General features: G+C 71.2%; 50 protein-coding genes (2 of these 50 cut by a window edge). 12 read left to right on the top strand and 38 right to left on the bottom strand.

What is annotated here, in order from left to right:
* From OG521_30200 to OG521_30175, 6 genes are all read right to left on the bottom strand, one after another.
* On the bottom strand, positions 1-1253 hold the 5' portion of the coding sequence (locus tag OG521_30200; protein ID WUW24807.1) for a cysteine desulfurase. Its footprint begins 4 nt before the window's first position; 1253 of the gene's 1257 nt are visible here — the first part of the coding sequence; its start codon is at positions 1251-1253; its stop codon lies beyond the left edge, outside the window.
* Positions 1250-2014: a Fe-S cluster assembly ATPase SufC gene (gene sufC / locus OG521_30195; protein WUW24806.1), complete on the bottom strand. Its 765-nt coding sequence runs from the start codon at positions 2012-2014 to the stop codon at positions 1250-1252. Before sufC ends, OG521_30200 begins: the two co-directional genes overlap by 4 nt.
* Positions 2015-2021: 7 nt before the next feature.
* Positions 2022-2339 carry a bifunctional 3-phenylpropionate/cinnamic acid dioxygenase ferredoxin subunit gene (locus OG521_30190; protein ID WUW24805.1) on the bottom strand — a complete coding sequence of 106 codons (318 nt, stop codon included), beginning with the start codon at positions 2337-2339 and terminating at the stop codon, positions 2022-2024.
* On the bottom strand, positions 2339-3520 hold the full coding sequence (sufD, locus tag OG521_30185; GenBank protein WUW24804.1) for a Fe-S cluster assembly protein SufD: 1182 nt from the start codon (positions 3518-3520) through the stop codon (positions 2339-2341). The genes OG521_30190 and sufD overlap by 1 nt, the downstream gene beginning before the upstream one ends.
* Before the next feature lie 64 nt (positions 3521-3584).
* Positions 3585-5006, bottom strand: a complete 1422-nt coding sequence (gene sufB, locus OG521_30180; GenBank protein ID WUW24803.1) for a Fe-S cluster assembly protein SufB — start codon at positions 5004-5006, stop codon at positions 3585-3587.
* Complete coding sequence (locus OG521_30175) at positions 5003-5743, bottom strand: transcriptional regulator (protein ID WUW24802.1); 741 nt, start codon at positions 5741-5743, stop codon at positions 5003-5005. The genes sufB and OG521_30175 overlap by 4 nt, the downstream gene beginning before the upstream one ends.
* A 136-nt stretch (positions 5744-5879) precedes the next feature.
* On the opposite strand from OG521_30175, the gene OG521_30170 reads away from it, so the two are divergent.
* The 3 genes from OG521_30170 to OG521_30160 all read left to right on the top strand — a co-directional run bounded on the left by OG521_30170 (position 5880) and on the right by OG521_30160 (position 8669).
* A complete protein-coding gene (locus OG521_30170; GenBank protein ID WUW24801.1) occupies positions 5880-6827 on the top strand; it encodes an ABC transporter ATP-binding protein in 948 nt (315 codons plus the stop codon).
* Positions 6824-7591 carry an ABC transporter permease gene (locus OG521_30165; GenBank protein ID WUW24800.1) on the top strand — a complete coding sequence of 256 codons (768 nt, stop codon included), beginning with the start codon at positions 6824-6826 and terminating at the stop codon, positions 7589-7591. Before OG521_30170 ends, OG521_30165 begins: the two co-directional genes overlap by 4 nt.
* A gap of 64 nt (positions 7592-7655) precedes the next feature.
* Positions 7656-8669: a COX15/CtaA family protein gene (locus OG521_30160; GenBank protein WUW24799.1), complete on the top strand. Its 1014-nt coding sequence runs from the start codon at positions 7656-7658 to the stop codon at positions 8667-8669.
* 117 nt (positions 8670-8786) lie between these two features.
* On the opposite strand, the gene OG521_30155 is transcribed toward OG521_30160, so the two are convergent.
* The 15 genes from OG521_30155 to OG521_30085 all read right to left on the bottom strand — a co-directional run bounded on the left by OG521_30155 (position 8787) and on the right by OG521_30085 (position 27994).
* Positions 8787-12497, bottom strand: a complete 3711-nt coding sequence (locus OG521_30155; GenBank protein ID WUW24798.1) for a discoidin domain-containing protein — start codon at positions 12495-12497, stop codon at positions 8787-8789.
* Positions 12498-12809: 312 nt separating this feature from the next.
* Positions 12810-13790, bottom strand: coding sequence for a sugar kinase (locus OG521_30150; protein ID WUW24797.1), 981 nt, complete (start codon positions 13788-13790; stop codon positions 12810-12812).
* The gene (locus tag OG521_30145; protein WUW24796.1) at positions 13787-14656 is read right to left on the bottom strand and encodes an SMP-30/gluconolactonase/LRE family protein; all 870 of its coding nucleotides are present in this window, start codon (positions 14654-14656) and stop codon (positions 13787-13789) included. The genes OG521_30150 and OG521_30145 overlap by 4 nt, the downstream gene beginning before the upstream one ends.
* Entirely contained in the window at positions 14653-15294 is a 642-nt protein-coding gene (locus OG521_30140; protein ID WUW24795.1) for a bifunctional 4-hydroxy-2-oxoglutarate aldolase/2-dehydro-3-deoxy-phosphogluconate aldolase, read from the bottom strand. The genes OG521_30145 and OG521_30140 overlap by 4 nt, the downstream gene beginning before the upstream one ends.
* Before the next feature lie 15 nt (positions 15295-15309).
* Positions 15310-16098 (bottom strand): hypothetical protein, encoded by a 789-nt coding sequence (locus tag OG521_30135; protein WUW24794.1) that lies wholly within the window; start codon positions 16096-16098, stop codon positions 15310-15312.
* 5 nt (positions 16099-16103) lie between these two features.
* Positions 16104-17249 (bottom strand): galactonate dehydratase, encoded by a 1146-nt coding sequence (gene dgoD / locus OG521_30130; GenBank protein ID WUW24793.1) that lies wholly within the window; start codon positions 17247-17249, stop codon positions 16104-16106.
* A complete protein-coding gene (locus tag OG521_30125; protein ID WUW24792.1) occupies positions 17246-17983 on the bottom strand; it encodes an FCD domain-containing protein in 738 nt (245 codons plus the stop codon). The genes dgoD and OG521_30125 overlap by 4 nt, the downstream gene beginning before the upstream one ends.
* Positions 17984-18026: 43 nt before the next feature.
* Positions 18027-18785: an SDR family oxidoreductase gene (locus OG521_30120; GenBank protein ID WUW24791.1), complete on the bottom strand. Its 759-nt coding sequence runs from the start codon at positions 18783-18785 to the stop codon at positions 18027-18029.
* A gap of 71 nt (positions 18786-18856) precedes the next feature.
* On the bottom strand, positions 18857-20959 hold the full coding sequence (locus OG521_30115; protein ID WUW24790.1) for an alpha-galactosidase: 2103 nt from the start codon (positions 20957-20959) through the stop codon (positions 18857-18859).
* Entirely contained in the window at positions 20956-21822 is an 867-nt protein-coding gene (locus tag OG521_30110) for a carbohydrate ABC transporter permease (protein WUW24789.1), read from the bottom strand. Before OG521_30110 ends, OG521_30115 begins: the two co-directional genes overlap by 4 nt.
* Positions 21819-22757, bottom strand: coding sequence for a sugar ABC transporter permease (locus OG521_30105; protein WUW24788.1), 939 nt, complete (start codon positions 22755-22757; stop codon positions 21819-21821). Before OG521_30105 ends, OG521_30110 begins: the two co-directional genes overlap by 4 nt.
* 1 nt (position 22758) lies before the next feature.
* Entirely contained in the window at positions 22759-24048 is a 1290-nt protein-coding gene (locus tag OG521_30100) for an extracellular solute-binding protein (protein WUW24787.1), read from the bottom strand.
* A 161-nt stretch (positions 24049-24209) separates the two neighbouring features.
* A complete protein-coding gene (locus OG521_30095) occupies positions 24210-26321 on the bottom strand; it encodes a glycoside hydrolase family 27 protein (GenBank protein WUW24786.1) in 2112 nt (703 codons plus the stop codon).
* 264 nt (positions 26322-26585) lie between these two features.
* Positions 26586-26942, bottom strand: coding sequence for a hypothetical protein (locus tag OG521_30090; protein ID WUW24785.1), 357 nt, complete (start codon positions 26940-26942; stop codon positions 26586-26588).
* Positions 26943-27040: 98 nt separating this feature from the next.
* Complete coding sequence (locus tag OG521_30085) at positions 27041-27994, bottom strand: heme o synthase (GenBank protein WUW24784.1); 954 nt, start codon at positions 27992-27994, stop codon at positions 27041-27043.
* 434 nt (positions 27995-28428) lie between these two features.
* Between OG521_30085 and tkt the strand changes: the two genes are divergently transcribed.
* The 6 genes from tkt (at position 28429) to OG521_30055 (ending at position 35462) form a co-directional block, all read left to right on the top strand.
* Positions 28429-30531, top strand: coding sequence for a transketolase (tkt, locus tag OG521_30080; protein ID WUW24783.1), 2103 nt, complete (start codon positions 28429-28431; stop codon positions 30529-30531).
* 34 nt (positions 30532-30565) lie between these two features.
* Positions 30566-31684, top strand: coding sequence for a transaldolase (gene tal / locus OG521_30075; GenBank protein WUW24782.1), 1119 nt, complete (start codon positions 30566-30568; stop codon positions 31682-31684).
* Between the two features lie 5 nt (positions 31685-31689).
* Complete coding sequence (gene zwf, locus OG521_30070) at positions 31690-33222, top strand: glucose-6-phosphate dehydrogenase (GenBank protein WUW24781.1); 1533 nt, start codon at positions 31690-31692, stop codon at positions 33220-33222.
* The gene (gene opcA, locus OG521_30065) at positions 33219-34244 is read left to right on the top strand and encodes a glucose-6-phosphate dehydrogenase assembly protein OpcA (protein ID WUW24780.1); all 1026 of its coding nucleotides are present in this window, start codon (positions 33219-33221) and stop codon (positions 34242-34244) included. The genes zwf and opcA overlap by 4 nt, the downstream gene beginning before the upstream one ends.
* Positions 34241-35026, top strand: coding sequence for a 6-phosphogluconolactonase (gene pgl, locus OG521_30060; protein WUW24779.1), 786 nt, complete (start codon positions 34241-34243; stop codon positions 35024-35026). Before opcA ends, pgl begins: the two co-directional genes overlap by 4 nt.
* Positions 35027-35105: 79 nt before the next feature.
* Positions 35106-35462, top strand: coding sequence for a VOC family protein (locus tag OG521_30055; GenBank protein WUW24778.1), 357 nt, complete (start codon positions 35106-35108; stop codon positions 35460-35462).
* Positions 35463-35469: 7 nt separating this feature from the next.
* On the opposite strand, the gene OG521_30050 is transcribed toward OG521_30055, so the two are convergent.
* From OG521_30050 to OG521_29985, 14 genes are all read right to left on the bottom strand, one after another.
* The gene (locus OG521_30050) at positions 35470-36987 is read right to left on the bottom strand and encodes a PH domain-containing protein (protein WUW24777.1); all 1518 of its coding nucleotides are present in this window, start codon (positions 36985-36987) and stop codon (positions 35470-35472) included.
* Positions 36984-37487: a PH domain-containing protein gene (locus OG521_30045; GenBank protein ID WUW24776.1), complete on the bottom strand. Its 504-nt coding sequence runs from the start codon at positions 37485-37487 to the stop codon at positions 36984-36986. The genes OG521_30050 and OG521_30045 overlap by 4 nt, the downstream gene beginning before the upstream one ends.
* Before the next feature lie 4 nt (positions 37488-37491).
* Positions 37492-39144 carry a glucose-6-phosphate isomerase gene (gene pgi, locus OG521_30040; GenBank protein WUW24775.1) on the bottom strand — a complete coding sequence of 551 codons (1653 nt, stop codon included), beginning with the start codon at positions 39142-39144 and terminating at the stop codon, positions 37492-37494.
* Positions 39145-39316: 172 nt separating this feature from the next.
* Positions 39317-39652, bottom strand: coding sequence for an RNA polymerase-binding protein RbpA (locus tag OG521_30035; GenBank protein WUW24774.1), 336 nt, complete (start codon positions 39650-39652; stop codon positions 39317-39319).
* 108 nt (positions 39653-39760) lie between these two features.
* On the bottom strand, positions 39761-39997 hold the full coding sequence (secG, locus tag OG521_30030) for a preprotein translocase subunit SecG (protein ID WUW24773.1): 237 nt from the start codon (positions 39995-39997) through the stop codon (positions 39761-39763).
* Between the two features lie 109 nt (positions 39998-40106).
* On the bottom strand, positions 40107-40895 hold the full coding sequence (tpiA, locus tag OG521_30025; GenBank protein WUW24772.1) for a triose-phosphate isomerase: 789 nt from the start codon (positions 40893-40895) through the stop codon (positions 40107-40109).
* Between the two features lie 6 nt (positions 40896-40901).
* Entirely contained in the window at positions 40902-42113 is a 1212-nt protein-coding gene (locus OG521_30020) for a phosphoglycerate kinase (GenBank protein ID WUW24771.1), read from the bottom strand.
* Between the two features lie 108 nt (positions 42114-42221).
* The gene (gene gap, locus OG521_30015) at positions 42222-43232 is read right to left on the bottom strand and encodes a type I glyceraldehyde-3-phosphate dehydrogenase (protein ID WUW24770.1); all 1011 of its coding nucleotides are present in this window, start codon (positions 43230-43232) and stop codon (positions 42222-42224) included.
* Positions 43233-43490: 258 nt separating this feature from the next.
* Entirely contained in the window at positions 43491-44480 is a 990-nt protein-coding gene (gene whiA, locus OG521_30010) for a DNA-binding protein WhiA (GenBank protein ID WUW24769.1), read from the bottom strand.
* Positions 44471-45505: a uridine diphosphate-N-acetylglucosamine-binding protein YvcK gene (gene yvcK, locus OG521_30005; GenBank protein WUW24768.1), complete on the bottom strand. Its 1035-nt coding sequence runs from the start codon at positions 45503-45505 to the stop codon at positions 44471-44473. The genes whiA and yvcK overlap by 10 nt, the downstream gene beginning before the upstream one ends.
* Positions 45502-46482, bottom strand: coding sequence for an RNase adapter RapZ (gene rapZ, locus OG521_30000; protein WUW24767.1), 981 nt, complete (start codon positions 46480-46482; stop codon positions 45502-45504). The genes yvcK and rapZ overlap by 4 nt, the downstream gene beginning before the upstream one ends.
* Positions 46479-48533, bottom strand: a complete 2055-nt coding sequence (gene uvrC, locus OG521_29995; protein WUW24766.1) for an excinuclease ABC subunit UvrC — start codon at positions 48531-48533, stop codon at positions 46479-46481. Before uvrC ends, rapZ begins: the two co-directional genes overlap by 4 nt.
* Positions 48534-48657: 124 nt before the next feature.
* The gene (locus OG521_29990) at positions 48658-49560 is read right to left on the bottom strand and encodes a hypothetical protein (protein WUW24765.1); all 903 of its coding nucleotides are present in this window, start codon (positions 49558-49560) and stop codon (positions 48658-48660) included.
* Between the two features lie 4 nt (positions 49561-49564).
* A complete protein-coding gene (locus OG521_29985; GenBank protein ID WUW24764.1) occupies positions 49565-50182 on the bottom strand; it encodes a C39 family peptidase in 618 nt (205 codons plus the stop codon).
* Positions 50183-50408: 226 nt separating this feature from the next.
* On the opposite strand from OG521_29985, the gene OG521_29980 reads away from it, so the two are divergent.
* Positions 50409-51335 (top strand): hypothetical protein, encoded by a 927-nt coding sequence (locus tag OG521_29980; GenBank protein WUW24763.1) that lies wholly within the window; start codon positions 50409-50411, stop codon positions 51333-51335.
* A gap of 76 nt (positions 51336-51411) precedes the next feature.
* Here OG521_29980 and OG521_29975 read toward each other — a convergent pair whose 3' ends face one another.
* The gene (locus tag OG521_29975) at positions 51412-51840 is read right to left on the bottom strand and encodes a Rieske (2Fe-2S) protein (GenBank protein WUW24762.1); all 429 of its coding nucleotides are present in this window, start codon (positions 51838-51840) and stop codon (positions 51412-51414) included.
* Positions 51841-52118: 278 nt separating this feature from the next.
* Complete coding sequence (uvrA, locus tag OG521_29970) at positions 52119-55190, bottom strand: excinuclease ABC subunit UvrA (protein WUW24761.1); 3072 nt, start codon at positions 55188-55190, stop codon at positions 52119-52121.
* 175 nt (positions 55191-55365) lie between these two features.
* On the opposite strand from uvrA, the gene OG521_29965 reads away from it, so the two are divergent.
* Together OG521_29965 and OG521_29960 are read left to right on the top strand one after the other, a co-directional pair.
* On the top strand, positions 55366-56055 hold the full coding sequence (locus OG521_29965) for a maleylpyruvate isomerase family mycothiol-dependent enzyme (GenBank protein WUW24760.1): 690 nt from the start codon (positions 55366-55368) through the stop codon (positions 56053-56055).
* Between the two features lie 10 nt (positions 56056-56065).
* Positions 56066-56722, top strand: coding sequence for an MBL fold metallo-hydrolase (locus tag OG521_29960; GenBank protein WUW24759.1), 657 nt, complete (start codon positions 56066-56068; stop codon positions 56720-56722).
* A 55-nt stretch (positions 56723-56777) separates the two neighbouring features.
* Here OG521_29960 and OG521_29955 read toward each other — a convergent pair whose 3' ends face one another.
* Positions 56778-57671, bottom strand: the 3' portion of a protein-coding gene (locus OG521_29955) for a TerC family protein (GenBank protein WUW24758.1). 120 nt of this gene lie beyond the right edge of the window; 894 of the gene's 1014 nt are visible here — the last part of the coding sequence; its start codon lies off the right edge, out of view; it ends in the stop codon at positions 56778-56780.

Raw genomic sequence — 57671 nt, 5'->3', positions numbered from 1 at the left:
CCGAAAAAGTTCCGGACGTGTTCCAGGCCGTCCACCAGGGCGTCGACCTCGGCGGGCGTGGAGTACAGATAGAACGACGCTCGCGTCGTCGCAGGAATTCCGTACCGCAGGCATACCGGCCGTGCGCAGTGGTGTCCTACCCGGACCGCGATGCCCTGCTCGTCGAGGACCTGGCCCACGTCGTGCGGGTGGATGTCGCCGAGCGTGAAGGAGATCGTGGCGCCGCGGTCCTCCGCGGTGGCCGGACCGATGATCTTCAGGTCCGGGACCTCCAGCAGGCGCTTCACCGCGTACGCGGTGATGGCCTGCTCGTGGCGGTGGATGTTCTCCATGCCGATCGCCGAGAGGTAGTCCACGGCCGCGCCGAGGCCGACGGCCTGGGCGATCGGGGGCGTACCGGCCTCGAACTTGTGCGGCGCGGGGGCGTACGTCGACGAGTGCATCGACACGGTCTCGATCATCTCGCCGCCGCCGAGGAACGGCGGCAGGTCCTCCAGGAGCTCCTGCCGTCCCCAGAGCACGCCGATGCCGGTCGGGCCGACCATCTTGTGGCCGGTGAAGGCCACGAAGTCGGCCTGCAGCGCCTGCACGTCGAGCACCATGTGCGGGGCGGCCTGCGAGGCATCGATGCAGACGAGCGCGCCGACTTCCTGGGCGCGCCGGACGATCTGCTCGACCGGGTTGATCGTGCCCATGATGTTCGAGACCAGCGTGAAGGAGACGATCTTCGTCTTCTCGGTGATGATCTCGTTGATGTTGGACAGGTCGAGCCGGCCGTCGTCCGTGATGCCGAACCACTTCAGCTTCGCGCCCGTGCGCTGCGAGAGCAGCTGCCACGGCACGATGTTGGAGTGGTGCTCCATCTCCGTGGTGACGATCTCGGTCTCGTGGTCGACCCGGTAGGGCTCATCGGCCCAGCCGAGCATGTTGGCCACGAGGTTGAGCGACTCCGAGGCGTTCTTGGTGAAGATCACCTCGTTGCGGCTGGGCGCGTTGATGAACGCGGCGACCTTGTCACGGGCGCCCTCGTACAGCGCCGTGGCCTCCTCCGCGATCGTGTACACGCCGCGGTGCACATTGGCGTTGTGCCGCTCGTAGTACTCGTTGAGGGCGTCGAGTACCTGGCGCGGCTTCTGCGAGGTCGCCGCGCTGTCCAGGTAAACGATCTTCTTCCCGTCATGGACCGTACGATCCAGCAGGGGGAAGTCCTTGCGGATCGCCTCGGTGTCGAGGAGGCCCGGCAGCTGTGTCACGCGGAAGCGCCACCCTTCGTGTAGGCCTCGTAGCCCTCGTCCTCCAGCTTGTCCGCGAGCTCGGCGCCGCCGGACTCGGCGATGCGGCCGTTGGCGAAGACGTGCACGAAGTCGGGCTTGATGTAGCGGAGGATCCGGGTGTAGTGCGTGATCAGCAGGGTGCCGACCTCGCCGGACTCGCGGACCCGGTTGACTCCTTCGGAGACGGTCTTCAGCGCGTCGACGTCCAGGCCGGAGTCGGTCTCGTCGAGGATCGCGATCTTCGGCTTGAGGAGCTCCAGCTGAAGGATCTCGTGGCGCTTCTTCTCACCGCCGGAGAAGCCCTCGTTGACGTTGCGCTCGGCGAAGGACGGGTCCATCTGGAGGCCGGCCATCGTCTCCTTGACCTCCTTCACCCAGGTACGCAGCTTGGGCGCCTCGCCGCGGACGGCGGTGGCGGAGGTGCGCAGGAAGTTGGAGACCGAGACACCGGGGATCTCGACCGGGTACTGCATGGCGAGGAACAGGCCGGCTCGGGCGCGCTCGTCGACGGTCATGTCCAGGACGTTCTCGCCGTCCAGGGTCACCGTGCCACTGGTGATCGTGTACTTGGGGTGGCCTGCGAGGGAGTAGGCGAGGGTGGACTTGCCGGACCCGTTGGGGCCCATGATGGCGTGGGTCTCGCCCTGCTTCACGGTCAGGTCGACGCCCTTGAGGATCTCCTTCGTGGCGTTGTCGGCCTCGACGGTGACGTGCAGGTCGCGGATTTCAAGCGTTGCCATGGGTGACTCAGGACTCCTGGGTGACGGAGACGAGCACATCGTCCCCTTCGATCTTGACGGGGTATACGGGGACGGGGCGCGTCGCGGGAAGGCCGGACGGCTTGCCGGTGCGGAGGTCGAAGCTCGATCCGTGCAGCCAGCACTCGATCATGCAGTCCTCGACCTCGCCCTCGGACAGGGAGACGTTCGCGTGCGAGCAGATGTCGTTGATCGCGAACACCTCGCCCTCGGTGCGGACGACGGACACCGGCGTGCCGTCGAGCTCCACCCGCTTGGGGGTGTCGTCCTCCAGCTCGCTCAGCGCGCACGCCTTGACGAAGGTCATCAGACCGACGCCTTCAGCTCGGTCTCGATCTTGTCGAGGAGACGGGCTTCGACGTCCGGCAGACCGATCTGCTGGACCAGCTCCGCGAAGAAGCCGCGCACGACCAGGCGGCGGGCCTCCTCGGCGGGGATGCCGCGGGACTGGAGGTAGAACAGCTGCTCGTCGTCGAAGCGGCCGGTCGCGGAGGCGTGGCCGGCGCCGACGATCTCGCCGGTCTCGATCTCCAGGTTCGGCACCGAGTCGACCCGAGCGCCGTCCGTGAGGACCAGGTTGCGGTTCATCTCGTAGGTGTCGGTGCCCTCGGCAGCGGCCTGGATGAGGACGTCGCCAATCCAGACGGCGTGGGCGCCGTCGCCCTGCAGTGCGCCCTTGTAGGCCACGTTGGACTTGCAGTGCGGGGTGTTGTGGTCGACCAGGAGGCGGTGCTCCTGGTGCTGGCCCTTGTCGGTGAAGTACAGACCGAAGAGCTCGGCCTCGCCACCGGTGCCCGCGTAGGCGATCCGCGGGTGGAGCCGGACCACGTCGCCGCCGAAGGTGACGACGATGGACTTGAAGGAGGCGTCGCGGCCGATCAGCGCGTTGTGCTGACCGACGTGGACGGCCTGCTCGTCCCAGTCCTGGACGGAGACGACGGTCAGCTTCGCGCCGTCGCCCACGACGTAGTCGACGTTGGCGGCGAGGACCGCGTCACCGGTGTGGTCGATGACGACGACAGCCTCGGCGAAGGCGCCCAGCTCGACGACCTGGTGGCCGTAGGCCACACCGCCCTCGCCGTGCACCGCGATCCGGATCGGCTCGGTGAGCACGGCTTCCTTGGCGACGGTGACGACGGATGCCTGCTCGAAGGACGAGTACGCCTGCGCGGCGACCCGGTCCACCGGCGTGCCGGCCTTGCCCAGCCGGGCGTCGTCACGGCCCACGGTCTCGACCGTGACGCCCGCGGGCGCCTCGATGGCGACCTTCACACCGCTGCCGGTGGCGACGGCGGTGCCGTCGTGGAGCCCACGCAGCCGCTCCAGCGGCGTGAAGCGCCACTCCTCCTCACGGCCGTGCGGTACCGGGAAGTCCGTGACGTCGAAGGACGGGGGCGCGCTCATGCGCGTGGCGACGGTCGACTCGGCGGCCACCGCGATGGAGCCGGCGGTGGTGGATCCCGCCGGGATGTTCTGAGCCTCAGCCATGGCTGTCGTAGTGCTCGCTTTCTCTGTCGGACAGATGTCAGGGGGAGATTCGGCCGTCGGCGTACTAGCCGACCGAGCCCTCCATCTGCAGCTCGATCAGCCGGTTGAGTTCGAGGGCGTACTCCATCGGGAGCTCCTTCGCGATCGGCTCGACGAAGCCGCGCACGATCATCGCCATCGCCTCGAACTCGGTCATGCCGCGGCTCATCAGGTAGAAGAGCTGGTCCTCGGAGACCTTGGAGACCGTCGCCTCGTGGCCCATCGACACGTCGTCCTCGCGGACGTCGACGTACGGGTAGGTGTCCGAGCGCGAGATGGTGTCGACCAGCAGCGCGTCGCAGAGCACGTTGGACTTCGCGCCGGGCGCGCCCTCGCCGATCTCGATCAGACCGCGGTAGGAGGTGCGGCCGCCGCCTCGTGCCACCGACTTGGAGACGATGTTGGACGAGGTGTTCGGAGCCATGTGGACCATCTTGGCGCCGGCGTCCTGGTGCTGGCCCTCGCCCGCGAAGGCGATGGACAGGGTCTCGCCCTTGGCGTGCTCGCCCATCAGGTAGACGGCCGGGTACTTCATGGTGACCTTGGAGCCGATGTTGCCGTCGACCCACTCCATCGTCGCGCCCTCGTAGGCGACGGCGCGCTTGGTCACCAGGTTGTAGACGTTGTTCGACCAGTTCTGGATCGTCGTGTAGCGGCAGCGGCCGCCCTTCTTCACGATGATCTCGACGACCGCGGAGTGCAGGGAGTCCGAGGAGTAGATCGGCGCGGTGCAGCCCTCGACGTAGTGGACGTAGGCGTCCTCGTCGACGATGATCAGCGTCCGCTCGAACTGGCCCATGTTCTCCGTGTTGATACGGAAGTAGGCCTGGAGCGGGATCTCGACGTGCACGCCCTTCGGCACGTAGATGAACGAGCCACCGGACCACACGGCCGAGTTCAGCGAGGCGAACTTGTTGTCACCGACCGGGATGACGGTGCCGAAGTACTCCTTGAAGAGCTCCGGGTGCTCCTTCAGCGCGGTGTCGGTGTCCATGAAGATGACACCCTGCGCCTCCAGCTCCTCGTTGATCTGGTGGTAGACGACCTCGGACTCGTACTGCGCGGCGACACCGGCGACGAGGCGCTGCTTCTCCGCCTCCGGGATGCCGAGCTTGTCGTACGTGTTCTTGATGTCCTCGGGCAGGTCCTCCCAGGACTCCGCCTGCTTCTCCGTGGAACGCACGAAGTACTTGATGTTGTCGAAGTCGATGCCCGACAGGTCCGAGCCCCAGTTCGGCATGGGCTTCTTGCCGAAGAGCTTGAGGCCCTTGAGCCGCAGCTTCAGCATCCAGTCGGGCTCGTTCTTCTTCTCCGAGATGTCGCGGACGACGGCCTCGGAGAGGCCGCGCTTGGCCGCCGCGCCTGCCGCGTCGGAGTCGGCCCAGCCGAATTCGTACGTGCCCAGGCCGTCGAGCTCAGGGTGGGCAGTCTCCGTAGGGAGCGTCATGCGGGGTTCCTCCCGGACTTGCTGGTGGATGCTGAATCAGTGGTCTGTGGGGTGGGGTGGCCGCTGCGCGGAATGTACGTCGTACACACCCCGTCGCCGTGGGCGATGGTGGCCAGACGCTGCACATGGGTCCCCAGGAGGCTGGAGAAGAACTCCGTCTCCGCCTCGCACAGCTGCGGGTACTGCTCGGCGACATGTGCGACCGGGCAGTGGTGCTGACACAACTGCTCACCCTGTTGCGGGCCCGGCGCGCTGCGCGCCGTAGCAGCGTACCCGTCGGCGGACAAGGCCTTGGCCAGCGCCTCCGTACGGGCTTCGGGCGCCGCGGCGTCGATCACGGCGCGGTACGCGGCCGACTGGCCGGCGACCCTGGCCCGGGCGAACGCCATGACCGCTTCGTCGCCCGTGGTCTCGGCGATCCAGCGCAGTGCGTCCGCGGCGAGCGTGTCGTAGGACTGGTCGAAGGCGTCCCGGCCGCAGTCGGTCAGGGCGAACACCTTGGCCGGACGGCCACGGGTCCGTGCCCCGTACACCCGCTGCTCGCGGGCCTCGACGACCTCGTCGGAGACGAGTGCGTCGAGATGGCGGCGGACGGCGGCCTGGGTGAGGCCCAGGCGCTTCGCCAGGTCGGCGACGGTGGACGGGCCATGGTCCAGGATGGAGCGCGCGACCCGGTTGCGCGTCGAGCGCTCACCGGTCGCGAGTTCCTCCTGCGGAGCCTCGCCAACGTATTTCACAACGCCATTGTTGCGTAATTCCCTCGGCCCTGACAACCACGGTCCGAAACGATCAAGGGTGCAATCCATCACTTAGGGTTACCTAATCAAGCCCCCGGGCCAGGGCACCCGAGGCGGCTGCCTAGACTCACTTCCTATGAATAGCCCTCCCGTTTCGCCCCCTTCCGGCCCGGCTGTCCAGGTCCGCGGCCTGGTGAAGCGGTACGGCAGCAAGACCGCGGTGGACGGCCTCGATCTGGACGTCCCGGCCGGCGCGGTCACCGCGGTCCTCGGCCCCAACGGCGCCGGCAAGACCACCACGGTCGAGACCTGCGAGGGATACCGCCGTCCGGACGACGGAACGGTCCGTGTCCTCGGGCTCGACCCCGTCACCGACGCCGCCCGGCTGCGCCCGCGGATCGGTGTGATGCTCCAGTCCGGCGGCGTCTACTCCGGCGCCCGCGCCGACGAGATGCTCCGCCACATGGCGAAACTCCACGCCCACCCACTGGATGTGGACGCCCTCATCGAGCGCCTGGGCCTGGACGGCTGCGGCCGCACCACCTACCGCCGGCTCTCCGGCGGCCAGCAGCAGCGGCTCGCCCTGGCGATGGCCGTCGTCGGCCGGCCCGAGCTGGTCTTCCTCGACGAGCCCACCGCCGGCCTCGACCCGCAGGCCCGCCGCTCCACCTGGGAGCTCGTCCGGGAGCTGCGCGGCGACGGCGTGTCCGTCGTCCTCACCACCCACTTCATGGACGAGGCCGAGGAGCTCGCCGACGAAGTCGCCGTCATCGACGCCGGCCGGGTCATCGCCCATGGCAGCCCCGAGGCGCTGTGCCGCGGCGGCGCCGAGAACACCCTGCGGTTCACCGGCCGCCCCGGCCTCGACCTCGGCTCCCTGCTGAAGGCGCTGCCCGACGGCTCCGAGGCGGCCGAGCTCGCCACCGGCGCGTACCGCATCACCGGGGACATCGACCCGCAGCTGCTGGCCACCGTCACCTCCTGGTGCGCGCAGAACGGCGTGATGCCCTCGGGCATCTCGGTCGAGCGCCACACCCTGGAGGACGTCTTCCTCGAACTGACCGGCAAGGAGCTGCGCGCATGAGCGCCGGTACGTACGCCCCCCGGCCGGGCGCCGCCCCGCTGCCCCGCATGATCGCCGCGCAGACCGCGCTGGAGACCCGGATGCTGCTGCGCAACGGCGAGCAGCTGCTGCTGACGGTGATCATCCCGACGCTGCTGCTGGTGCTGTTCAGCGCGGTCGACATCGTGGACACCGGCTCGGGCGAGTCGGTCGACTTCCTGACCCCCGGCATCCTGGCGCTGGCCGTGATGTCCACGGCCTTCACCGGCCAGGCCATCGCCACCGGCTTCGAGCGCCGCTACGGGGTGCTCAAGCGGCTCGCGGCCTCGCCGCTGCCCCGCTGGGGGCTGATGACCGCGAAGACCCTCGCGGTCCTGGTCACCGAGGTGCTCCAGGTCGTCCTGCTGACCGTCATCGCGTTCGCGCTGGGCTGGTCGCCGCACGGCAACCCGTTCGCCGTCCTGCTGCTGCTCGTGCTGGGCACCGCCGCGTTCTCCGGGCTCGGTCTGCTGATGGCCGGGACGCTGAAGGCGGAGGCGACGCTGGCCGCCGCCAACCTGGTCTTCCTGCTGCTGCTGGTCGGCGGCGGGGTCATCGTGCCGCTGGACAAGTTCCCGGACGCGGTGCAGTCGGTGCTGGGGCTGCTGCCGATCGCGGCCCTGTCGGACGGACTGCGGGACGTGCTCCAGCACGGCGCCGCGATGCCGTGGGGCGACCTGGGCATCCTGGCGGTCTGGGCGGTGCTGGGCCTGGGAGCGGCGGCGCGGTTCTTCCGCTGGGAGTGACCCCGGACACCCGCGGGGCACCATTCGTCCCCCTCGTGAAAGCTTGCACAAGCGGCCGCCTACGATGGTGCGCGTGCCCAAGCTGACCCGAGCCGAAGTCGCTCAAGCCGTGCGGAACCCGCTCCAGTACATCGCCGACCGGTGGACCCCGTCCCCCCGGACGGTCCGCCGCGCCGCGCTGTCGGCCGTCGTCATGGCCGTCGCCATCGTCGTCACCGGCGGTGCCGTACGGCTGACCGGCTCCGGTCTCGGCTGCCCGACCTGGCCCAAGTGCACCGACGAGAGCCTGACGGCGACGAGCGCGATGGGCTTCCACGGCGCCATCGAGTTCGGCAACCGGATGCTGACGTACGTCCTGTGCGCGGCGGTCGGATGGGCGATCATCGCCGCCCGGTCCGCCAAGCCCTGGCGGCGCAGTCTCACCCGGCTCGGCTGGACGCAGTTCTGGGTGGTCATGGGCAACGCCGTCCTCGGCGGCGTCGTCGTCCTGGTCGGCCTCAACCCGTACACGGTCGCGGCGCACTTCCTGCTCTCCAGCGCGCTGCTCGCGATCGCCCTGGTGACGTGGCAGCGGGTCCGGGAGGGCGACGAGGAGCCGCGTCCACTGGTGGGCAGGGCCGTCTCGCAGCTCACCTGGCTGCTGGCGGTCGCCGCCGGGCTGCTGATCGCGGTCGGCACGGTCGTGACGGGGGCCGGGCGGCACGCCGGCGACTCCAGCGACGTCCACCGCATCCCGATCGACTGGAAGATGATCGCCCAGCTGCACGCCGACCTGGCCTGGGTCGTCGTGGCGCTGACGGTCGCGCTCTGGTTCGTCCTGAAGGCGGTCGACGCTCCCGTCGGACCCCTGCACCGCGCCCGCGACCTCTTCCTGATCCTGATGGCGCAGGGCGTCATCGGGTACGTGCAGTACTTCACCGACACGCCGGAGATCCTGGTCGGGCTGCACATGTTCGGCTCGTGCCTCGTGTGGATCGGCGTGGTGCGGGTGCTGCTGTCGCAGCGGGAGCGGCCGGTGGCCGTGGCCCCGGTGCCCGGCCCGGCGGCCGAGCAGCCCGAGCCCGCCGCGGCGGGCTGAGCCCCGCCCCGGGAACCCTGTTCACGAGGTCCGGCCCGTACCCCCGCTCGGGGGCACGGGCCGGACCTCTTCCGGTCCCCGCGCAGCCTGACCTGCCCGGGGACCGGCGTCCGAGCGCTATCCGGTGACCGAGCGCGACACGTTGTAGCCCTCCACCACGAGCCGGGGGCGGGCCCGGCCCTCGGTGTCGTGGCTCCACTCGGCCTCGATCTCGCGCTCCTCGCCGGGCAGCAGCCAGAGGTAGTTGTCGCTGACGTAGGCCGGCAGCACGCGCCGGTCCGTGCGCCGGTCGCGCAGCGAGAGCCGCACCATGGCGGCGACGGTGGCACCGTCGTTGCGGACGACCGCCTTCAGCTTCCCGCCCGGACCGTGGCCGTGGCCGGAGGCGTCCCGCACCGAACGCACCGTGACCCGGGTGCGGGCCAGCTTGTTCAGCGCGCCGAGATCGGTGGTCTCGCGGTAGCGCCAGTAGGTGTTGCGCGACAGCAGCGAGCCGTGCGCGTCCCGCAGCTCCAGGCGCAGCAGGTGCAGTGCGGGCAGCGCGTCGCCGAAGGCAATGACGTCCCCGGACGCCGCGGCCGACGGGGCGAGGTCGACGGTGCTGTGCACCGGCTTGCCCAGGCGCTGGCCGCGCAGGTCGTACAGGGTCGCGGTGACGGTCGCGCCCTTGACGGCACGGGTGGTGTGGTTGACCGCGCCGGTACGCCAGTCGACCGGGTTCACCTGGACGTGCACGGGCTCGGTGCCCTTGCGGACGCCGTGGTAGAAGCCGTTGACGTCCAGGTCGTAGTCGTACGTCTGCCAGACCGTGCTGTGCCACGCGGGGTGGGACATCCACAGCAGGAGCCCGGAGGCGTTGTCCCAGAGGCGGGTGTTCCACGCCTCGAACATCGCGCGGCCGTTCTCGTAGTTGATCAGCTGGGCCTTGCGGGTGAAGTCCGCGAGGCCGGTCGCCGTCCCCAGCCGTTCCTCGATCGCCGCCCGGTAGCCCTGCGGCTGCTGGTTGCCCTTGCGGGCCCAGTCGTGGGCGCCCCACACGTCGCCGACGGGCCAGGCCGGCTCGTCGCCGACGAGGTTCTTCATCGACTCCTCGACGGGCAGGACGGGCATGCCGATCTCGGTGTGGAAGCCGAAGTCGCCGGTGCGGAAGTACGAGGCGGGGTCGACCCAGTTGTAGGGGCCGCGGCCCTTGACCACGCCGTCGGCCGAGCTGCCCATGTAGAGGATGCCCGGCGCCTCGGCGGCGACCAGCTCCCGCACACCGGTGTCGATGTCGGCGGGCGGGGTGCCCTCGTTGGAACCGCACCACACCACGATGCTGGGGTGGTGGCGGTAGGCGCGGACGGTGTCGCGGGCGTTGCGCAGGTACTCCGGGTGGTCCGGCGGGTCCATGGACCAGCCGTTCCAGAAGTCGTTCCAGACGAGCAGGCCGTTCTCGTCGCAGGCGGCGAAGAACTCCTCGCGGTTGCTGCTGCCCACCCAGTTGCGGATCATCGTGAAGTTCATGTCACGGTGCATCCGCACGGTGTCCTCGGTGCGGCCGTCCAGGGCGCGGCGCAGCAGTTCGTCGTACCCCCAGTTCCCGCCGCGGCAGAACACCCGGGTGCCGTTGACGGTGATCTGGAGCTGGCGGACCGGCGGCTGTTCGACGCTCTTGGCCTCGGTCCACTCCTGGCCGTCCGCCGAGACCTGGATGACGAACTTCCTGGCGTACGCGGTCTCCCAGTCGATCACCACCCGGTTCACCGAGGCCGCGGTGCCGAGGTCGGCCTGGATCCACTCCCCGTCGGCGAACTCGGAGGCCCAGCGGGTCGTGCGGTCGCCGTCGAACACGCTGGAGGCGGGGCCGGTGCCGTCCGACGAGGAGGCATCGGCCTTCGCGTCCCGGGCCAGGTCCTTGTCGGGGTCGGCGTCGCCGTACACCGAGAGCGACCAGAGGGACATGCCCCAGTCGGTCGCCCGCTCGGTCCCGACCAGGCGCACGTAGCGGGCCTGCCGGGCGTCGAACTCCACGGTCTGGCTGCCGTGTCCGGCGACGAAGTCGACCGGCATGCCGTAGGTGTAGCCGAACTGCCTGATGCCGAAGCGCAGGGCGCGGCGGTCGGTGACCGCACCGCCGGTCTCCGCCTTCAGCGTGAGGTCGTACAGGTCGGGGCTGCCGTAGCCGTTGGGCCACCAGAGCTTCGGCCGCCGCACCCGCAGGGCGGGGAACTCCTCGGGCGTCAGGACGGCGTCGGCGCTCTTCCCGGCCGGCACGGTGACGGTCTTCGCGACGCGCACGTCGCCGAACGCGGCGCGCACGGTGACCCGCAGCGCCTCGGTGCCGGTGTTGCGGACCGGCACGGTGAGGCCGACCTCGGCCACGTCGAGCGCGGGCAGGTCCGGCAGCGTCGTGGTGATCTGCGGGTCGCCCAGGACGGCACCGCCGGTGGAGCGCAGCCGTACGTGGTTCCAGATGCCGGCGGCACGGTCACGCACCGGCGGCATCCAGTCCCAGCCGGAGACGGAGAGGTACGTCGGTCCGTTGCGCATCATCATCGTGGCGCCGGCGTCCAGCCAGGACTCGCCGCCGGGGCCCTTGTCGGCCGGGCTGCCCGGCAGGGGCATGGGGCTGATCCGTACGGCCAGGACGTTGTCCGTGCGCGCGTCGTCGTGCAGCGCGTCGGTGATGTCGAAGGACTCCCGGGCGAAGGGGTGGCTCATGGAGCCGACCCGGGTGCCGTTGAGCCAGATCTGCGCCGCGTGGTTGACCCCGTCGAACTCCAGCCGGATCCGGCGGCCGCGGCCGGTGTCGAGACCGCGCGGCAGCCGGAACGCGCGCCGGTACCACCAGGAGTGCCGGGACAGGGCCTCGGGCACCTTGAGGTTGTTGAGGCCGGTCACCGGGTCGGGCAGGTGCTTCTGCTCGACGAGCGAGGCCAGGACCGTGCCGGGGACGGTGGCCGGGAGCCAGTCCGCGATGTCGACGCCCGAGCCGGAGACGACCTTGCCGTCGTCGGCGGGTGCGAAGTCGTCCATGGTGAGCGCCCAGCCGGATTCGAGCGGCACGGTGCCGTCGGCCGCGACCGCCAGGGCGGGCGCGGGGGTGCGGGGCATCGACCAGTCGGTCCAGCTCTCCGCTGCGGGGCGCCTGCCCGTGGTGCGGCCGTGGATCCGGAAGCCGTTGAGGCCGAGCGGATTGTCGTTGGAGCGCTTCGTGACGGTCAGCCGGACCCAGCGGGCGGTGGCCGGCTTGTCGAGCGCGATGGTCATGGCGCCGCCGCGGCCGTCGGTGGCGCGGTGCACGGTGGTCCAGGTCCGCTCGTCCTCGGACACCTCAAGGGTGAAGGCGACCGCGCAGCTGGAGAGGATCTCGGTGCCGTCCGTGCCGTCGCGGGGGTTGCCGCCCGTGCCGGGGACGAAGGGCGGGTCGTCGACGGCGGCCTCGAAGACCAGCTCCACCGACTCCACGGAGCACCGGGCCTGGAGGTCGACGGCGATCCACTGCGGGTCGCCGGGCCCGGCCCGCCAGCCGGTTCCCCGGACACCGGGTACGGCGATGCCGTCGACGGCGAACTCGGGCGCGGTGGCGGCGTACGCGGTGGACGAGACCTTGACCGGGCGGGCCGCCGCGAGTTCGGCCGCGGCCCCGCCGGGCCGGCCCTTGCCTTCGGCCGCGGCGGCGAGGGAGGCGGGCAGCGCGGCGCTGATCCCGAAGGCCGCCAGCACCGTGGTGTTGGCCGCCAGGAAGCGGCGCCGGGAGAAGGGGGAGACGCGCTCCGCCGCGGGGGTGTCCACTGCTGGCCTGACGTCGCTGTCCAGAGGTGTGTCAGCGGGTTGTTCCGGCACTCCGGCCTCCTGGCTGAAGGAATGGGACGAGGACTGAAGACTGAATGACAACGTTGTCAGACTCCAGGGGCAGGCCCTGAGGTCAAAGGGTGGGAGGGAGTGGGCCCGTCGGCCCGGCCGGCGCCGGCCGGGCCCCGGTGAGGGCCGCCGACCGCCGGACGATGAAGCTGTGGCACGGCGATCCGCGGGTGGGGGCCGGGGTCCTGGGGGACCGTCCGGTACCGGCTGCGCCGTGTGCCCCATTAAAGATCGATTGCCGAGCGCTTGTAAAGAGTTCGCAACGTGGCGGTTACCCGGCAGCCCCCGTCGTCTTCACCTCCCGTCCGTTCCCGCGGCCCATTCGGCCGCCCCCGCGTCCAGCAGCGCGGCCAGCCGGTCCCGGTCCGGCAGCGGTCCGTGGTCACCGGTGACCCGCAGCGCGGCGCCCGCGGTGAGGTGTCCGAGCCGCAGCGCCCGTACGGTGTCCTCGCCGCGCAGCAGCCCGGCGAGGTACCCGGCGGCGAACGCGTCACCGGCGCCCACCGGTTCGACGACCCCGACCCGGGGCGCGGGCACCGTGTGGACCCGGTCGCCGTCGAACGCGGTGGCCGCCCGGCCGCCGTCCTTGACCACGAGGACGCGGGGCCCGGGCAGCAGCTCGCGCACGGCGGCCGCGTCGGCCAGGTGCCCGCCCCACAGGGCCTGGGCCTCGTCCAGGCCGACGAAGGTGATGTCCGCCCGCCGCGCGAAGCCGAGCAGCACGGTCGCGGCCGTGCCCTCCGGCCAGAGGGCGGGCCGGTGGTTGACGTCGAAGCTGACGGGGCAGGGCCGTTCGTCCGCCGGGGGTTCCAGCAGCGCGGCGACCAGCTCGTGGCAGCTCGCCGAGAGGGCCGGGGTGATGCCGCTGAGGTGGATGAGCCCGGCGGTGCGCACGGCCTCGTCCTCCAGCAGCTCCGGGGTCAGCGCCGAGGCGGCGGAGCCGCGGCGGTAGTAGTGCACCCGGGTGCCGTCGGGGCCGGGGTCCTTGACGAGGAGCCCGGTCGGGCGGTGCGGGTCGGTGCGCACCCCGCTGACGTCGACACCGGACGCGGCGACCTCACCGCGGATGCGGCGGCCGAACGGGTCGTCGCCGAGGGCGGAGACCCAGCGGGCGGGGATCCCGTGGTCGGCGAGGTACACCGCCACGTTGGACTCGGCGCCTGCGATCCGTACCCCGAGCCGGTCGGACCCCTCCAGCGGGGCGGCCGGTTCCGGCACCAGTGCGGCCATGGTCTCGCCGATGCAGGTGACCGGGGGCCGGGCGGTCGCGGTCATGCGGCACTCCCCTGCCGGTAGGCGGCGGCCGGCGGGCCCGGCACCTCGACGCGCACGGCGAACACCGCGCCGTCCAGCGGTCCGGGTGCGGCCAGTCCGTGCCGGGCGCTGGTGATGTACAGGGTGTCCCCGTCGAGGCAGAGCCCGGCGGGCTGCGATGCGGGGAGCCGGATCTGCCGGTCGGGCGTTCCGTCGGCGCGGTAGCGGTGGACGGTGCCGGTGCCCCAGACCGCGGTCCACAGGGCGCCCTCGTCGTCGACCGTCATACCGTCCGGGCTGCCCTCGCCGAACGAGGCGAAGGTGTCCGGCGCCCCCGGCAGACCGCCGGCCGGGTCCACCGGGTAGCGGCGGATGACGCCCTTCGCGCTGTCGGCGAGGTACATCACGGTGCCGTCCGCCGTGAACGCCGGGCCGTTGGGCACGGTCAGGCCGTCCAGCACCCGGGTCACGGAGCCGTCGTGGCCCGTCCGGTAGAGGGAGCCCGCGCCCTCGTCCGCGTCGTAGGACATGCTGCCCGCCCAGAACCGGCCCTGCGGATCGGCGGTGGCGTCGTTCATCCGCATCGCCGTGGCGGCCCCGTCCTCGGGGCGGGCGAGCCACTCGGGGCTGCCGTCCGGGGCGATCAGGCAGACGCCCGTTCCGGCGGCGGCGATCCAGTGGCCGGGGCGGTCGTGGACCGGGGCGACGGCACCCAGGGGGGTGTCGAGCCGGGCCAGTTCGGTGAGCGGGGCCGTGCCGTCGCCGGGGCCGGACAGCAGCCGTCCGGTGAGGATGTCGACGAGGACGATGCGGCCGTCGACCGCGCGGATGCCCTCGCCGAGCCCGAGCCGGTCGGCCCACCGCACGGCCGGTGTGCCGGCGGTCATCGTCCGCTGTCCGCGGGGAGGCGCACGGCGTCGAGGAAGGCCCGGGTGCGTGCCCGCAGCGCGTCGGTGCTGCCGCCGTCGGCCGCGTCGCCGATCAGCGGGGAGCCGACGCCCACGGCGGTCGCGCCCAGGGCGAGGTAGTCGCGGGCCGCCCCGTCGTCCACTCCCCCGACCGGTACGAACGGCAGGTCCGGGAACGGTCCCCGCAGCGCCTTCAGATAGCCCGGGCCGCCGGCCTGCGCGGCCGGGAAGAGTTTGTACGCGTCGGCGCCGAGCCGCCGCGCGGCGACGATGTCGCTCGGCGTCATCACGCCGGCCAGCACGGGCAGCCCGAGCCGTTTCGCCTCGGTGACGCCTTCGCAGACGGCCGGGGTGACGACGAAGTCGGCCCCCGCCTCGTGCACCGCGGCCGCGTCCCCTGCGGTCAGGACGGTGCCGGCGCCGAGGGGTGCGGACGGTCCGAGTGCGGCGCGGGCCCGGCGGATGACGTCGAGCGCGTCCTTGCCGCTGAGGGAGACCTCGATGAGGGGCAGTCCCTCCTCGGCCAGGGTGAGTACGGTCCTGAGTGCGGCGTCCGCGTCGTCGCCGCGCACGATGGCGACGATCCGGTGGGTGCGCAGCTCGGTCAGCAACTCCACGTGCGGGTTTCCTTCCTATCGGTTCTGTACGGCGGTTGTGGTGTCCGCGGTCACGGTGAGGCGCCAGCGGACCTCGCCGCCGGCCGGGACGACAGCGGCGTCGCCCTCGCCGGCGGCCGCCAGGCCGAAGACCCGGCCCAGCATCGGTTCGACCCCGACCGAGCGGTACGGCTCCTGCTCGGGGAAGCCCCCGAGGTTGCGCCACAGGGCGACGGACACCGGCTGCCCCTCGGCCTCCACGGTCATCCGCAGCACGGCTGTTCCATCGTGGACACTCACCTGCCGGGTCTCGACGACCGCGCCGACGGCGGTGCCGTCGTCCGGGCCGAGCCGGTCGAGGCCGGCGGGCCAGGAGCAGGGCGTCCAGTCCGCGCCGCCGTCCGGGTAGCGGCGGACCGGGGTGCCGTCCGGGATTCCGATGCGGGCACCCGGAGCGAGGTCGAGCAGGGCGTGGGCGGCCCACAGGAAACGGTAACCGGGTGCGGCCGTGAGCCGGTAGTCGGCCACCGCCCGGTGCCCGTCGGTCCGGATCAGCCGGCCGAGCCGGAAGTCGGGGCAGTCGACGGACTCGGTGCCGTCGGCCCCCCGCTGCCAGGGCCGGGCCCAGGCGTCGCCGTGGTCGGGGGTGCCGCGCACGGTCGGTACGCACTCCTCCAGACCCCCGGCGTCCGCGAACGCGTCGCCGGGACGGACACCGGCGCGGCGCGGCTCCGGACGCTGCCAGAGCCATTCGCGTCCGGCCGCGTACAGGGAGGTCCACCGGCCGCCGTGTACCGGGTCGGTCCCGATCCGCAGGGGGGCCATGGCGCTCACCACTCGGCGAAGGAGCCGTCGTCGTGCCGCCACACCGGGTTGCGCCAGGCGTGTCCGGTCCGGTCGGCCGCGCGTACGGCGTTCTCGTCGACGGTGATGCCCAGCCCCGGCAGGACGCCGCGCCGGGCGTGCCCGTCCTCGAAGCGGAAGGGTTCGGTGTCGACGACGTAGCTGAGCAGGTCGGCGTCCTTGTTGTAGTGGATGCCGCGGCTCTGTTCCTGGATGAGGAAGTTCGGGGTGGCGAAGGCGATCTGGAGGCTGGCGGCGAGGGCGATCGGGCCGAGGGGGCAGTGCGGGGCGAGCTGCACCCCGTAGGTCTCGGCGAGCGAGCCGATGCGGTGGACCTCGGAGATGCCTCCGGCGTGCGAGAGGTCCGGCTGGGCGACCGCGATCCCGGCCGTCAGCGCGGGCAGGAAGTCGGCGCGTCCGTAGAGCCGTTCGCCGGTGGCGATGGGGACGGAGGTGGCGCCGACGAGGGCGGGCAGCAGGTGGCCCAGCTCGGGCAGGAGGGGTTCCTCCACGAAGAGCGGGTGCAGCGGTTCGATGGCCTGGAGGACCCGGCGGGCCCCGGCCGGGCCGAACCGGCCGTGCATGTCGATGGCGACGTCGCGGCCGGGTCCGAGCGCCTCGCGGGCGGCGGCGACCCGTTCGACGACGGCGGCGGTCTCGGCGGGGGTGTCCAGGGGGGCGGTGCGGCCCGCCGCGTTCATCTTGACGGCGGTGAAGCCGGCCTCGACCTGGGCGGTGATCTCCTCGGTGAGCCGGGCGGGTTCGTCGCCGCCGACCCAGGCGTAGACGCGGACCCGGTCGCGCACGGGGCCGCCGAGCAGGGCGTGCACGGGGGCGCCGTAAGTCTTCCCGGCGATGTCCCACAGCGCCTGGTCGATTCCGGCGACGGCACTGGAGAGGACCGGCCCGCCGCGGTAGAAGCCGCCCTTGCTGAGGACCTGCCAGTGGTCCTGGATGCGCAGCGGGTCCTGGCCGATGAGGTATTCGGCGAGGACGTCGACGGCGGCCCGGACCACTTCGGCGCGGCCCTCGACGACGGGTTCGCCCCAGCCGACGACGCCCTCGTCGGTCTCGATCCGGCAGAACAGCCAGCGCGGCGGTACGAGGAAGGTCTCGATACGGGTGATCTTCACCGGTCCGCGTTCCCCTCGTCGGTGGCCGCTCCGGTGCCGTGCACCCGGTCGAGGTCGCGTACGGCCTGGTCGAGCAGGGCCCGCATGGCGTGTTCCGCGGCGTCCGGGTCCCGGTCGCGCACGGCGTCGAGGACGGCCCGGTGGCTGGGTACGGGGTCCTCGCCGTGCTGGGAGCTGTGCACGATCTCGTCGCGGTGGGCGAGGCCGGACTCGATGACCATCTCCATGCGTTCCAGCAGTTCGTTGTGGGTGGCGGCGAGGAGTGCGCGGTGGAAGGCGAGGTCGGCCTCGACCGCGTGGGCCGCGCCGCCCTCCTGCTCGCCCATCGCGGTGATGGCGGCTTCCAGGGTGACCAGGTCCTCCTCGGTGCGCCGGGCGGCGGCGAGCCGGACGGCGGCCGGCTCGATGATGCCGCGGACCTCGCCGAGGTTGCGCAGCAGTGCCAGGTCGGCGCCGGTGCCGCCGGCGAACTGCCAGCGCAGTACGTCCGCGTCGAGCAGATTCCAGTCCGCGCGGGCCCTGACGAAGGTGCCGCGCTTCTGGCGCGCGTCGACGATCCCCTTGGCCGCGAGGACCTTCAGGGACTCCCGCAGGGCGGTCAGGCTGACGTCGAGCTCGCCCTGGAGCGCCACGAGGTCGAGCGTCGCCCCTTCGGGGATCTCGCCGCTCAGGACCCGGCGCGCGAGAGTCTCCACGGTCTGGCCGTGCACTCCGCGGCGCGCGTATGGCGTCATGTCTGTGTGCCTTTCTGCTGTGCGATGGGGGCTGGGGCGGCGGTCAGGCCGAGGACTTGACGACGGACCAGCCGCCGTCGACGAGCAGGCTCGATCCGGTGATGTAGGACGCCTCGTCGGCGGCGAGGAAGGCGATGGCCGCGGCCGCCTCCTCGGGGGTGCCGAAGCGGCCGGCGGCCGTCTCGGCGACGCTCTGGCGCCGGTCCTCCTCCCCCACCCGGTCCCAGGCCGCGGTCAGGATGGGTCCGGGCAGCACGGCGTTGACCCGCACCTCGGGCCCGTACTCCACCGCGAGCTGTCCGCACAGGGAGAGCAGCGCACCCTTGGAGGCCGCGTAGGCGGGGTGTCCGGGGATGCCCTTGTGGGCGTGGACCGAGGAGGTGAGGACGGCGGCGCCGCGCTGTGCGCGCAGGTCGGGCAGGACCGCCCGGAAGCCGAGGAAGGCGCCGGTGAGGTTCACCGCGAGCTGCCGCTCCCAGGAGGCCACGGTCATCTCGTGGGCGGGGGTGACGTCGACCGTGTAGGCGTTGCTCACCAGGACGCCGACGGGTCCGAAGGTGTGCGCCGCGTCCACGGCCCGCTGCCAGTCGGCCTCGTCGGAGACGTCCGTACGCACGAAGAGGGCCCGGCCACCGTCGGCGCGGATGCCGGCGGCGACACGCTCGCCGGGGTCCGGTGCGATGTCCGCGAGGATCACCGCGGCGCCCTCGGCGGCGAGGCGTTCCGCGGTGGCCGCGCCGATGCCCGAGGCGGCTCCGGTGACCACGGCCACCTTGTCGGCGAAGCGGGGGTTTCCGTTCATGGGGCGGCTCGACTCCTCGGGGTTCGTGCGTGTTCTCGGCGACTCTAGTGACGGTGCGTCGGGCGGGCGGGCTACTGCCGGATCAGGACGGTGAGTTCGGCGTCGTACCGGGCGGTCCAGGCGAACGGCAGTCCGTAGTGCCGCAGATGGGCGCCGCTGTGGACGGCCCCGGTCTGCTGGTCGGTGTAGCGGGCGGCCGGGTCCAGGCCGCGCAGGCGCAGCCGGGCGGGGCGTCCCGGGACGAGCGGCGCCCCGTCCAGGCGGCCGGTGTTCCAGGCGGTGACGGCGATCCGGGCGCCGCCGTGTTCCACGTACTGGACTCCGCAGGTGGCGTCGGCGGGGGTGCCGAGGAGGTGGACCTCGCCGTGGTGGACGACGTCGCGGATCTCCTTGTAGCGGTTCACCCAGACGGCCGCCTCGGCGCGCTGCTCGGCGGACCAGGTGCGGATGTCGGCGCCGATGCCCAGGACCCCGGCCATGGCGGTGACGAAGCGGAAGGCCAGGGAGCGGGGGCGCGGGTCGAAGACGCCGGGTGCGTCGGTGACCCAGGAGCTCATGGTGTGCGGGGCGTGCGCGTGCAGATAGCCGAACTGGATGGCGAGACGGTCCAGCGGGGCGGTGTTGTCGCTGGGCCACATCACGTCGGTGCGGGCGAGGGTGGCGTGCTCGATGCGGCCGCCGCCTCCGGCGCAGCCCTCGACGGTGACGTGCGGGTGGTGGTCGCGCAGGTGGTCGAGGACGCGCAGGTATCCGGCGACGTGCCCGGCGTCCAGGTCCTGTGCCCCGGCGGGTCCTGCGCCGGGCCGGCCGCGTTCGGTGGGCGGGCGGTTCATGTCCCACTTGAGATAGCTGATGGCGTGGTCGCCGAGCAGCCGGTCGAAGGTGGCGATGACGAAGTCCTGGACGTCCCGGCGGCCGAGGTCGAGGAGCAGCTGCTCGCGCACGAGCGTGGCGGGGCGGCCGTCGATCCGGTAGACCCAGTCGGGGTGTTCGGCGTAGAGCGCGGACGCCGGGCTGACCGACTCGGGTTCGACCCAGAGGCCGAAGTCCATTCCGGTGGCGCGGACCTCGTCGATGAAGTGGTCGAAGCCGTCGGGGAAGTTCGCCGGGTCGGGGTGCCAGTCGCCCAGTCCGCCCTTCTCGTCGTGCCGTCCGGTGAACCAGCCGTCGTCGACGACGAACAGTTCGGCGCCCATGCCGGCGGCGATCCGGGCGAGTTCGAGCTGGGCGGCGGCGTCGACGTCGAAACCGGTCGCCTCCCAGGAGTTGTAGAGGACCTTGCGGGTGCGGTCCATCCGGCCGCCGCTCAGCCGGCGCTCGTAGCGGTGCCAGACCCGGGCCAGGCCGTCGAGGCCGTCCGGGCTGAACGCGCAGGCCAGCCGGGGGGTGGTGAGGGTGTCGCCCGGGGTGAGCCGGACGGCGCCCTCGTGGGGCACCCGCCCGGCCGCGATCCGTACCGCGCCGCCGGGTTCGGCGTCGGCGGTCAGGTGCCAGTTGCCGGACCACTCCAGCGCGACGCCGTACGTCGGGGTGTCGTGGCCGTCCGGGGCGGCGGCGTCCTGGACGGCGAGCCAGGGCACGTAGGCGTGGCCGGGGACGCCCTGGGTGGAGGCCATCTCGAAGCGGCCGCGGTTCAGTTCGAGCTGGGTGCGGGTGAACTCCTGGCACCACTGGCCGGTGAGGTAGGTGAGCCGGGCTCCGTCGGTGACGGGGACGGTGACGGCCGCGGAGTGGATGCGTTCCAGCCGCAGTTCCCCGTCGCCGGTGCAGCTCAGCTCGGTCCAGCGCAGGATCACGTCGGTGCCGGGCACGGTCTCGTAGCAGAGGACCGCGCGCAGTCCCTGCAGCTCGTCGGTGAAGGCGAGGCGCAGGGCGTGGTCGCCGTCGGCGGTGGCGGAGTCGAAGGTCCACCAGGTGCCGCGGTCCTGGCCGTGGCGGCCGGCGACGAGTTCGGCGCCGGTGAAGGGGCGCATCCCGTACGGCAGGTACTCCGCGGGGGCGGCGTCGGCGGGGGTGATGAAGTGGGTGCGGTGCGGGTGCGCGAAGGGCGACTCGCCCGTCTCGACGCCGTGCGGGCCCCAGGCGGTGAGCTCGGCCCAGCGGCCCTCGCCGGCGATCCGTACCGCGTAGGTGGTGTTCTCGGTGCGCAGCAGCCACCGGTCGTGCGGGGTCACTTGACTGCTCCCAGATTGAGGCCGGCCACGAAGTGGCGCTGGAACTTGAGGAAGACGATGACGGTCGGGGCCGCGGCGATGACGGAACCGGCCGCGATGACGTTCCACATGGAGACGTACTGGCCCTGGAGTCCGATGAGCGAGGCGGTGATGGGCATCCGGGTGTCGGTGCGCAGCACGGTGATGGCCCACAGCAGGTCGTTGAAGATCCAGGTGAACGACAGGGCGCTGAGCGCGGCCATGGCGGGCTTGGCGAGCGGCAGGATGATCCGGGTGTAGATCTGCCAGGGGCCGGCGCCGTCGATGACGGCGGCCTGCTGGATCTCCGGCGGGATGGACCGCATGAAGCCGTGCAGCACGAAGACGTAGAAGCCGATGCCGAAGCCGACCTGGACGCCGATGAGGGCGTACAGCGAGTCGTACAGGCCCAGCAGTTCGCTGAGTTTGGAGACCGGGACCAGCAGGATCTGCGGGGGCAGCAGGTTGCCGCCGAGCATGAGCAGCAGGAGCGTGCGGCGCAGCGGTACGTCGTAGCGGCTGAGCGCGAACGCGGCCGTCGAGGCGAGCAGCAGCGACAGCAGCACCGACGGGATGGTGACGAGCAGGCTGTTGATCAGTGCGCGCTGCTGGCCGCCGTCCACCCAGGCCTGGCGGAAGCCGTCCAGGGTGAAGGAGTGCGGCAGGCTGCCGACTCCGTGGGCGGCGACGTCGTCGAAGGACCGGACGCTGGTGACGAGGACCAGCGCGATGGGCAGCAGCCAGAGCACCGCGAGCAGTCCGGCACTGGCGTGGAAGCCGGCGGTGCCCCAGATCCGTCGCCGTCCCGGTCCGGTGCGCGGGGTCGGGGTGTGGGTGGCGGTCATGCGTCGGCCTCCCGGAAGGCGCGGACGAGGTAGGACGCGATCACCCCGAAGGCGAGCAGGAAGATCACGACCGCGAGGGCGGAGCCGTAGCCGAGTCGCAGCGACTGGAAGGCGGTGGAGTACATGTAGGTGCTGAGGAGTTCGGAGGAGTGGTACGGGCCGCCGCGGGTGAGCGCCCACACCACGTCGAAGGAGCGCAGCGAGTCGATGACGATCACCGACAGGACGACGGCGTTGACGCTGCTGAGCTGCGGGAGCGTGATGTGGCGGAACTGCTGCCAGCGGGTGGCGCCGTCCACCTTCGCCGCCTCGTAGAGCACCGGGTCGATGCCCTTGAGGCCGGCGAGGTACAGCACCATCACGTAGCCGATCTGGCGCCACAGCGCGGGCACGATCACGGCGTACAGGGCGGTGTCCTGGTCGGCGAGCCAGGCGTGGGTGAGGCCGGAGAGCCCGACCGCTTCGAGGGTCTTGTTGATCAGCCCGTCGGGCTGGTACATCGCCTGCCAGACCAGCGCGGTGGCCACCAGCGAGAACACCACGGGCAGGAAGAGCGCGGCACGGTAGAAGCCGACGCCGCGGCGTTCCTGCTGGAGCAGCAGGGCCGCGCCGAGGCCGAGGGCGGCGGAGAGGCCGCCGAAGAGCAGCAGCCAGATCACGGTGTCCAGGGCGGCGGTCCGGAAGACCGCGTCGCCGAACATCTCGCGGAAGTTGCCGAGTCCGATGAACTCCGGGGCGGAGACCCCGTCCCACTTGGTGAAGGCGAGGTAGAAGCCCTGGAGCGCCGGCCAGAACACCCAGAAGGCCTCGGCGAGCAGCGGTACGAGGACGAAGGCGAGGACGACGGGCGGGACCCGGGTGGCCCGCTTGCGGGCCGGGGGCCGGTGCCCGGTGTGCTCCCGGGTCTCCTTCCGGGGTGCGGTGAGTACCGCCATGTCACTGGCTCCAGATCTTCTGCGCGTCCCGCTGCCACGTGGTGAGGATCGAGCCGATCTCCTTGGGCTTGGCCAGGAAGCGGGTGAGTGCGGTGTCGGCGGTGGGTGCGAGGGCGTCGCTGGAGTCGCGGTTGAAGAACTGCGTGATGTCCGCGGCGCTCTCGATCAGCTTGCGGCCCTTGATGACGAGCGGGGTTCCGCTGTCCTTCGCGTCCGGGTGGGTGGGCAGCGAGGTGCCGGAGGAGCCCTTGAGGTAGATCTCCTGGGCCTCGGCGGTGGCGAGGTAGCGCAGGAGTTCCTTGGTCTCGTCCTTGCGGCCGGTCCGGGCGCTGGCGAAGTAGCCGTCGGTCGGGGCCTCTTCGGCGAGCGGGACCTTCGGGTCGATGACCGGGAAGCGGAAGAAGTCGATGTCGCCGAGCTGCTCCTTGGGCGTGGCGTCGGCGAAGAAGGTGCCGATGAGCATCATGCCGGTGCGGCCCTGGAGCAGCGCGGTCGTCGCGTCCTGGAAGGGCAGCGCGGTCGAGTTGGGGTCGAAGTAGGGCAGTGCCTCGCTCCACCGGTCGAAGACCTTGCGGACCTCGGGGTCGTCGAAGCGGTGCTTTCCGGCGAGCAGGTCGCGGTGGTAGGCCGCGCCGTTGATCCGGATGTTGAGGTAGTCGAACCAGGAGGAGGCGACCCATGGGGTGTTGCCGCCGGCGCCGAGGCCGATCGGGGCGACGCCCTTGCTCTTGAGCTTGTCGCACAGGTCGAGGAACTCGTCCCAGGTCTTCGGCTCCTTCACACCCCACTTGGCGAAGTGGGACTTCCGGTAGAAGACGCCCCACCAGTAGTAGGTGGTCGGGACGAAGACCTTCTTGCCGGCCGAGTCGGTGCAGAGCTTCTTCTGCGCGTCGGAGTAGCCGGCCAGTTCAGGCTTCTGCCAGATGTCGCTGACGTCGAGCAGCAGGTCCTTCTTGGCGTACGACTCCGCGACGGATCCGGGGTACCAGGTGTAGAGGTCCGGCGGGTTGGCCGAGGTGAGGTAGGTCGGCAGCTGGGTGCGGAAGGTCTCCGAGGCGACGGTGTTGAGCGAGCCCGTCGCGCCGCCCTTCTTGTTGAAGGCGTCGACGACCTCCTTCATCGCGGACTTCGCCTGCGGTGCGGAGAGGTTGGACTGCAGGGTGACCGCACCCCCCGAACTCCCCTTCCCGCCGCTGGACGAGGAGGCGACGCAGCCGCTCGTCACCGCGGCGGCGCCGACGGCCGCGGCACCGGCGAGGAAGGTACGGCGGCTCTTTGCTGTGGTGTTCATGGGACTCCCTGTGCGCCCACGGAACGGGGCCCGGCCCCCTGACGGCCGGGCCCTCGTTCGGCTGATACAGACTGACGGGGCGAGTGAGCCACCGTCAAGATTAATTACTAATTTATTTATTCTTATGTGGTCCGCGGCCCCTGATCAGGCAGCGTCCACACTCAGACCGAGCCCTGCCGGACGAGCCCGCCGACACCGCGGAAGGCCGTCAGCACTCCGCCGTCGGGCCCTGCCACGGCGGCGAGTTCCCCGTCGAAGGCCCCGCTGGCGAAGGTCTTCTCCTGGGACCAGTCGCCCCAGCCGCCGGTCGCGGTGTGGGTGCGCTGCCAGAGGGTGTAGTCGCCGGCGCGGACGTAGAGCCGGACCTGTCCCCCGGTGGCGACGAGCGCGGGACTGCCGCTCACGGTGCCGCCCAGCGAGGACCAGTCCGACCAGTGGCCGGAGGCGTCCCGCACCCGGGTGCGCACCGAGTCGTCGTCGGCCCGCACGGCCAGATGGGTGCTCCCCGCCGCGTCGGTGACGGCCGAGGGGCGCCCGTACAGCGCCGTTCCCCCGGGCGCGTCGAACGCCGTCCAGCCGGTCGCGGCGTCACGGCTGTGGATCCGTCCGTCGGTGCCCCTGGCGAACAGGGTCCAGCGTCCCGATCCGTCGTACGCGGCGGCCGGGGTGTCGGCGAGCGCGCCGCCGAGCTTCTGCCAGCGGCCCCAGCGGCCGTCGGCGTACGAGATCCGGTAGGCCGCGTCATCGGTGCCGCGGGCGAAGACGTCGATCCGGCCGCGCCCGGCGGCGTAGGCGGCGGGCTCCCCCACGATCCTGCCGTGCGTCGGTCCGCCGAGGCCGGTGGCCCGGGCGTTCCAGTGCCCGTCGCGCCCTTCGCGCTGCTGGAGCGATCCGTCGGCGCCCCGGGTGAACACGCTCAGCCGGTCGCCGTCCCGCACCAGCGCGGGACTCGCGTCGGACCGGGTGCCCAGCGAGGTGCCCGGCGCCTCGTCCCGGCCGTTCAGCGCGAGGAAGGCGGTGCCGTGCGCGGGCACCTGGACGGTGTACGAACCGGTGTGCGTGCCGCGGCCCTTCCTGGCCCGCAGGTCCCGCACGCCCACCGGACCGCCCAGTCCGGCGTCGGCGAAGCTCACGGTGCGCTCGGCGGCCCGGTCGGACCGGTTGAGGAGCACCACGGCCCGCTTGCCGGTGCCCTTGAGCACCTTGCTGTAGACGTCCCCGGTGGCGTCGGTGGCGACGCGCACGCCCTGGATCGCCAGGGGGTCCTGGTCGACCGCGATGATCTCCGGGTTGCGCAGGGCGTCGGTCATCTCCCGCGGCAGGGTGCGCGGGTCCGAGCCGATGACCAGCGGGGAGCTCATCTCGGCCCACATCACCAGCTGCGTGGTGGACTCCTCCGGCGTCAGCTCGTACGAGCCGTCCGCCAGCTTGCGCGTGGGGATCAGGTAGTCGGGGTCGTTGTAGTGACCCGGCCCCTGAGCCTCCGGATGCCGGGCGTTGGCGTCCAGGCTGCGCAGGATGTTCGGCCACTGGCCGGCGGTCGGGGTGCCCCAGGCGATGTCGGTGCCGGTCCGCCATGAGTCGCCCGTGGTCGGGCCGTAGACGTAGGCGTTGTGGGCGTCCTGTGCCGGGGTGTGCGGCAGGCCCCAGTCGTCGGTCAGCGGGTTGCAGAGATTGAGCAGCATGCGCCGGCCGGACTTGGCGACGGCGTCGCTGAACTCCTTGAACGCGGGCCCGGGATCGATCTTCTCGGTGATCCCGCAGAGGAAGTCGACCTTGATCGCGTCGACCTTCCAGCCGGCGAACTGCTCGGCGTCCTCGCGGTAGTGGCCGCGGCTGCCGAGCCCGCAGGTCTTGCCGCCGTCGTAGGTCCCGGCGTCGGTGTAGATACCGGCCCGCAGCCCGCGCTCGTGCAGATAGTCCACCAGGGCGGGGATGCCGGAGGGGAACCGGCCGGGGTGGGCGACCAGCCGCCCCCGGTCGTCCCGCGGGTCGTCGGCCTGCCAGCCGCCGTCCAGCCAGACGATGTCGTAGCCGCTGTCCTTGAGGCCGCTGCTGACCAGATGGTCGGCGACCGACCTGACCTGGTCCTCGGTGGGGGCGCCCAGGCCGTAGTAGGTGTTCCACCCCATGTACGGGGTCGGCGCGAGGCCGCTGTCGTAGTACGGCGGAGCGGCCGGGCCGGGCCGCTGGCCGGCGTGTGCGGCCGGCGCCGACACGGCGACCAGTACCGCGGCACCCAGAACGGCCGCGGCGCGCCGGGCAGGCGTCATCCTTGCACCATGCGAAATCAACTGATTCTCCCAGAAGTTGGGGATATCCGGCGCCCGGCCTCCGGAGATCACGGGGCGGCGCCACGCACAGGACTGTGACGGCTCACCCATCCCTCCGTCAAGATTAATTACTAATTAAGTGAAAGTTAGGTTCCCGGGCGGGCGTCCGGCCCGGCCGGGAACGGAGACAGCACGGCGGAGGCCGGTCGGACAGATGTCCGACCGGCCTCCGCCGTGCTGTTCGCGGCGTCCGTGCCGCCGCCGTCAGGCCTTGTTCGCCGGGCCGCCGATCTGGATGCCGGCCATGCGGGTCCACTCGTACGGACCCGTGTGGACCTTCGCAGCGAACTCGCCGTCGAAGGACTCGTGCATGGTGATCCCGGACTTCCGCGCGGCGCTCTCGGCGACCGCGTACGAGGGGGCCACCAGGTCGCCCCAGCCGCCGTCCTCGCCGACGAGGACGATGCGGGTGCCCGTCTGCCCGATGTAGGCGAGCTGCCCCTCGGCTCCGCCGTGCGCCTTCGCGAAGGCACCGATCTGCTTGGCCAGCCGGGCCGCCCTGCGCTCCGCGCGCGCCGCCTGCCTGCCGTCCACCTGCTGGGTCTCAGCCGTCTCTGCCATGCACAGGATGCTACCGAGCGGTAGATCCACGTGCGACGGGCGGGGAGCGTGGCGTGGGCCACGATCCCCGCCCGTCGGCAGGTCGAACAGAGGGGGTGCTACCGCAGGAAGGGGTCCACCGCCACGGCGACGAAGAGCAGCGAGACGTAGGTGATCGACCAGTGGAACAGCCGCATCTCCTTGAGCTTCCCGCCGGTCACGCCGGCCTTGGCCCGGTTCAGCAGGCCGTGCGCCTCCCAGAGCCAGAAGCCGCCGGTCAGCAGCGCCACCACCGTGTAGAACCAGCCGGTGTAGCCCAGCGGGGTCAGCAGCAGCGAGACGGCGACCATCACCCAGCTGTAGAGGACGATCTGGCGGGCGACCACCCGATTGGAGGCGATGACCGGGAGCATCGGGACGCCGACCCGCGCGTAGTCGTCCTTCACCTTCATGGAGAGCGGCCAGTAGTGCGGCGGCGTCCAGAAGAAGATGACGGCGAAGAGGATCACCGCGGCCCACGACATCGAGTTCGTCACGGCCGACCAGCCGATGAGCACCGGCATGCAGCCCGCGATGCCGCCCCAGACGATGTTCTGCGACGTACGGCGCTTGAGCAGCATCGTGTACACGACGACGTAGAACAGCAGGGCGCCGAGCGACAGGGCCGCCGACAGCCAGTTCACCAGCAGCCCGAACCAGACCGTCGAGACCACCGCGAGGGCGATGCCGAAGGCCAGGCACTCCCGCGGGCTCACCATGCCGGTGACCAGCGGGCGCTGCGACGTACGGTCCATCAACGCGTCGATGTCGCGGTCGATGTACATGTTCAGTGCATTGGCACCGCCGGCGGACAGGTATCCGCCGATGGTGGTAGTGAGCACGAGCCACAGGTCGGGTACACCCTGAGCGGCCAGGAACATCACCGGAACAGTGGTGATCAGCAACAGCTCGATGATCCGAGGCTTGGTCAGTGCCACGAATGCCTTGACACGGGCCCCGAATGGGCGATGGCCCCCTGGGCTCGGAGTCAAGGCGACCCCTGCGGGTCGGGACTCGACGGCCGTCACGCACACCCCTGACAGAGAAATCCCAGCAAGCTCCGGGCGTGAAGGCCCAGTAAAGACTTGCGCGAACCAGACCACTGTAGACGTTGGGGACAGGCCCTCCTTCGCGGGGGTCGGTCGTGTTGATGTGGCGCTGGGCGTTGCTGCGGCACACAAGCGAACCGACTCCCGCGTCCCAGCGGCGCGCCGGTCCGCACGAGGTCTCGAACCACTCGCGCAGGTGTGCGCCGGCGCGCTCACCGAGCGGCCTCAGGAGTGAGCCCGCACGCTCATCGGAGTGACCCATCGGAGGGCCCCGGCGCTCATACGGGAGGCGGATTCGACGGGCCGCCCGCACCCTGGAAGGACCCGGAAATCACGGGTCCGGACGGGGGTAGGCTCGACAACGCCCGGTGCGGTCACAGTCACCGGTTTACGACAGTGGAGAGGAGCCCTGACTCAGGGTGAGCACCAAGCCGACCACCACAGACCTCCAGTGGACCGAATTGGACCAGCGGGCCGTGGACACCGTCCGCGTCCTCGCCGCGGACGCCGTACAGAAGGTCGGAAACGGCCACCCGGGTACGGCCATGAGCCTGGCTCCCGCCGCGTACACCATCTTCCAGAAGGTGATGCGGCACGACCCCGCCGACGCGGAGTGGACCGGCCGCGACCGGTTCGTCCTCTCGGTGGGCCACAGCAGCCTGACCCTCTACATCCAGCTCTACCTGGCCGGGTACGGCCTGGAGCTCGATGACCTGAAGGCCTTCCGCACCTGGGGCTCGAAGACCCCGGGGCACCCGGAGTACGGCCACACCACCGGCGTGGAGACGACGACCGGCCCGCTGGGCCAGGGCGTCGCCAACGCGGTGGGCATGGCCATGGCCGCCCGCTACGAGCGCGGCCTGTTCGACCCGGAGGCCGCCCCCGGCACCTCCCCCTTCGACCACATGGTGTGGGCCATCGCCGGTGACGGCTGCCTCCAGGAGGGCATCTCCGCGGAGGCGTCCTCGCTGGCCGGGCACCAGAAGCTGGGCAACCTGGTCCTGCTGTGGGACGACAACCACATCTCCATCGAGGGCGACACGGAGACCGCGGTCTCCGAGGACACCCTGAAGCGCTACGAGGCGTACGGCTGGCACGTCCAGCGCGTCGCGCAGCTGCCCAGCGGCGACCTGGACCCCGCGGGTCTGTACAAGGCGCTCCAGGCCGCCAAGGCCGAGACCACGCGGCCGTCGTTCATCGCGGCCCGCTCGATCATCGCCTGGCCCGCCCCGCACGCCCAGAACACCGAGGCCGCGCACGGCTCGGCGCTCGGCGACGACGAGGTCGCCGCGACCAAGAAGGTGCTGGGCTTCGACCCGGAGAAGTCCTTCCAGGTCGCCGACGAGGTCATCGCGCACACCCGTGAGGCGCTGGACCGCGGCCGCGAGGCCAGGGCCGAGTGGGAGAAGACGTTCGCCGCGTGGCGCACCGCCAACCCGGAGCGCGCCGCCGAGTTCGACCGGATCTCCGCGGGCGAGCTGCCCGCGGGCTGGGAGGACAAGCTCCCGGTCTTCGAGCCCGGCAAGGACGTCGCCACCCGCGCGGCCTCCGGCAAGGTGCTCCAGGCGCTCGGCGAGATCGTGCCCGAGCTGTGGGGCGGCTCCGCCGACCTCGCGGGCTCGAACAACACCACGATCGACAAGACGTCGTCGTTCCTCCCGGCGGGCAACCCGCTGCCGGGCGCGGACCCGTACGGCCGCACGATCCACTTCGGCATCCGCGAGCACGCCATGGCCGCGGCCATGAACGGCATCGCGCTGCACGGCAACACCCGCATCTACGGCGGCACCTTCCTGGTGTTCTCCGACTACATGCGCAACGCGGTGCGGCTGTCCGCGCTGATGCACGCGCCGGTGACGTACGTGTGGACGCACGACTCGATCGGTCTCGGCGAGGACGGCCCGACCCACCAGCCGGTGGAGCACCTGGCCTCGCTGCGCGCCATCCCGGGCCTGAACGTCGTGCGCCCGGCCGACGCCAACGAGACCTCCCTCGCCTGGCGCGAGGTCCTGCGCCGCTACACCAAGGTGTTCGGCAAGGGGGCTCCGCACGGTCTGGCGCTGACCCGCCAGGGCGTGCCGACGTACGAGGCGAACGAGAACACGGCCAAGGGCGGCTACGTCCTCTTCGATGCCGAGACGCCCGATGGGAACAGCGCGGCGCCCCAGGTCCTGCTGATCGGTACCGGCTCCGAGGTGCACCTCGCCGTCGAGGCGCGCGAGGAGCTCCAGGCCGCCGGCATCCCGACCCGTGTGGTGTCGATGCCGTGTGTCGAGTGGTTCGACGAGCAGGACCAGGCGTACAAGGACAGCGTTCTGCCGCCGTCCGTGAAGGCCCGGGTCGCCGTCGAGGCGGGCATCGGCCTGACCTGGTACCGGTTCGTCGGGGACGCCGGCCGGATCGTCTCGCTGGAGCACTTCGGTGCATCGGCCGACGCCAAGGTCCTGTTCCGCGAGTTCGGCTTCACCGGCGAGGCCGTCGCGGCCGCCGCCCGGGAATCTCTCGCCGCCGTCACGCGCTGACGCCGTTATACGACTAGTAGGAGATGCAATTCTCATGACAGACGCACTCAAGCGCCTCTCCGACGAGGGCGTGGCGATCTGGCTCGACGACCTTTCACGCAAGCGGATCACCTCGGGCAACCTCGCCGAGCTGATCGACCAGAGCCACGTCGTGGGTGTCACCACCAACCCCTCGATCTTCCAGAAGGCGATCTCGCACGGCGACGGTTACGAGCAGCAGCTCACCGACCTCGCCACCCGCAAGGTCACCGTGGACGAGGCCATCCGCATGATCACCACGGCGGACGTCCGTGACGCCGCCGACATCCTGCGCCCGGTCTTCGACACCACGGACGGCCAGGACGGCCGGGTCTCCATCGAGGTCGACCCGCGTCTGGCCCACCACACGGCGGCCACGGTCGCCGAGGCGAAGCAGCTGGCCTGGCTGGTGGACCGGCCGAACACGCTCATCAAGATCCCGGCGACGAAGGCCGGCCTGCCGGCGATCACCGAGGTCATCGGCAAGGGCATCAGCGTCAACGTCACGCTGATCTTCTCGCTGGAGCGCTACCGCGAGGTCATGGACGCCTACCTGGCGGGCCTGGAGAAGGCGAAGGCCGCGGGCCTGGACCTCTCCAAGATCCACTCGGTGGCCTCGTTCTTCGTGTCCCGTGTGGACTCCGAGATCGACAAGCGGCTCGACGCGGTCGGCACCGACGAGGCCAAGGCGCTCAAGGGCAAGGCGGCTCTCGCCAACGCCCGGCTCGCCTACCAGGCGTTCGAGGAGGTCTTCTCCTCGGACCGCTGGGCCGCGCTGGAGAAGGCGCACGCCAACAAGCAGCGTCCGCTGTGGGCCTCCACCGGTGTGAAGGACCCCGCGTACAAGGACACCCTGTACGTGGACGACCTGGTCGCCCCCGGCACGGTGAACACCATGCCCGAGGCCACCCTGGACGCCACCGCGGACCACGGGCAGATCACCGGCAACACCATCGCCGGTACCTACGAGCAGGCCCGCGCCGAGCTCGACGCCATCGGCGGCCTCGGTGTCTCGTACGACGACGTCGTGCAGCTGCTCGAGGACGAGGGCGTCGACAAGTTCGAGGCGGCCTGGATCGACCTGCTCAACTCGACCGAGGCGGAGCTCAAGCGCCTCGCCCCTTCGGAGGGCTGACCACTTTGTCTGGTGTTCCCGGAGCCAACCCGCTCCGTGACGCCCAGGATCGACGGCTCCCGCGCATCGCGGGGCCGTCGGGCCTGGTCATCTTTGGCGTCACGGGCGATTTGTCCCGTAAAAAGCTGATGCCCGCCGTCTACGACCTGGCCAACCGCGGCCTGCTGCCGCCGGGCTTCTCGCTCATCGGTTTCGCACGCCGCGAGTGGCAGGACGAGGACTTCGCACAGGAGGTCCACGACGCCGTCAAGCAGCATGCCCGTACCCCGTTCCGTGAAGAGGTCTGGCAGCAGCTCATCCAGGGGATGCGCTTCGTCCAGGGCGACTTCGACGACGACGACGCCTTCGAGACCCTGAAGGCGACCATCCAGGAACTCGACAAGGCACAGGGGACGGGCGGCAACTTCGCCTTCTACCTCTCCGTGCCGCCGAAGTTCTTCCCCCAGGTCGTCCAGCAGCTCAAGAAGCACGGGCTCGCGGACCAGAAGGAGGGCTCCTGGCGGCGTGCCGTCATCGAGAAGCCCTTCGGTCACGACCTCAAGAGCGCGCAGGAGCTCAACCAGCTCGTGCACGACGTGTTCCCGCCCAACGAGGTCTTCCGGATCGACCACTACCTGGGCAAGGAGACGGTCCAGAACATCCTGGCGCTGCGGTTCGCCAACACGATGTTCGAGCCGATCTGGAACCGGTCCTACGTGGACCACGTCCAGATCACGATGGCCGAGGACATCGGCATCGGCGGCCGGGCCGGCTACTACGACGGCATCGGCGCAGCCCGTGACGTCATCCAGAACCACCTGCTCCAGCTGCTGGCGCTGACCGCGATGGAGGAGCCCGGCTCCTTCCACCCGAAGGCCCTGGTCGCCGAGAAGCTCAAGGTGCTCACCGCCGTCGAGCTGCCGGAGGACCTCGGCAAGCACACCGTGCGCGGCCAGTACGCGCACGCGTGGCAGGGCGGCGAGGAGGTCCTCGGCTATCTGGAGGAGGACGGTATCGACCCCAAGTCGAAGACCGACACCTTCGCCGCGATCAAGCTGACGATCAACAACCGCCGCTGGGCGGGCGTTCCGTTCTACCTCCGTACCGGAAAGCGGCTCGGCCGCCGGGTCACGGAGATCGCGATCGTCTTCAAGCGCGCCCCCTACCTCCCGTTCGAGTCCGGGGCGACCGAGGAGCTGGGCAGCAACGCCCTGGTCATCCGGGTCCAGCCGGACGAGGGCGTGACCGTGCGGTTCGGCTCCAAGGTGCCCGGCACCTCGATGGAGGTCCGGGACGTCACGATGGACTTCGCCTACGGCGAGTCCTTTACGGAGTCCAGCCCGGAGGCCTACGAGCGGCTCATCCTCGATGTGCTGCTCGGCGACGCCAACCTCTTCCCCCGCCACCAGGAGGTCGAACTCTCCTGGGACATCCTCGACCCGATCGAGGAGTACTGGGACAAGCACGGCAAGCCCGCGCAGTACCCGTCGGGCACCTGGGGCCCGGCCGAGGCGGACGAGATGCTCGCACGAGACGGACGGAGCTGGCGCCGGCCATGAAGATCGATCTCACGGAAACCACGTCCAGCAAGATCAACCAGGCCCTGGTGTCGGCCCGCCGCGCCATCGGCACCCCGGCGATCGGCATGGTCCTCACGCTGGTCATCGTCACCGACGAGGAGAACGCGTACGACGCGCTCAAGTCGGCGGGCGACGCCTCGCGCGAGCACCCCTCGCGGATCATCGCGGTGATCAAGCGGGTCAGCCGCTCGCCGCGCAGCCGGCGCGACGCCCGGCTGGACGCCGAGGTCCGGGTCGGCTCGGACGCGGGCACCGGCGAGACCGTGGTGCTGCGGCTCCACGGCGAGCTGGCCAACCACGCCCAGTCGGTCGTCCTGCCGCTGCTGCTGCCGGACGCCCCGGTCGTCGTCTGGTGGCCCGAGGGCGCGCCCGCCGATCCGGCGAAGGACCCGTTGGGCGCACTCGCCCAGCGCCGGATCACGGACACCTATTCGGCGGAGCACCCGATCGACGAGCTGGCGGTGCGCGCGAAGACGTACACCCCCGGCGACACCGATCTGGCCTGGACCCGGATCACGCCCTGGCGCTCGATGCTGGCGGCAGCGCTCGACCAGCAGGCCGTGGACGTCCTCTCGGCGACGGTCGAGGGCGAGTCCGAGAACCCGAGCTGCGAGCTGCTGGCCATGTGGCTCGCCGACCGGCTCCAGGTCCCGGTCGAGCGCACCATGTCGGGCGGTCCCGGTCTGACGGCCGTCCGGATGGAGACGAAGAACGGCACGATCGTGCTGGACCGGGCCGACGGCTCGCTGGCCACGCTCTCCATGGTGGGACAGCCGGACCGTGCGGTGGCGCTCAAGCGCCGGGAGACCGCGGAGCTGCTCGCCGAGGAGCTGCGCCGGCTCGACCCGGACAACACCTACGAGTCCTCGGTGAAGTTCGGCGTGGACCGGCTCGGCGAGACGGCGAAGCCCAAGGCTGCCGCGGCGGCCAAGCCGGCCGACGCGGCCGCTCCCGCCGCCAAGAAGGCGACGGCACCGGCGAAGAAGGCGGCGTCGAAGTGACCGTCGTCCCGCAGCTCGTCGTGCACCGCGACAAGGAGCTGATGGCGCAGGCCGCGGCGGCCCGGCTGATCACGAAGATCGTGGACGCCCAGGCCGCGCGCGGGGACGCCTCGGTGGTGCTCACCGGCGGGCGCAACGGCAACGGTCTGCTGGCCGCGCTCGCCGGGGCGCCCGCGCGGGACGCGGTCGACTGGTCGCGGCTCGACCTGTGGTGGGGCGACGAGCGGTTCCTGCCGGAGGGCGATCCGGAGCGCAATGTCACGCAGGCCCGCGAGGCCCTGCTGGACTCGGTGCCGCTGGACCCGTCCCGGGTGCACGCGATGCCGGCGTCGGACGGGCCGCACGGCCCGGACGTCGACGCGGCGGCGGCCGCGTACGCCGCCGAACTGGCCGCCGCCTCCCGCCCGGAGGACCACGGGCCGGTGCCGGTGTTCGACGTGCTGATGCTGGGTGTCGGGCCCGACACCCATGTCGCCTCGCTCTTCCCCGAGCTGCCCGCGGTACGGGAGACCGAGCGCACCGTCGTCGGTGTGCACGGGGCGCCCAAGCCGCCGCCCGTCCGCGTCACGCTCACGCTGCCCGCCATCCGGGCGGCGCGCGAGGTGTGGCTGCTCGCGGCGGGCGAGGACAAGGCGGAGGCCGCGGCCATCGCCCTGTCGGGGGCCGGTGAGATCCAGGCCCCCGCGGCGGGTGCGTACGGCCGCAGCCGCACGCTGTGGCTGCTGGACGCGGCGGCGGCCTCGCGGCTGCCGCGCGCCCTGTACCCGCCTGCGTCTGCCTGATCCGTCGTCAGCGGTACGCCTCACAGGCCCGGTTCGCTCCTCGGAGCGGGCCGGGCCTGAGGCGTGAAAGGCTCGGCCCATGCATATCGGAAGCGTGGTGATGGGCGCGTCGGACGTACGGCGTGCGGCGGCGTTCTGGAAGGCGGCGCTCGGTTACGTCGAGCGCGAACCGCTCACCGAGGACTGGGTGGTGCTGGTCCCCGCCGACGGGTCCGGGCCGGGGGTGTCGCTGGGCCGGAGCGATGTTCCGGTGCAGGAGGTCCCCCGGGTCCACCTCGACCTGTACACCGAGGAGCAGGACGCCGAGGTGGCCCGGCTGATCGGGCTCGGCGCCGTCGGGACCGACTGGAAGCTGTACCCCGAGGACCCGGACTTCGTGGTCCTCGCGGACACCGAGGGCAACCGCTTCTGCGTCATCGACACGACGCACGGCTGACCGGGGCTCATTCGCCCGCCGGGGCCCGCTCCAGGAAGGGTTCGAGCAGGCCGGGGACGGCCTCGGCGGCGAAGGCGAGGCCCTCGGACGCGCCGGCGTCGTACACGGTGTACGCACCGGCCCCCGCGGCCGTCGTCGCGGTGACGTTCAGCACCCCGGCCCGGCGCTGGAAGTACGACTGACGCACCGTCCAGCCGATCACCCCGGCCCGCTCCAGCGCGGCGGTGGAGCGGCGCAGGGCGCCCGAGCGGGTCACCAGGTAGTCGCCGCTGATTGCGTGACCGAGCCCGCGGTACGCGTCGCGGGCCAGCAGCACGCCGACGGGCAGCCCCACGGCGGCGCAGCCGAGCGCGATCCAGAGCAGGACCGGGGTCAGCAGGGCGCCGAGCAGGGCCAGGACCAGGACGGGCCCCAGGACCGCCCAGCACGCCCTGCGGAGCCTCCGGCCGCGTGCGGCGGGCGGGTGGGCGGTCAGCGCGGCACCGGTCGGGGACACGGTCGCGCGCAGCACGGCGGCGGCGACGTCGTCGGCGACCGGCCGGGGCGCGGGCGGCAGCAGGGTGTTGTGGTCGCCGTGCTGCTCCTCGTCGTCCTTGGCCAGTCCGGTGGTGATGGCGTCGACCCGGGCGGCGCCCAGCAGCCGGACCCCGAGCGGTTCGACGAGGTCGACGCCGCGCAGCCGGCGCTCCTCGATGGAGACGGAGCGGGAGGTGAGCAGCCCGCGCCGGATCCGCAGGGTGCCGCCCGGTTCGCGTTCGAGGCGGTAGTTCCACCACATCTCGACCCAGAGCCCGAGGGCGCCGGCGGTCCCGCAGAGCGCCGCGCCGACGACGAGGAGCACGATCACCGTGGCCAGTGAGGAGTCCCGGTACTGCTCGCCGACCCATTCGATGACCTGGCCCTGCGCCCCGAACCAGTCGCTGACCTGCATCACGGCTCCGGCCGCCGCGCCGGCGAGCGCGGGGGCGACGAACGAGACCGGTGCGTAGCGGATCCAGCGCGGGTCGAGCGCGACGAGGTCGCCCTCGCGGTGGCTGCCGGACGCCTCCGCGGGCCCGCGTTCCAGGAGCGCGCGGCGCAGCCGTTCGCCCTCGGCGCGCAGGACCGGGTCGAGCTCCAGGGTGGACTCGCCGCCGGTGTGCTCGCCGGTGCCGATCCGGACGGTGACCAGGCCGAGGACGCGCTGGAGCAGGTGGGCGGTGAGGTCGACGCTGCGGATGCGCTCGCGGGCCAGGGAGCGCTTCTTGACCAGCAGGAGGCCGGTGTGGAGTTCGACCCGGTCGGCGCCGACGCGGTAGCGGGTGCGGCGCCAGCGGACGTGGTCGGCGCCGGCGCTGCCCGCGATCAGGAGGGCCGCGCCCGCCAGCACCCAGGCGACGGCGGGGCCGAACCCGAAGCGGCCGGAGAGCCCGAGCGTGACCGGTACGGCGGCACCGGCCGCCACTCCGGCGGTGACGAGGGCGGTGAGCCAGACCGTGCGCCGGTCGAGCGACCGCCAGTCCCCGGGCGGGGCGGCGGTGCTCATGTGGCGTCGCCCGGGGTGTCCTGGGTGATCCGGGTCAGCCGCTCGGCGAGCTCGGCCGCCAGTTCGTGGTCGAGGCCCTCGATCCGGACGGCGCCCTTGGCCGATGCGGTGGTGACGGTGACCGTGGCGAGCCTGTAGAGCTGTTCGAGGGGGCCGCGCACGGTGTCCACGGTCTGGATCCGGGACATCGGCGCGATCCGCCACTCCTGCCACAGCACCCCCGTCCGGACGTACACCGCCTCGTCGGTGACCTCCCAGCGGTGGGTGCGGAACCACCAGAGGGGGACGAGGGCGGCGCAGCCGGCGCCGAGGACCGCGAGGACCGCGGCGGGCAGCAGCAGCCAGAACCTGGCGGACGCGAGGAACGCGCCCAGCACCGCCAGCACCACCACCGGCACGGCCGTCAGCAGCAGCCACCGCGCCCGCCACCAGCCGACGGCCCGCGGGTCCAGCGTGTGGACCGGCGGCCGCAGCCGCACGGCCCCCTCCCCCCTGGTCACGGTCTCAGCGCCCCCGGAGCTCGCGGTACGCGGCGACGAGCGCGGCGGTCGAACTGTCCAGCTGCTCGGCGCCCTTGCCCTCCGTCAGCACCGGCTCGATCCGCTTCGCGAGGACCTTGCCGAGCTCGACGCCCCACTGGTCGAAGGAGTCGATGTTCCAGACCGCGCCCTGGACGAAGACCTTGTGCTCGTACAGCGCGATCAGCTGGCCGAGCACGGACGGGGTCAGCCGGTCGGCGAGGAGCGTCGTCGTCGGGTGGCTGCCGCGGAACGTCTTGTGCGGCACCAGTTCCTCGGGGACCCCCTCGGCGCGCACCTCTTCGGGTGTCTTGCCGAAGGCCAGCGCCTGCGTCTGGGCGAAGAAGTTGGCCATCAGCAGGTCGTGCTGGGCGACCAGTCCGGGCAGCAGGCCCTCGACCGGCTCGGCGAAACCGATGAAGTCGGCCGGGATGACCTTGGTGCCCTGGTGGATCAGCTGGTAGTAGGCGTGCTGGCCGTTGGTGCCGGGGGTGCCCCAGACGACCGGACCGGTCTGCCAGTCGACCGGGCTGCCGTCCCGGTCCACGGACTTGCCGTTGGACTCCATGTCCAGCTGCTGCAAGTACGCCGTGAACTTGGACAGGTAGTGGCTGTAGGGCAGCACGGCGTGCGACTGGGCGTCGAAGAACGCGCCGTACCAGACACCGAGCAGGCCCAGCAGCAGCGGGACGTTCTCCTCGGCCGGGGCGGTGCGGAAGTGCTCGTCGACGAGGTGGAAGCCGTCGAGCATCTCGCGGAACCGGTCCGGGCCGATGGCGATCATCAGCGAGAGGCCGATGGCCGAGTCGAACGAGTAGCGGCCGCCGACCCAGTCCCAGAACTCGAACATGTTGGCGGTGTCGATACCGAAGTCGGCGACCTTCTCCGCATTGGTCGACAGGGCCACGAAGTGCTTGGCCACCGCGTCCTGACCGGCACTCAGACCGGTCAGCAGCCAGTCGCGCGCCGAAGTGGCGTTGGTGATCGTCTCGATCGTGGTGAAGGTCTTCGACGCGATGACGAAGAGCGTCTCGGCCGGGTCGAGGCCGTGCAGCGCCTCGTGCAGGTCGGCGCCGTCGACGTTGGAGACGAAGCGGACGGTCAGCGAGCGGTCCGTGAAGGAGCGCAGCACCTCGTACGCCATGGCGGGGCCGAGGTCGGAGCCGCCGATGCCGATGTTGACGATGTTCTTGATCGGCCTGCCGGTGTGACCGGTCCACTCCCCCGACCTGACGCGCTCGGAGAACGCGGCCATCTTGTCGAGCACGGCGTGCACGGCGGGCACCACGTTCTCGCCGTCGACCTCGATCACGGCGTCCCGCGGGGCGCGCAGCGCGGTGTGCAGGACGGCGCGGTCCTCGGTGGTGTTGATCTTGTCGCCACGGAACATCGCGTCGCGCAGGGCGGCGACGCCGGTGGCGCCGGCGAGCTCACGGAGCAGCCGGAGCGTCTCGTCGGTGACCAGGTGCTTGGAGTAGTCGACGTAGAGGTCGCCGACCCGCAGGGCGTATCCGGTGCCCCGCTCCGGATCGTCCGCGAACAGCTGCCGGAGCTGTGTCGCCCCGAGCTCCTCGCGGTGCTTGCCCAGTGCGGTCCATTCCGGCATCTGGTTGAGCCTGGTTCGGCTTCGTGCGTTCATCCCGGACATCAGCCCACTTCTTCTCGTAACCGCAGTTCCCCGCTGCCCCTCCAACTTAATTGATCAGGGCGGCGGACGGGACAACGGCGGGCTGCGGCACGGCAGAAGCGTTCCGGCCGGACACCCTGGGGGTGTCCGGCCGGTGAACAGCTTCTACTGAGGCACGAGGGTGTCAGATCTCGCCGCGGAGTTTCGCCAGGGCCTCGGCGAGGATCGCCTCACCGTCCGCGTCGCTGCGCCGCTCCCGTACGTACGCCAGATGCGTCTTGTACGGTTCGGTGCGCGGCGGGTCCGGCGGGCTGTCCCGGTCCTGGCCGGCCGGGAATCCACAGCGCGGGCAGTCCCAGGTCTCCGGTACCTGCGCGTCATGGGCGAAGCTCGGCTGCGTCTCGTGCCCGTTCGAGCACCAGAAGGAGATGCGGGCCCGTGGCGCGGACTCGCCGCGCTCGGCCTCCCCCATCGGCCCCGCTCCGACCCGGCTTCCCCGGATCGCGTTGCCACTTGCCACGGTCGTAACTCCCTGCGTGATGGTGCTCGAAGATGCCCCAGTCTACGTAAGGCCCAACGCGCGTCCAGTGATTGGAGTTACACCCTCACCGGAATCGCGTACGACGGGTCAGCTGTCCAGCTTGATGAGCAGACCGAGCACCACGATGCATGCGAACCAGCCGAGGCCGACCACGACGGTGATGCGGTCGAGGTTGCGCTCGGCGACCGAGGAACCGCCGACGGAGGACTGCATGCCGCCACCGAACATGTCGGAAAGACCGCCGCCCTTCCCCTTGTGCATCAGCACCAGCAGCATCAGCAGCAGGCTGAAGACGATCAGGGCGATCTCGAACCCCAAAATCACGGCTGGTCCCTACTTTCCGGAATTCCTGACTGCATGTGCGAACAACGGGGGCCGGGAGGCTGCCCTCCTGGCCCCCGCTAGGGTACGACGGATCCGCGCTACCGCATACTCACTGGTCGCGGAAGCGGACGATCTTGACGAACTCGTCGGCGTCCAGTGCGGCGCCGCCGATCAGCGCGCCGTCCACATCGGGCTGCGCCATGATCGCGGCCACGTTGCCGGACTTCACCGAGCCGCCGTACTGGATGCGGACCGCGTCGGCCAGCTCCTGCGAGTACAGCTCGGCGAGGCGGACGCGGATCGCACCGCAGACCTCCTGCGCGTCCTCGGGGGTGGCGACCTCGCCGGTCCCGATGGCCCAGACCGGCTCGTAGGCGACCACGATGGTCTCGGCCTGCTCGGCCGGGATGTCCTTCAGCGCACCGTCGAGCTGCGCCAGGGTGTACGCGACCTGGTCACCGGCCTTGCGGATGTCCAGGCCCTCGCCGACGCAGAGGATCGGGGTCAGGCCGTGCTTGTACGCGGCCTTCACCTTGGCGTTGCAGACCTCGTCGGTCTCCGCGTGGTACTGGCGGCGCTCGCTGTGGCCGACGGCGACGAAGGTGCACTTCAGCTTGGCGAGCATCGGGCCGGAGATCTCACCGGTGTACGCGCCGGAGTCGTGCGCCGAGATGTCCTGGGCGCCGTACTTGATCTTCAGCTTGTCGCCGTCGACCAGCGTCTGCACGGAGCGCAGGTCGGTGAAGGGCGGCAGGACGGCGACCTCGACGGCGTCGTAGTCCTTGTCGGCCAGGGCGAAGGCGAGCTTCTGGACGTGCGCGATGGCCTCGAGGTGGTTGAGGTTCATCTTCCAGTTGCCCGCCATCAGCGGGGTCCGGCCTTGGGCGGTAGCAGTCATGAAAGGTCAGTCCTCCAGTGCGGCGAGGCCGGGAAGCGTCTTGCCCTCGAGGTATTCGAGGCTGGCGCCGCCACCGGTCGAGATGTGTCCGAACGCGTTCTCGTCGAAGCCCAGGATGCGGACCGCGGCGGCGGAGTCGCCACCGCCGACCACGCTGAAGCCGGACGAGTCGACGAGGGCCTGGGCGACGGCCCGGGTGCCCTCGGCGAAGTCGGGGTGCTCGAAGACGCCCATCGGGCCGTTCCAGAAGACGGTGGCCGCGTCGGCGAGCTTCGATGCGTAGAGCTTGTTGGTCTCCGGACCGTTGTCCAGACCCATCTGGCCGGCCGGCATGGCGTCGGCGGCGACGGTGGACGGGTCGGCCGGGGCCTTGGTCTTGAGGTCGGGGAACGCGGGGGCGACCACGACGTCGACGGGGAGCACGAACTCCACGCCCTTCTCCTCGGCGCGCTTGAGGTACTCCAGCACCACCGGGATCTGGTCCTCCTGCAGCAGCGAGCTGCCGACCTCGTGGCCCTGGGCCTTGAGGAAGGTGTACGCCATGCCGCCGCCGATGAGGATGCGGTCGGCGCGCTCCAGGAGGTGGTCGATGACGCCGAGCTTGTCGGAGACCTTGGCGCCGCCGAGCACGACGGCGTAGGGCCGCTGCACGTCGTCGGTGAGCTTCTTCAGGACGCCGACCTCGGTGGCGATCAGGTCGCCCGCGGCGTGCGGGAGCCGGGCCGGGAGGTCGAAGACCGAGGCGTGCTTGCGGTGCACGGCGCCGAAGCCGTCGCCCACGTACACGTCGGCGAGCTCCGCGAGCCGGTCGGCGAACGCGCCGCGCTCGGCGTCGTCCTTCGACGTCTCGCCGGCGTTGAAGCGGAGGTTCTCGATGACGGCGACCTTGCCGTCGGCGAGCGCGGCGACCGTGGCGCGGGCGGACTCGCCGACCGTGTCGGTCGCGAAGGCCACGTCGGTCCCGAGCAGCTCACCGAGCCGGGTGGCCGCGGGGGCCAGCGAGAACGCCGGGTCCGGGGCACCCTTCGGGCGGCCCAGGTGCGAGGCGACGACGACCCGGGCGCCGGCCTCGGCCAGCTTGCGCACGGTCGGCTCGACGGCGCGGATGCGGCCGTCGTCGGTGATGGTGGTCCCGCTGAGCGGCACGTTGAGGTCGGCGCGGACGAATACGCGCTTGCCGGTGACCCCTTCGGCGAGAAGTTCGTCGATCGTCTTCATCTGTCTGGACTCCTTGGAGAACGAGGGAGCATGCAGCGGGGCTCGAACGGCGCTGCGTTGCGCTGTTCGAGCCCCGTGCTCACATCGAGGTGCCTGCCGATCCGAGGATCAGAGCTGGCCGCCGACGAAGACGGTCAGGTCGACGAGGCGGTTGGAGTAACCCCACTCGTTGTCGTACCAGCCGAGGATCTTCACCGTGTTGCCCTCCTGGACCATGGTCAGGGAGGAGTCGAAGGTGCAGGACGACGGGTCGCTGACGATGTCCGAGGAAACGATCGGGTCCTCGGTGTACGTCAGGAAGCCCTTGAGGTCGCCGTCGTCGGACGCCTTCTTGAACGCGGCGTTGACCTCGTCCTTGGTGACCTCGCGCTGCAGGGTCACGACGAGGTCGGTGGCGGAACCGGTCGGGACCGGGACGCGCATCGCGATGCCGTCGAGCTTGCCCTTGAGCTGCGGCAGGACCAGGGCGGTGGCCTTGGCGGCACCCGTCGTGGTCGGAATGATGTTCTCCGCGGCGGCGCGGGCGCGACGCAGGTCGGAGTGCGGGAAGTCCAGGATGCGCTGGTCGTTGGTGTACGCGTGGACCGTCGTCATCAGGCCCTTGACGATGCCGAAGTTCTCGTCGAGAACCTTGGCCATCGGCGCCACACAGTTGGTGGTGCAGGAGGCGTTGGAGATGACGTGGTGGTTGGCCGCGTCGTACTTGTCCTGGTTGACGCCCATCACGATGGTGATGTCCTCGTCCTTGGCCGGAGCCGAGATGAGGACCTTCTTGGCGCCACCCGCGATGTGCTTGGCTGCGTCGGCCTTCTTGGTGAAGATGCCGGTCGACTCGATGACGATGTCGACGCCCAGCTCACCCCACGGGATGTCCGCCGGGTTGCGCTCCGAGAGCACCTTGATGGTGTGACCGTCGACGGTGATGGTGTCGGCGGTGTGGCTCACCTCTGCCTTGAGACGACCCAGAATGGTGTCGTACTTCAGCAGGTGGGCCGTGGTCGCAGTGTCACCCAGGTCGTTGACAGCCACGATCTCGATGTCCGCACCCTGCTCCAGCAGCGCGCGGAAGTAGTTACGACCGATGCGGCCAAAGCCGTTGATGCCTACGCGGATCGTCACGAACCGATCTCCTCGTTAGGTACGCCGGTTTTCGACGCCGGCGAGTTGTATGGGATGTCCCCGACCGCCTCCGACCCTACCTCTCCGAAGCCGCCGGGGTGACATCGAGAGGGGCCGTACGCACGGCGGAGGCCCGTACTCCCCAGTAGGAGTACGGGCCTCCGGTTGTCCGGCCACCCCCGCTGCGACGATTACGCAGCGTCAACACCCGCGGGTGTGCGGGGTGTTCCCGCCGCGGCTGACCGGCGGGGGTGCGGATCAGCCGACCAGGCCGTCGGCCAGCTCTTCGCTGAGAGTGGACTCCGTGCTCGGGATCCCGAGGTCCTGGGCCCGCTTGTCGGCCATCGCGAGGAGCCGGCGGATGCGTCCGGCGACGGCGTCCTTGGTCAGCGGCGGGTCGGCGAGCGCGCCCAGCTCCTCCAGGGAGGCCTGCTTGTGCTCCATGCGCAGCCGTCCGGCCGCCGCGAGGTGCTCGGGGACCTCCTCGCCGAGGATCTCCAGCGCGCGCCCCACCCGGGCGCCCGCGGCCACGGCGGCGCGGGCCGAGCGGCGGAGGTTCGCGTCGTCGAAGTTGGCGAGCCGGTTGGCCGTGGCGCGGACCTCGCGCCGCATCCGGCGCTCCTCCCAGGCCAGCACCGACTCATGGGCGCCGAGCCGGGTCAGCAGGGCGCCGATCGCGTCGCCGTCCCGGACGACGACCCGGTCCACGCCGCGCACCTCGCGGGCCTTGGCCGCGATGGAGAGCCTGCGGGCGGCGCCGACCAGCGCGAGCGCGGCCTCCGGGCCCGGGCAGGTCACCTCCAGCGAGGAGGAGCGTCCCGGCTCGGTCAGCGAGCCGTGGGCCAGGAAGGCGCCGCGCCAGGCCGCCTCGGCGTCGCAGGTGGCCCCCGAGACCACCTGCGGGGGCAGACCGCGGATGGGACGGCCGCGGCCGTCCACCAGGCCGGTCTGGCGGGCCAGCTGGTCGCCGCCCGCCACCACGCGCACGACGTAGCGCGAGCCGCGCCGCAGTCCGCCGGGCGCCATCACGATCAGCTCCGAGCTGTGCCCGAAGATCTCGAGGATGTCGCGCTTCAGCCGGCGCGCCGCCATCGCGGTGTCCAGCTCCGCCTCGATCACAATCCGGCCGCTCACCAGGTGCAGCCCACCCGCGAACCGAAGAATCGCCGAGACTTCTGCCTTCCTGCAGCAGGTCCGGGTTACGGGAAGCCGAGAGATTTCGTCCTTCACCGCTGGCGTCATCGCCATGGGCCGATCCTTCCATGCATCCGAAAAATACGGTCGTACGCGGCGGCCAACAGCTCCGGATCATGAATCGGAACGCCGTCGGGTGAGGCCACGGGCGCCAGCTCGACCGCGGCGCCGAGCCGTTTTGCGGCATCGGCGAGGGACTCGCGGTCGGGCACGGCGGCCTCGTCGGCCAGCACCACGTCCAGGGCGAGTTTAGGGGCGTGTCGTCCCAAAACCTCCAAATGACGCTGCGGAGAGAAGCCATCTGTTTCACCGGGTTGCGGTGCGAGGTTCAGCGAGAGGACCTTGCGGGCCTTCGTTTCGATCAGCGCGTCCAGCAGATCGGGGACGAGCAGATGCGGGATGACCGAGGAGAACCAGGACCCGGGGCCGAGCACCACCCAGTCCGCGTCCAGGACCGCCGCGACCGCCTCGGGGACGGCCGGCGGGTCGTGCGGGACGACGTGCACGGACTGGACCTCGCCCGGGGTGAGCGCCACGGTCGCCTGGCCGCGCACCGTGTCCACCTGGTCCGGACGGTCCGGGTCGTGGCCCTTCACGAGCGCCTGGAGCTCCAGCGGCACGGCGGACATCGGCAGCACCCGGCCGTGCGCGCCGAGGAGCTTGCCGACCAGGTCGAGGGCCTGGACGTGATCACCGAGCTGCTCCCACAGGGCGACGATCAGCAGATTGCCGACCGCGTGCTCGTGCAGGTCGCCCTTGGACTGGAAGCGGTGCTGGATGACCTGGGACCAGGTCCGGCCCCACTCGTCGTCGCCGCACAGGGCGGCGAGCGCCTTGCGCAGGTCGCCGGGCGGCAGGACGCCCAGCTCCTCGCGGAGCCGGCCGCTGGAGCCGCCGTCGTCGGCGACGGTGACCACCGCGGTCAGGTCGCCTGTGATCCGCCGCAGGGCGGTGAGGGAGGCGGACAGGCCCATGCCGCCGCCGAGCGCGACGACCTTGGGCTGTGCGCCGCCGCGCATGCGGCCGGACAGCGGGGTGCCCCTGCGCAGCCGGCGCAGACGCATGTTGCGACTGGTCACTCGCGCCCCATGTCCCGGTGTACGAGCACGGTCTCGATCCCCTCCGTGGCGAGCCGGGCCGCCAGCTTCTCCGACATGGCCACGGAACGGTGCTTGCCGCCCGTGCAGCCGACGGCGATGGTCACGTAGCGCTTGCCCTCGCGGCGGTAGCCGGCGGCGATGAGCTGGAGCAGTTCCGTGTACTGGTTGAGGAACTCCTTGGCGCCCGGCTGGTCGAACACGTAGTCGGAGACCTCCTCGTTGAGCCCGGTGAAGGGGCGCAGCTCGGGGACCCAGTGCGGGTTGGGCAGGAAGCGGCAGTCCACCACCAGGTCGGCGTCGACCGGGAGGCCGTACTTGAAGCCGAAGGACATCACCGTGGCGCGGAGCTCCGGCTCCTCGTCGCCCGCGAACTGGGCGTCCATCTTGGCGCGCAGTTCGTGCACGTTGAGGCTGGAGGTGTCGATGACCAGGTCGGCGTCGCCGCGCAGCTCGCGCAGCAGGTCGCGCTCGGCGGCGATGCCGTCGACGATGCGGCCGTCGCCCTGGAGGGGGTGCGGGCGGCGGACCGACTCGAAGCGGCGGACCAGCGCGTCGTCGGAGGACTCCAGGAAGACGATGCGCCGGGTGACGCCCTTGGCCTCCAGGTCGGCGAGGGACTCGCGCAGGTTGTCGAAGAAGCGGCGGCCCCGGACGTCGACGACGACGGCGATGCGTGCCACATTGCCCTGCGAGCGGGCGCCGAGCTCCACCATGGTGGGGATCAGTGCGGGCGGCAGGTTGTCGACGACGAACCAGCCGAGGTCCTCCAGACACTTGGCGGCCGTGCTGCGCCCGGCTCCCGACATGCCGGAGATGATCACCAGCTCGGGGATGGCCACCGTGCTGTCGCCCGTCTCGATCGAGGTGCCCGTACTCACGTGTGCTGCTCCGTCTGCTCGGTCTGTGCGGTCGTGCCCGTGTTCAGGTTCGCGTTCGGTCATGTCGTGCTCGGTCATGTCGTGCTGCCCCCGTCGTCCTCTTCGATGATCTCTCCTGTCGCCGTGTTCACGGCGGGCGTGGCCGGGGCGGCCGCGGCGAGGGCGACAGCCACTGATTCCGCCGTCCTGCGGCCTATCCCCGGAACCTCGCAGATCTCTTCGATTGTCGCCTGCTTCAGCTTCTTGACGGAGCCGAAATGCTTGATCAGCGCCTGTTTCCGGGTCTCGCCGAGGCCGGCGACCGCGTCCAGGGGGCTGGAGCGGATGCGCTTGGCGCGCTTGGCGCGCTGGTAGGTGATGGCGAAGCGGTGCGCCTCGTCGCGGACGCGCTGGAGGAGGTAGAGGCCCTCGCTGGAGCGGGGCAGGACCACCGGGTCGTCGTCGTCGGGCAGCCAGACCTCCTCCAGGCGCTTGGCGAGGCCGCAGACGGCGATGTCGTCGATCCCCAGCTCGTCCAGGGCGCGCTTGGCCGCGGCGACCTGCGGCTGCCCGCCGTCGACGACGAGGAGCTGCGGCGGGTAGGCGAACCGCTTGGGCCGCCCGTCGTCCTCCCGGGGCTCGGTGGCGCCGTCGGCGGCGGGACCGGGATCGGCCGGTACGGGGCCGGAGGCGGCGGGGCCCGCGGGGGCGGGGGCCTGTGCGGCGTCCTCCTCCCACTCCCCCGTCCGTTCCTTCTCCTGGAGGTAGCGGCGGAAGCGCCGGCTGATCACCTCGTGCATCGAGCGGACGTCGTCCTGTCCCTCGAAGCCCTTGATCTGGAAGCGGCGGTACTCCCCCTTGCGGGCCAGACCGTCCTCGAAGACCACCATCGACGCCACCACGTCGTCGCCCTGGAGGTGGGAGATGTCGAAGCACTCGATCCGCAGCGGGGCCGTGTCGAGGCCGAGCGCCTCGGCGATCTCCTCCAGGGCCCGGGAGCGGGTGGTGAGGTCGGAGGCGCGCTTGGTCTTGTGCAGTCCCAGGGCCTGCTGGGCGTTGCGCTGGACCGTGGCCATCAGGTCCTTCTTGTCGCCGCGCTGCGGGATGCGCAGGCTGACCTGGGAGCCCCGGCGGCCGGCCAGCCACTGGGAGACGGCGTCGGGGTCCTCGGGGAGGGCCGGGACGAGGACCTCCTTGGGGACCGAGTCGCCGGTCTCCTCGCCGTAGAGCTGCTGGAGCGCGTGCTCGACGAGGCCGGAGGTGTCGACGTTCTCCACCTTGTCGGTCACCCAGCCGCGCTGGCCGCGCACCCGCCCGCCGCGGACGTGGAAGATCTGGACGGCGGCCTCCAGCTCGTCCTCCGCGACGGCGATCAGGTCGGCGTCGGTGGCGTCGGCGAGGACGACGGCGCTCTTCTCCATGGCGCGCCTGAGCGCCTCCACGTCGTCGCGCAGGCGGGCCGCGCGCTCGTACTCCATCTCCTCGGCCGCCGCCATCATGTCCTTCTCCAGGCGGCGGATGTACGTGCCGGTGCGGCCGGCCATGAAGTCGCAGAAGTCGTCCGCGAGTTCGCGGTGCTCCTCGGGGGTGACCCGGCCGACGCAGGGGGCCGAGCACTTGCCGATGTAGCCGAGGAGGCACGGACGGCCGGTCCTGGCGGCGTTCTTGAAGACGCCCGCGGAGCACGTGCGGACGGGGAAGACCCGGAGCATCAGGTCGACCGTCTCGCGGATCGCCCAGGCGTGCCCGTACGGACCGAAGTAGCGCACGCCCTTCTTCTTGGCTCCGCGCATCACCTGGACGCGCGGGAACTCCTCGTTGAGCGTGACCGCGAGATACGGATAGCTCTTGTCGTCGCGGTACTTGACGTTGAACCGGGGGTCGAACTCCTTGATCCAGGAGTACTCGAGCTGGAGCGCCTCGACCTCCGTGGAGACGACCGTCCACTCCACCGACGCGGCGGTGGTCACCATCGTGCGCGTGCGCGGATGAAGGCCGGACAGGTCCTGGAAGTAGTTGGCCAGGCGCTGGCGCAGGCTCTTCGCCTTCCCGACGTAGATCACCCGGCGGTGTTCGTCGCGGAATTTGTAGACCCCCGGGGAGTCGGGGATCTGTCCCGGCTTGGGGCGGTAGCTGGAGGGGTCTGCCATGCCTCCCACCCTACTGGCGGGCAGTGACAGCACGGGTGCCCGTGAGCGGCGCCGCGCTCCGGGACACGGGGTGGGGTCACGTGTCCCGGAGCACGGGGTCATCGGGTCCCAAGGGCCTTCGCGGTCACCGGGTCCTGTTGCGGCCCCGGCGGCGCCGGGCGCTGATGCCGCAGAGGACGAGTACGGCGACGGCGCCCAGCGCCGCCGCCATGGAGGCCGCGCTCATGGCGGTGTCCGCGGTGGTGCCCGCGACCGCGTCCGCCGCGATGGCGGGCCCGGACCCTCCACCGGCGGGTTTCGCGCCCGAGGGCCCGTAGCCGCCCGCCCGGCCCTCGCGGGCGTAGCCGGAACCGGGGAGCTTGTCCGCGTACGCGGCCCGTACCCGGGTGCGGTAGGCGGCCAGCGTGGTGCCGTCCTTGCCGACGGCACGGACGGCGTCCGTGTCCAGCGGGAGCACCCGGCCGCCCTTCTGGACGTACCAGGCGTCGATCTGCGGTTCCCGGAAGACGATGCCGCCGGGCAGCTTGCGGGCACCGGCCGCCGTGTACCGGGCCTCGTCGTCGCCGGTGGCGATGTTCACCACCTGCCAGCTCCCGTCCTTGCCCGGTTCGGGAAGCGTCCAGAGGGACGCCTTCTGCCCGTCCGAGGAGACCGCCGTACTGGCGAGGTAATCCAGTGCGGCGACGGACGCCCCGGGTTCGCCCGCGACGAAGTCCGCGGACAGGGTGCGCACGGGCACGGCCCCGCCCTCGATCCGCGGTGCGGCGGCCGCCCTGCTGACAGCGCCCTCACGGGCGAAGAAGCGGGACAGCGTGTCCAGGGTCGTGGTGTCGGTGGCCGCCTCGTGGGCCGCCGCCAGGGCCGCGGGGGTGGCCGAGGGACCGGTGGCGGCGGCCGCCTGCGGGGCCGCGGTGAGCAGGGCGGCGCCTGCCAGCACGCCGCTCGCGGCGAGGGCCGCGGCGAAGGGACGCGCGCCGCGTGCGGTACGGGCGCCGGTGCGGGCCGGGGAACGGGTGGTGGAGGTCATGCCGTCACGCCCCGATCCGGTAGAGCGAGTGGGTCCAGGAGAACTCGCTGTTGTTCACGTACCAGGCGTGCGAGGCCCAGTTGTAGCGGTTGCTGGAGGGCCAGGGATCGCCCCAGTAGACCCAGCTGTTCGCGTCGTCGTACCCGTACAGGACGTGCATGTGCCCGCCGCCCGAGGACCACTGGATGCGGGTCTCCACCGGCCGTCCGGCGGCTATCTCGGCCTGCACGGTCGGGTAGCGCAGCCAGCCGGTGACGTACGAGCCGGGGTTGATGCCGGCCCAGTTCAGACCGTCCTGGACGTTGCCGAGCGAGGCCTGCGAGTTGGGGCACTCGTAGCCCTGGGTCCGGCCGAAGGCCGCGTTGCAGAACTGGTTCTGGGTGTAGTTCCGGCCGAACCAGGTGGCGATGGTGTTGCCGGCGGCGGCCCAGCACCAGTTCGTCTTCTGCTGCGCCTGCATGCTGATGTTCAGCCGCTGGGTGGCGGCAAGGGTGTCGGACGCCGCGGTGGCGGCGTGGTGCTGGTCGGCGGCGGTGGCGGTCGCCGTGGGTGCGGCGAGCAGTACGGCGGCGAGTACGGCCGTCACCGACAGCCGGCCCGGCCGGATTCTTCGGTTGCGCATGGCGTTCCTCCCGGGGCGGGGGGTGGGGGATCCAAGAAGCGCGTCCGGACGCTGCGAGGAGCATCAACCGTTGTCCGGAACGGGTCAACACGCTTCAATGCGGGGGAACATCGCGGTGTGAACGCCGGTGGCGGGAGTGTGAACACTCCCCCCTGGCCACCTGCGGCCCCACCCCTGTCGGCGCGGCCCGGCCGTCGCCCGCCGTGAACGTTCACCTGGAGGACCCATGCAGCACACCGAGGCCGAACTGGCGCAGGTGCTGCACACCGGCCCGTTCCACCTGGCCCTGCGCACGGCGCTCTCGGTACGCGGGCTGCCGCTGCAGCGGGTGCAGCACCATCTGGCGCACCGGGGGGTCAAGGTCGGCGTGACCAGCCTCAGTTACTGGCAGCAGGGCGCCCGGCGCCCGCAGCGCCCGGAGTCCCTGCGGGCCGTGAGGGCGCTGGAGGAGGTACTGGAGCTGCCGGGGAACTCCCTGCTCGGGCTGCTGGGGGCCGACGGGTCCCGCGGCGACGCCGACCGCCCGCCGGCCCGCTCCTACCGCTCCCTGGTGGAGGCGTCCGGTGCGGTGGAGCGGCTGCTCGCCGCGATGGAGTCACCCACGGACGGCGGGCTGCACACGGTGGGGCATCAGGAGCGGGTACGGATCGGGCCCGGCCGTCAGATGCAGGACCGGAGCTCGCAGCACGTCGTGCGCGCCCACCGCGACGGCATCGACCGCTATCTCGCCGTGTACCGCGGCGATCCGGGCTGCGATCCGGCGCGGGTCGGGGTGAGCGCCCGGGAGAACTGCCGGACGGGCCGGGTCCGCTGGGACGCGGCGGCGGGGGTGCTGGTCGCCGAGCTGCTCTTCGACACCCGGCTGCGTGCGGGCGAGACGTACCTCTTCGGCTACGGCTTCGAGGACGGTACGGGCGGGCCCTGCGGCGAGTACGTCCGCGGTTTCAGCTTCGGTGGCGGGCAGTACGTGCTGCAGGTCCGGTTCGACGAGGAGGCCCTGCCGGTACGGTGCCGGCGATTCGCCCAGGTCTCCGCGGGGGCACCGCGCGGGGGCCGGGCCGATCTCACGCTCACCGGCCGGCACCGGACCGTTCACCTGGTGGAACAGGGGGTACGGCCCGGCCTGGTCGGCATCGACTGGGACTGGGGGTGACGCGGGCCCGCGCACCGTCCGCTCGGCACGGCGCCGGCGGGCCGGTCGGCCGTCGGGTCAGGCGCTCGGCGCCGGATCAGGCGTCGGGGCCGGCGATCAGCTTTCCGCCCTCGACCCTGACCGGGACGGAGGGCAGCGGCACGGTCGCGGGGCCGTGCACGGCCTTGCCGGTCGTGGTGTCGAAGACGCTGCCGTGGCAGGGGCAGTGCCCCTCGTTGTTCTCGACCTTGTTCAGCAGGCAGCCCGCGTGGGTGCACTGGGCGCTGAACGCCTTGTACTGCCCCTTGGCCGGGCAGCTGACGATGACGCGCTGTTCGCTGTAGAGCTTGGACTCACCGACCGTCACCTCGTCCGGGGCGCCGAGCTCGACGGGTGCGGTGGGGGTCGGCGTCTCGGCGTGCCCGAGCTTCGAGTCGGTCGAGCAGGCGGCCACTCCGAGCCCGGCGACGCCCGCGAGAGCGGCGCCCTTCAGCACGGTACGGCGGGCGGCGGGCTGGCCGGACATGCGGTCTCCACGGGTCAGAGGGGCAGAGGTGCCAGGGCTGTCCGGGGCGCCTGGGGCGGCAGGGGCAGCGGTGACGTATCCGACGATACCGGCGGAGACGGACGCCCTCGCGCGCGGGCCGGTCGCACACGCTCGCGCCTGGTCCGCACGGGTGCAGGACAGCTGGTCAGCCCGGGTGCAGGACACGGTCACGGCCGAGGCGGCGGCCCCTCGGAAGGGGTCGCCGCCTCGAAGCGGATATCGGGCCGGGCCGCCGGGGAGCGGCGCCGGCCGTCCCCTCAGGCCTTGCGCGCGCGGGTCGCCTTCTTGGCCGCGGGCTTCTTCGCCGCAGCCGTACCCGCCTTCGCCGTCCCCGTCTTCGTCGCCGCGGCCTTCGCCGTCTTCGTCGCCGCGGCCTTCGCCGTGGCCGTCTTCCTGGCGGGGGCCGACTTCGCGGCGACGGCCTTCTTGGCCGCCGTCTTCCGGGCGGGCTTGCGCGCCGAGGGCACGGCGGCCTCGCTCACCCGGTCCGCGTCCAGGATGCCCTGGAGGAACTTTCCGGTGTGGCTTGCGGGGACACCCGCCACGAACTCCGGAGTGCCCTCGGCGATGACCAGTCCACCGCCGTTGCCCCCCTCGGGTCCCATGTCGATGACCCAGTCGGCGGTCTTGACGACATCGAGGTTGTGCTCGATGACGATCACCGAGTTGCCCTTGTCGACCAGGCCGGAGAGCACCTTGATCAGCTTGGAGATGTCCTCGAAGTGCAGACCGGTGGTCGGCTCGTCCAGCACATAGACCGTGCGTCCCGTCGAGCGCTTCTGGAGTTCGCTGGCCAGCTTCACGCGCTGGGCCTCGCCGCCGGAGAGCGTCGGCGCGGACTGCCCGAGCCTGACGTATCCGAGACCGACCTCGTTGAGCGTCCGCAGGTGACGGGCGATGGTCGGGACGGCCTCGAAGAAGTCCAGGCCCTCCTCGATCGGCATGTCCAGCACCTCGGCGATGGACTTGCCCTTGTAGTGGACCTCCAGGGTCTCCCGGTTGTAGCGCGCTCCGTGGCAGACCTCGCACGGGACGTACACGTCCGGCAGGAAGTTCATCTCGATCTTGATGGTGCCGTCGCCGGAGCAGTTCTCGCAGCGGCCGCCCTTGACGTTGAAGGAGAACCGGCCCGGCAGATAGCCGCGGACCTTGGCCTCCATCGTCTCCGCGAACAGCCGGCGGACGTGGTCGAAGACACCGGTGTACGTGGCCGGGTTGGACCGGGGTGTGCGGCCGATGGGCGACTGGTCGACGTGCACCACCTTGTCGACGAGGTCGTCGCCGTCGACCCGGGTGTGGCGGCCGGGCACCGACTTGGCGCCGTTCAGCTCGCGGGCCAGGTGGGTGTAGAGGATGTCGTTGACCAGGGTCGACTTGCCGGAGCCGGAGACTCCGGTCACGGCGGTCAGCACGCCGAGCGGGAAGGACACGTCGATGTCCTGGAGGTTGTTCTCCCGGGCGCCGTGGACCGTGAGCAGCCGCGCGGGGTCGACGGGACGCCTGATCTCGGGCATCTCGATCGACCGCTTGCCGGTCAGATACTGACCGGTGATCGACTTGTCGTTGGCCAGCAGCTCCTTGAGCGATCCGGAGTGGACCACCTTGCCGCCGTGCTCGCCGGCGCCGGGGCCGATGTCGACGACCCAGTCGGCGACCTTGATGGTGTCCTCGTCGTGCTCGACGACGATGAGCGTGTTGCCCATGTCGCGGAGCCGGACCAGGGTCTCGATCAGCCGGTGGTTGTCGCGCTGGTGCAGGCCGATGGACGGCTCGTCCAGCACGTAGAGCACGCCGACCAGGCCGGAGCCGATCTGGGTGGCGAGCCGGATGCGCTGGGCCTCGCCGCCGGACAGGGTGCCCGCCGCGCGGTTCAGCGACAGATAGTCCAGGCCCACGTCGACCAGGAACTTCAGCCGCTCGTTGACCTCCTTGAGCACCCGCTCGGCGATCTTCTTGTCGCGGGCGTTCAGCTTCATCCGGCCGAGGAACTCGGCGCACTCGCTGATCGACATCGCGGCGACCTGGGCGATGGACTTCTCCATCACGGTGACCGCGAGGACGATCGGCTTGAGGCGGGTGCCCTCACAGGTGGGGCAGGGCACCTCGCGCATGTAGCCCTCGAAGCGCTCCCGGCTGGAGTCGCTCTCCGCCTCGGAGTGCCGCCTCTTGACGAACTGCACCGCACCTTCGAAGGAGGGCGTGGTGTAGGCGCGCTCGCGCCCGTAACGGTTGCGGTAGCGGACCTCGGTCTGGATCTTGTGCCCGAACAGCAGCGCCTTCTTGGCGCGCTGCGGCAGCCCGGCCCAGGGGATGTCCGTACGGAATCCGAGGGCTTCGGCCAGGGCGTTGATCTGGCGGCCGAAGTACTCCTTGGTGTGGCCGTGCGACCAGGGGTGGATCGCGCCCTCGTCGAGGGACTTCTCCTCGTCCGGGACGATCAGCTCGGGGTCGACCTCCATCCGCGTGCCGATGCCCGTGCAGTCGGGGCAGGCGCCGAAGGGGGAGTTGAAGGAGAAGGAGCGCGGCTCCAGCTCCTCGAAGGAGAGGTCGTCGTACGGGCAGTAGAGGTGCTCGGAGTACATCCGCTCGCGCTCGGGGTCGTCCTCGGGGAGGTCGACGAAGTCGAGCACGACCATGCCGCCGGAGAGGCCGAGCGCGGTCTCGACCGAGTCGGTCAGCCGGCGCTTGGCGCTGTCCTTCACCGTGAGGCGGTCGATGACCACCTCGATGGTGTGCTTCTCCTGCTTCTTGAGCGTGGGCGGCTCGGAGAGCTGGATGGTCGCGCCGTCGACCCTGGCCCTGCTGTACCCCTTGGTCTGGAGGTCGGCGAAGAGGTCCACGAACTCGCCCTTGCGCTCGCGCACCAGCGGCGAGAGCACCTGGAAGCGGCTGCCCTCGGGCAGGCCGAGGACCTTGTCCACGATGGCCTGCGGCGACTGGCGCGAGATCGGACGGCCGCACTCGGGGCAGTGCGGCTTGCCGATCCTGGCGAAGAGCAGCCGGAGGTAGTCGTAGACCTCGGTGATCGTGCCGACCGTCGAGCGCGGGTTGCGCGAGGTCGACTTCTGGTCGATGGAGACAGCGGGCGACAGGCCCTCGATGAAGTCGACGTCCGGCTTGTCCATCTGGCCGAGGAACTGCCGGGCGTACGAGGAGAGTGACTCCACGTAGCGCCGCTGGCCCTCGGCGAAGATCGTGTCGAACGCGAGCGACGACTTGCCCGACCCGGAGAGCCCGGTGAAGACGATGAGGGAGTCGCGGGGGAGGTCGAGCGAGACGTTCTTGAGGTTGTGCTCGCGAGCGCCACGGACGATGAGACGGTCGGCCACGCCGGTCCGCACCTTTCTAGAGAGAAGCGGGGGAACTGAGCCCCTGTCCCAGGGTATGGGGGGTGCCACAGCGGTGTACGAAGCTTTCGGCTTCGAGCGTATAGCACGCGCATTCGATTTACGGACGGCTGATGACTCCTTCACCCGAATGAGTGGCGGGGCTAGGCTCGGCCCCATGATTGATCACGCGCACGACCTGGCCGCACTGCGGCAAGCGACCGATCGACTGCTCAGCGCCACGGAGAAACTGGACGACGCGGCACTCGCCGAACCGTCGCGCCTGCCGGGCTGGAGCCGCGGTCATGTCGTCGCGCACCTTTCACGTAACGCCGACGCGCTGGTAAATGTTCTCCAGGGCCGGCCGATGTACGCAGACAGCGAAACCCGCGACCGCGACATCGAGCGGGACGCCCCCCGCCCGCGGGCGGAACAGCTCGCCGACCTGGGCGCGAGCGCGGACCGTTTCGTGGCCGCCGCCGCGGCCCCGGCCGACTGGTCACGCACGGTGGAGCTCCGCAACGGTGTGACGGACTCCGCGTCCCGGATTCCCTACCGCCGCCGCGTCGAGGTCGAGCTGCACCATGTCGATCTGGGCATCGGCTACGAGCTGGAGGACCTGCCGGACGAGTTCACCATCCGGCAGATCGACTTCCTGGCCGAGCGCTTCGCCGGGCACGCCGACGTCGTCCCGACGGACGTGGCCGACGACGCGGGCCGGACCTGGACGACGGGCGGCGGCGCCGAGGGGGGCCCCGCCACCGTCCGCGGCACGGCGTCCGAGCTGCTCGGCTGGCTCAGCGGGCGGCGCGACGGGTCCGCGCTGACCGTCGAAGGCGGCGCCCTGCCCGCACTGCCCCCGCTATAGGCTGAGACGTATGACGTACAGCGGAGCGGTCAAGGTCGGCGGGCGCGCGGACGTACACGAGTTGACGGATCTGATGATCTCCAAGGTCGCCGTCGGCCCGATGAACAACAACGCCTATCTGCTGCGCTGCCGGGCCACCGGCGAGCAGCTCCTGATCGACGCGGCCGCCGACGCCGCGACCCTGCTCCGGCTGATCGGTGACGACTCGATCGTCTCCGTCGTCACCACCCACCGGCACGGGGACCACTGGCAGGCGCTGGGCGAGGTGGTCGCGGCCACCGGCGCGCGCACCTATGCCGGGCGGTACGACGCCGAGGGCATCCCGGTCGCGACCGATGTGCTCGTCGAGGACGGCGACACGATCCGGGTCGGGCAGGTCGCGCTGACCGCCCGCCATCTGACCGGCCACACCCCGGGCTCGATCGCGCTCGTCTACGACGACCCGCACGGCGCTCCGCACCTGTTCACCGGGGACTGCCTCTTCCCGGGCGGGGTCGGCAACACGCACAAGGACCCCGAGGCGTTCGCGAGCCTGCTGCACGACGTGGAGACCAGGCTCTTCGCCCCGCTGCCCGACGAGACCTGGGTCTACCCGGGCCACGGCCACGACACGACGCTCGGCGACGAGCGTCCGCGGCTGCCGGAGTGGCGCGCCCGGGGCTGGTGACGACGGAGGCGGGGGTAGGGATGCGCGGCTCGCGCATCCCTACCCCCGCCGTCGCTCAGGCCTCGATGCCGGCGCCCTTGTCCGAGGCGTCCTCGGACTTCGCCGTCTCGGCCGCGGCGTCCGCCTCGGCCTGCTTCTTGTTGGCGATCAGGCTGGTGATCGTGGTGATCACCAGCACCCCGCAGATGACGCCGAGCGAGACCGGGATGGAGATCTCGGGGACGTGCACCCCGGACTCGTGCAGCGCGTGCAGCACCAGCTTGATGCCGATGAAGCCGAGGATGACCGAGAGCCCGTAGCTGAGGTGGACCAGCTTCTTGAGCAGGCCGCCGATCAGGAAGTACAGCTGCCGCAGCCCCATCAGCGCGAACGCGTTCGCGGTGAACACGATGTACGGGTCCTGGGTCAGGCCGAAGATCGCGGGGATGGAGTCCAGCGCGAACAGCACATCGGTGGTGCCGATGGCGAGCATGACGACCATCAGGGGCGTCAGGACGCGCTTGCCGTTGTTGCGGATGAACAGCTTGGTGCCGTGGTATCGGTCGGCGACGCCGAAGCGGCGCTCGATGTTCTTGAGGAGGCGGTTCTCCTCGAACTCCTCTTCCTCCTCGTCGGCCCGCGCCTCCTGGATGAGCTTCCAGGCGGTGTAGATCAGGAACGCGCCGAAGATGTAGAAGACCCACGAGAAGTTGGCGATGACCGCGGCGCCCGCCGCGATGAAGATCGCTCGCAGCACCAGGGCGATCAGCACACCGATCAGCAGCACCCGCTGCTGGAGGTGGGAGGGCACCGAGAACTTCGCCATGATCAGCACGAAGACGAAGAGGTTGTCGACGCTCAGCGATTTCTCGGTGATGTAGCCGGCGAAGAACTCGCCCGAGGCCTGGCTCTCCCCGGAGACGAGCAGTCCGAGCCCGAAGAGGGCGGCCAGCGCGATCCAGACGATCGT

Source organism: Streptomyces sp. NBC_01463, from assembly GCA_036227345.1.
Classification (GTDB): Bacteria; Actinomycetota; Actinomycetes; order Streptomycetales; family Streptomycetaceae; genus Streptomyces.
The sequence above is the reverse complement of the archived record's forward strand: the minus strand, read 5'-3'. Positions and strand labels throughout refer to the sequence as shown.

What these genes read in the sequence shown, in the direction of transcription:
- OG521_30110 (WUW24789.1), bottom strand. Translation starts at nt 21,822, where the DNA reads ATGACCGCCACCCACACCCCGACCCCGCGCACCGGACCGGGACGGCGA.
- uvrC (WUW24766.1), bottom strand. Translation starts at nt 48,533, where the DNA reads ATGGCAGACCCCTCCAGCTACCGCCCCAAGCCGGGACAGATCCCCGAC.
- OG521_30160 (WUW24799.1), top strand. Translation starts at nt 7,656, where the DNA reads ATGGTGCGCGTGCCCAAGCTGACCCGAGCCGAAGTCGCTCAAGCCGTG.
- OG521_29960 (WUW24759.1), top strand. Translation starts at nt 56,066, where the DNA reads ATGACGTACAGCGGAGCGGTCAAGGTCGGCGGGCGCGCGGACGTACAC.
- OG521_29990 (WUW24765.1), bottom strand. Translation starts at nt 49,560, where the DNA reads ATGACCTCCACCACCCGTTCCCCGGCCCGCACCGGCGCCCGTACCGCA.
- sufB (WUW24803.1), bottom strand. Translation starts at nt 5,006, where the DNA reads ATGACGCTCCCTACGGAGACTGCCCACCCTGAGCTCGACGGCCTGGGC.
- OG521_30135 (WUW24794.1), bottom strand. Translation starts at nt 16,098, where the DNA reads ATGGCCCCCCTGCGGATCGGGACCGACCCGGTACACGGCGGCCGGTGG.
- rapZ (WUW24767.1), bottom strand. Translation starts at nt 46,482, where the DNA reads ATGACCGAGCACGACATGACCGAACGCGAACCTGAACACGGGCACGAC.
- OG521_29985 (WUW24764.1), bottom strand. Translation starts at nt 50,182, where the DNA reads ATGCGCAACCGAAGAATCCGGCCGGGCCGGCTGTCGGTGACGGCCGTA.
- OG521_30125 (WUW24792.1), bottom strand. Translation starts at nt 17,983, where the DNA reads ATGACGCCATACGCGCGCCGCGGAGTGCACGGCCAGACCGTGGAGACT.
- tal (WUW24782.1), top strand. Translation starts at nt 30,566, where the DNA reads ATGACAGACGCACTCAAGCGCCTCTCCGACGAGGGCGTGGCGATCTGG.
- sufC (WUW24806.1), bottom strand. Translation starts at nt 2,014, where the DNA reads ATGGCAACGCTTGAAATCCGCGACCTGCACGTCACCGTCGAGGCCGAC.
- OG521_30145 (WUW24796.1), bottom strand. Translation starts at nt 14,656, where the DNA reads ATGACCGCCGGCACACCGGCCGTGCGGTGGGCCGACCGGCTCGGGCTC.
- OG521_30050 (WUW24777.1), bottom strand. Translation starts at nt 36,987, where the DNA reads ATGAGCACCGCCGCCCCGCCCGGGGACTGGCGGTCGCTCGACCGGCGC.
- OG521_29965 (WUW24760.1), top strand. Translation starts at nt 55,366, where the DNA reads ATGATTGATCACGCGCACGACCTGGCCGCACTGCGGCAAGCGACCGAT.
- OG521_30165 (WUW24800.1), top strand. Translation starts at nt 6,824, where the DNA reads ATGAGCGCCGGTACGTACGCCCCCCGGCCGGGCGCCGCCCCGCTGCCC.
- OG521_29980 (WUW24763.1), top strand. Translation starts at nt 50,409, where the DNA reads ATGCAGCACACCGAGGCCGAACTGGCGCAGGTGCTGCACACCGGCCCG.
- opcA (WUW24780.1), top strand. Translation starts at nt 33,219, where the DNA reads ATGAAGATCGATCTCACGGAAACCACGTCCAGCAAGATCAACCAGGCC.
- OG521_30170 (WUW24801.1), top strand. Translation starts at nt 5,880, where the DNA reads ATGAATAGCCCTCCCGTTTCGCCCCCTTCCGGCCCGGCTGTCCAGGTC.
- OG521_30055 (WUW24778.1), top strand. Translation starts at nt 35,106, where the DNA reads ATGCATATCGGAAGCGTGGTGATGGGCGCGTCGGACGTACGGCGTGCG.
- OG521_30100 (WUW24787.1), bottom strand. Translation starts at nt 24,048, where the DNA reads ATGAACACCACAGCAAAGAGCCGCCGTACCTTCCTCGCCGGTGCCGCG.
- OG521_30190 (WUW24805.1), bottom strand. Translation starts at nt 2,339, where the DNA reads ATGACCTTCGTCAAGGCGTGCGCGCTGAGCGAGCTGGAGGACGACACC.
- sufD (WUW24804.1), bottom strand. Translation starts at nt 3,520, where the DNA reads ATGGCTGAGGCTCAGAACATCCCGGCGGGATCCACCACCGCCGGCTCC.
- OG521_30120 (WUW24791.1), bottom strand. Translation starts at nt 18,785, where the DNA reads ATGAACGGAAACCCCCGCTTCGCCGACAAGGTGGCCGTGGTCACCGGA.
- OG521_30150 (WUW24797.1), bottom strand. Translation starts at nt 13,790, where the DNA reads ATGACCGCGACCGCCCGGCCCCCGGTCACCTGCATCGGCGAGACCATG.
- OG521_29975 (WUW24762.1), bottom strand. Translation starts at nt 51,840, where the DNA reads ATGTCCGGCCAGCCCGCCGCCCGCCGTACCGTGCTGAAGGGCGCCGCT.
- tpiA (WUW24772.1), bottom strand. Translation starts at nt 40,895, where the DNA reads ATGACTGCTACCGCCCAAGGCCGGACCCCGCTGATGGCGGGCAACTGG.
- pgi (WUW24775.1), bottom strand. Translation starts at nt 39,144, where the DNA reads ATGAACGCACGAAGCCGAACCAGGCTCAACCAGATGCCGGAATGGACC.
- OG521_30020 (WUW24771.1), bottom strand. Translation starts at nt 42,113, where the DNA reads ATGAAGACGATCGACGAACTTCTCGCCGAAGGGGTCACCGGCAAGCGC.
- OG521_30095 (WUW24786.1), bottom strand. Translation starts at nt 26,321, where the DNA reads ATGACGCCTGCCCGGCGCGCCGCGGCCGTTCTGGGTGCCGCGGTACTG.
- OG521_30105 (WUW24788.1), bottom strand. Translation starts at nt 22,757, where the DNA reads ATGGCGGTACTCACCGCACCCCGGAAGGAGACCCGGGAGCACACCGGG.
- whiA (WUW24769.1), bottom strand. Translation starts at nt 44,480, where the DNA reads ATGGCGATGACGCCAGCGGTGAAGGACGAAATCTCTCGGCTTCCCGTA.
- OG521_30090 (WUW24785.1), bottom strand. Translation starts at nt 26,942, where the DNA reads ATGGCAGAGACGGCTGAGACCCAGCAGGTGGACGGCAGGCAGGCGGCG.